Consider the following 55,660-nt stretch of genomic DNA (forward strand, 5'->3'; position numbering starts at 1 on the left):
GTCCGCCGGACGTTTGGCGGCGATATAGGGCGGCAACGGCATTACACCGGCCTGATCCAGCGCCTTGTCGAAATCCTGACCGCTGAGATTGAAGCGAAAAAAGGCCTGCCCGTCTTCCACCCGATCCAGCGTCGCGCTCAGATCGGCGGAAAATACAATCTCTTCCCCCGGCTTCACTTTCTTCAGCGGCTTGATGAGCGCAGACCAAGTGCCATCGGCCTGTGGGTCCAGCAGAGTGGCCTCGATCCCGGCGGAAACCGGGCCTTGCGCGCTGTCCCTGTGGCGCCGCCCGTTCAGGCGCGCCGGGATAACGCGTGTGTCGTTCAACACCAGCCGGTCACCCGGACGCAGGAAATCGGGCAGATCGAACACGTGGCTGTCCACTGTACCACCCCCCTGCGCCACAAGCAGGCGCGCAGAGGATCGCGGGCAGGCAGGCCGCGTTGCAATCAGGTCGTCGGGCAGGTCGAAATCAAAATCGCTGAGCTTCATGACCGCGCCTTACAACCCCAAAAAAGATTCTGCCATATCCCCTCAGCGATCACTGGGAGGAGAGCCAAAAGTCGGTTTTGGCTCGTCTGGTTCCACCGGCGCAGCATTGGGGCCGTCCGAGACCGTTGGCGCAGGCTGACGCAAGAGATCACGCAGAAACAGGGGCGCCAGACCGGACAGAGGGTTCACCGCGACTTTGGGCGAGGATATCGGCCCGGTCAGCGTGTAATTGAACCCAATGACGCCTTCACCCTTGCGGGTAAACACGCTGCCAACGGCATTGAGAAGGTAAATTGGTGAAATCGCCCCCCGCAGGTTCAGCAGGCTGTTCACGGTGTCGATTGTGCCATCAAACGAAAGCCCCATTGACGGGCCAACAGCGCTGCCACTCAGCACTTTGATGTCAGTGGGCGATATCCTCATGCGGCTGTCAATCGCCGAAAAGAAGATCCCCTGCCCGGCCATCTCGTCCAGCAGACCAACAAGGCTGATCGCGTTCAGGATCGCGGCCATGGCCGGGGCATCGGTGATCCGCGTATTTACGATTTTCAGGATCACGTCGTAACTGCCGGGCGCAGCCACCGGTTCAAGCTTGAGGTCCAGATCACCGCCGCGCGCCTGCGTCAGAACCCCGGCTGATCGCAAAACGGCCCCCGCGTCTTTCGACGTCAGGTCAACGGCGCTTCGATTTCCCCGCGGGGTCACTTGACCGGCAACAGCCGCTCCGCCGTTCACCCGCGCTGTGAAAGTGCCATTTACGCCACCGGTTGTCTGGAACGCCCCCCGGAAACCTGTCAGCGCGACAGTTTCGGTGACCTGAAGACGGTCCAGTGCCACGTCCAGATTCGGCCCGGGGGCCCCGCCGCCACCCGATCCTCCGCTGCTTTCCCCGAAGTTTGCACGCCCCATGTTCAGCACTCCGCCTAAGACGCGGATATCCGGGACAGCAGCCCCCCGCCCGATCAGTTCCGCCGGAACCGCCAGCCAGTCCCCCAGATCGAACGAGCTGAACTGGACACGGTCATATTCACCGTTTTCGTGAAAGGAAATGGATGCGGTTGTGCGCAGTCCCGCTGCATTGATCCGCAGATCGTCCACCTTCAGCTGCGCGCCCAACGTCGCGTCCGCAGTCAGTGATCCTGTGGTGTTTGCCTCTTTGCGCCAGCCGAGTTCAGGGATGGCTAGCGCCACGCCCTGAAGGTCCGAAACAACAGACAGTTTCGGAGGAGCCCCAGCGCCCAGACCCAGCGTAATATCAGCAACCCCTTTGCCCGTCAGCATCCCCGGCGGCAGGCCGGCCCTGATCTCATCCATCAGACGCGGGGACAGTTCGATCTGGCCGGTCAAGGTGCTGCGCTGTTCGGTTTCGCCGTCAATAGGCTGCTGCCAAAGTGCTTCTAGCGGAACATCGCCGAACTGACCCAGCCCCTGAATCTGAACACCCGACTGATTGCCGGAAATATCCAGCATCGGGGCACTTACAGAAAATCCCGGTACCAGACGGTCACTGGACAGATTGGCCAACGTTCCGTTGAAGTGAAATTCGGTATCCTGAAACTTTAGTTCTTTTATCAACGGCAGGGACAGCGTTCCGGTCAACGCAACCGTGCCTTTGGCAACGTCAACGGGCAACCCGGCCTTGCTCAGCAATTCCAGCGGTGGTCGGTCCAGCAGCGACAATGCAGAAGTCACGCTGCCCCTTGCCTGAATACGCGCGATGCCGGGCGCGGATTTCTTGATATCCGTGTCAGGTATGATGAAGGACGTCCCCGCGGCATCCACACTCCCCCCGTCATCGGCGACCACCACCCCCTGCTGCGCGGTGACCGTAAACCGGCTGTCGATCAGACTGGCCTGACCTTGTGCATCTTCGATTGGCGGCAGGGTCTTTGCAAAGCGAACCTTGGCTTGCTCGAACCCGAAATCAAGATACAGATCCGGTTTGGAACCGGGCTCCAGACGCAGGGCGAAATCCATGTCCGACAAAACCCCCTGATAGAGGTTTTCCGTCACCCATTCCCGTGGCTTCGGCGCCAGACGCTCGGGCCAGTAACTCAGAACATTGTCCGAGCTCATCTGATCCAGATGGGCATCCAGCGCCACAGCCCAGCCATCTGGACGCCCGTGCAAAACCCCGAAGGCGCGCACGGTATGACCCGGATCCTCGATAGTCATCTGGCCAAGGCGCAACTGGAACGGGTTGAACGCCATCTTGAAATCCACGCTGGCACGCGACAGCTGAATCGGCTCCGGGAAAAGATTTGCCGGGTTCACATTGATCCCGGACAAGCGCAGTTGCGTCTCCAGACTGTCCAGCACACCGTCTTCAGCCCCTTGCAGAAACGCCTTTCCATCGGCCTGAACTGTGCCCCAGGCCGACACCACCGAAACCTCATTGAAATCCAGCATCTGGGCTTTCGGGTCATAGGTGAAATACGTGCGGGCAGATTCGAAAGGAACCGGGCGCGTTTCCGGGTTGGGCTGCACCGCCCCGGCCCCCAGATTGAGGGTTGCGAACACGGTTCCTGTGGCCCCGTTCTCATCGACACTGCCCCGCAAAGCCCCTGAAATCGGTGCGCGCAGAACCTGCAACCAGGCAAGGGCCGGGCTTTGGCCTGCTATGTCTTCGGCCGGAAGATCGGTGACCGAGATGCCAAAGCTGGCGGCAGGCGTGCCCAGCACGCTGGTATAGTTGGCCTCGATACTGCTGACATAGTCACGCCCGGCCAGAACCGAAAACCCAGTCGCAAGCCGCACTTCGTTGTCACTGCGGTTCGCCTGAATATGCCCACCGTCCAGAACCCACGACCGCCCCTGCCGCAGGTCGCGGTAATCCAGCGTAATCGCATCAAGTTCGACCGAGGTCAGCGCCGACAGGAGCGGAGACTGAAACACCTCGTCCGATCCCTCGATCAGCTGTGCAAGGTCCGGCGCTTCCTGCACCGGCGCGCTGCCCGATCCCACGGTCAGGGTCAGCGCCCCGTCCTGATCGCGGGTCATGGCGATCTGCGCGCCGCTCAGAATGATGCGCTTGGGCCGGACCTGACCGCGCAGCAAGGGACGCATGGCCAGGCTGGCGCGCATATCGGATACCTGCGCAATCTGCTGGCCTGCGGCGTCACTGATGGCAACATCGGTCAGCCGCAGACGGGGGCGCCAGCCTTCGTGGATGATGAAACTGACGTCTCCAAACCGGATTTGCAGCCCGCCCAGCGCCCGTTCCAGCCGGGCTTCGACCCTGTCGCGCAGCCACACAGGTGCGTGCATCCTCTGCCCCACGACCATGAAACCGGTGAACATCGCCAGAAGCACCAGCACGATGGCCCCACGCATGGCCCACAGACCAGCGGTGCGGCGGCGCGACCGACGGCGCACAGGCTTGCCCGGCTTTGCTTCGTCGTCTTCGTGCTGCTTCAATTTGCTATCCACGCCTTCCAACCCGCACGCGTTGCCCTATGATGATGGGCAGCCTTAAAAAACCTTTAGCGGAGTTTCCAATGCCCGACGTTTCAGACATCGCCCCCGACTTCACTTTGCCGCGCGACGGCGGTGGCGAGGTGACGCTTTCGGCGTTGCGCGGTGGCACCGTGGTTTTGTTCTTCTATCCCCGTGATGATACGCCGGGCTGCACCAAGGAATCCATCGGTTTCTCAGAGCAGCTTCAGGCGTTTACCGAGGCAGGGGCTCACGTTTTCGGCATTTCGCGGGACAGCGTCGCCAAGCATGACAAGTTTGTCGCCAAACACGGGTTGACCACTCCGCTCTTGTCGGACGAAGGCTCGACCGTCTGCGAGGACTATGGCGTATGGGTTGAAAAGAACATGTATGGCCGGAAATCGATGGGGATCGAGCGATCGACCTTTGTCATTGATAGCGAAGGACGCATTGCCAAGGTCTGGCGCAAGGTCAAGGTGCCCGGCCACGTGGAAGAGGTGCTGGAAGCGGTGAAAGCGCTCTAAGCCCCCCTCGACCTGCCGCGCCATCCGGTCTATCACCCGCGCTGACAAGCCTAAGGCGGAGCGACCCGGTGCCCAAAACACTGACACAGATGGCGACAGAGGTTCTGACAACAGCGGACGGGCGGGCCAAAACCGCCCTGTCCAAAGCCCATGCCGCCGCGTGGTTTGCTTCCCGCACGGCCGAGGGTGAGCCGATCGAGATCGGCACCGCATCACCGCCCCTGTCCCCCGCGCGCCCGGACAAGCCCGCGCTGTTGTCTCCGCGCGAAGTACCCAAACGGAAACCGGGTACCGAGGCCGGGCGCATTGCCCTGCTGCACGCGGTTGCCCATATCGAGCTGAACGCCGTCGATCTGCACTGGGACATCATCGCGCGTTTTGGCCATGTACCCATGCCCATCGGGTTCTACGATGACTGGGTGAAATGCGCCGAAGAGGAATCGCGCCATTTCGAGATGGTTTGCGATTGTCTGGAACAGATGGGCAGCCACTACGGCGCCCTGCCCGCCCATGCTGGCATGTGGCGCGCTGCCGAGGATACTGCCGAAGATCTGATGGGGCGGCTGGCCGTTGTACCCATGGTGCTTGAGGCGCGCGGGCTGGACGTGACGCCCGGCATGATCGAGATATTCCGCAAGGCCAAGGCCGAACAGGCCATCGCCGCGCTCGAAGTGATCTATGCTGAAGAGGTCGGCCACGTCGCTTACGGCTCAAAATGGTTCCACTTCCTGTGTGGCCGGGAAAACGCCGACCCAAAGGATGTGTTTCACGCGCTGGTCCGGCGGTACTTCCACGGTGTTCTCAAGCCCCCCTTCAACGAAGAAAAACGGGCCGAGGCCGGGTTGCCACCCGATTTCTACTGGCCCCTGACCGAAGACCTGCCTGCGCCCGGAGACCTCTCGAACTGACACTTTTGCGTTATTTTCGGCAAAATCTCGCCGATCTTTGCAGGATTTCAGCGCCATTTGCATCTGATTGGTCAACAAACTTGCCCGAACGCCGCTGCCGCTTTATGCAATCGGCCCAAGGGACGGCAGGCACTCACGACCGGTTCCGATCTTGGGGATGAAAGGTGGGACGCGTGCGAACACGTCTGGCAATAAAACTGCACTCACTGCTTGAGAGACATTTCCCGGAACGCCGGGTCTTTCTGAAATCCGACACAGACACGAAATTTATCCGGCTCAGTTCGGAAACTCAGGTGGTCGCAGTGGCCGGAGTTGCCGTCATGGTCGGATGGACAGCGGTTGCGACAGCCATACTGTTGATGGACAGCATCGGGGCCGGGAATTTCCGGGAACAGGCAAAGCGCGATCAGGCCATCTATCAGGAACGCCTGAACACCCTGTCGGCAGAACGCGATTCCCGCGCGCATGAAGCACTGGCCGCTCAGGACCGGTTCAATGCCGCGCTGGACCAGATTTCCGCGATGCAGTCGGAGCTGCTGGCCTCGGAAAACCGTCGCCGCGAACTTGAGACAGGTATCGAAGTTATCCAGACGACATTGCGCGCCACGATGAAGCAGCGCGAAGAGGCGCGCTCAGAGCTGGCCCAATTGAAACAGGACACCAGCGGCTCTGATATGTATGCCGCGGTTTCCAGCGCCCCGGTACAGATGGCCTTCATGACCGACGCTTTGGCGCGGACGGCCAAAGAACGCGATCTGATCGCCTCCAACGCGCAGGACGCGCTGGAACAGCGGGACGATCTGGAACTTGAAATCCGTCTAATGCAGGAACGCAGCGACGAGATCTTCCGCCAGCTAGAAGAGGCGATGGTCATCTCGGTCGAACCTCTGGACAAGATGTTCCGTCAGGCCGGAATGCCCACCGATCGCATCATCGAAGAGGTCCGGCGCGGATATAGCGGTATGGGCGGTCCGCTGACCCCTTTATCCCTTAGCACACGCGGCGAAGAAGACGAGCTTTCGCCCGAAGAAGTCCGCGCAAACACGTTGCTGCGCCAGATGGATCAGCTGAACCTGTACCGGATTGCTGCGGAAAAGGCCCCCTTCGCCAATCCCGTACATTCTGCCGTGCGTTTCACCAGTGGCTACGGCAACCGGCGTGACCCCAAGTCCGGTGGTCGTCGGCAGCATAACGGTGTCGATTTTGCGGGACCGCAAGGCACCGATATATTCGCGACCGCTGATGGTGTGGTCACGCATGCCGGCTGGCAATCAGGCTTCGGACGCCTTGTGAAGATCAAGCACGCGTTCGGAATTGAGACACTTTATGCTCATAACACCAAGATCAACGTAAAGGTCGGCCAAAGGGTCTCGCGCGGGGATCATATTGCTGATATGGGTAACACCGGACGGTCCACCGGCACGCATCTGCACTATGAGGTGCGCGTGAACGGAAATCCCGTAAACCCAATGACTTACATCAAGGCTGCGAAAAATGTTTTCTAAAAGCAAAATCAACGAGCCCGCACCCAAAGCACCTGAGGCGGCCAAACCTGCCGCTCCGGCGACCCCAGCGGCCCCTGCTCCGGCTGACGCGAAACCTGCAATGGCACCCAAGCCCAAGCCGCCGGCCTCGGTCCTGTCCTCGGATCTGCACATCACCGGCAACATCAAGACCAGCGGTGACATTCAGGTGGAAGGCACCGTCGAAGGCGACATTCGCGCCCATCTGCTGACCATTGGTGAATCGGCAACGATCAAGGGCGAAGTCACCGCAGATGACGTTGTGATCAACGGTCGTATCGTTGGCCGCGTGCGTGGTCTCAAGGTTCGCCTGACCTCGACCGCCCGCGTAGAAGGTGACATCATCCACAAGACCATCGCCATTGAAAGCGGCGCGCATTTCGAAGGCTCGGTTCAGCGTCAGGACGACCCCCTGAACCCCGGCCGCAGCGCCAAAGCCGGATCGAACCCGGCGGCAGAAGTCAAGCAGTAAGCAGACTGCATTTCTTGTCAGGACGCCGTGGGGAAACCCGTGGCGTCTTTTCTTTTGCGTGCCCGGTTGATCCGGGTTTCCCGTTTTCGTCCCTATCTGATCACGCTACAGTCGATCCATGTTGCTTTTTCTGACGGTTGTCGCGCTGATCGCTGGCGCTGCGGCCTTTCACTTCTGGTCGAAAAGACAATCCCGCCTGACCTTGCTGGCCACGTCGCTGTCCCGGCACCAGCGCGATATTGTGAACGCTCAGGTACCAATTATCCGGAAACTGCCCAAAGACCTGCGCGGGGCGCTGGAAGGAAAGATCAACCTGTTTCTTGATCAGGTCGATTTCGTCGGCTGCGACGGGCTGGACGTCACCGAAGACATGCAGGTGTCGATTGCCGCGCAAGCCTGTCTGCTCGTGGTGAATACGGACCAGTGGTATGACAACCTGACGACCATTCTGGTTTACCCCGGTGCCTTCAAGTCAAAACAGCGTCGCCACAGTGGCTATGTCGTCACCGAACAGGAAATCATCCGCAGCGGGGAAAGCTGGAACCGCGGCCCCGTGATCCTGTCCTGGGCCCACAGCCAGCGCGGAGCCCTGAATGATCACGATGGCCGGAACGTCGTCTTTCACGAGTTCGCGCACCAGCTTGATGACCTCTCGGGCGCAACCAATGGTGTTCCCGTGCTCAGCAATGGACAAAGTTTTGGCGAATGGGAAACCGCCTTTCTGAACGGTTACAAGACACATGTTCTTGCCGTGGAAAACGGAAAACCTACAGTGATCGATCCCTACGGCGCGGAAGGTCACGAAGAGTTCTTTGCCGTTTCGGTCGAAGTGTTCTTTGAACGTCCACATGCACTGAAATCCTCTGACCCGGCAATCTATGAACAGCTGTCAAAGCTTTTTCATCTTGATCCCGCTCAATGGCACAGCGGTCCGTTCTGACCCGATTGAGGAAGCGTCGAAAAAAATTCCCCGTTCGCAACAATTTAACATAAGCTAATTCTTGAATTACGGTTAACCTCATTATTGGGCGGAGGATTTTCTATGTCATCGAAACTACTTGCCGAGTTCTTCGGCACGTTCTGGTTGGTTCTGGGGGGCTGCGGCAGTGCCGTTCTGGCGGCTGGTGTGGCAGATGTCGGCATCGGTTGGCTTGGTGTTTCCTTTGCCTTTGGCCTTACCGTTTTGACGATGGCTTACACGGTCGGCCCAATCTCGGGCGGGCATTTCAACCCGGCCGTCAGTTTGGGCCTGATGATTGGAGGACGGTTTCCGGCCAAAGACCTTCTGCCCTATTGGGTTGCACAGGTCATTGGCGCAATTGCCGCCGCAGTGGTTCTGTACCTGATCGTCAGCGGGGCACCCGATTTCGCTGGTGTCGGTGGGTTCGCGTCAAACGGGTATGGTGAGGCCTCACCACAGGGATATTCGTTGATGTCGGCTTTGATCATCGAAATCGTGATGACCGCTTTCTTCATTCTGATCATTCTGGGCGCGACGTCGGACAAGGCACCCGCCGGGTTCGCTCCGATTGCCATCGGTCTGGCGCTGACCCTGATCCACATGATCTCAATCCCGGTGACGAATACCTCCGTCAACCCGGCGCGCTCAACCGGCGTTGCCCTGTTTGCCGACGGCCCTGCACTGGCTCAGCTCTGGCTGTTCTGGGTAGCCCCCCTGATTGGCGGCGCAATCGGCGCTTTGATCTGGAAAGCAATGTCCTCGGATGACTGATCCGCGCGGGAAAGGTAATTATCCCGATTACTGAAAAACACGGTATCCTTCCGTCAAATCTGGCTTGGTTACGGCCTTTGGTTCAACGGGAGGATACAATGAAGACATTCACCACAGCATTTTTCCTAAGCTGCGCCGCGACGGCAGGCTGGGCCGAAGACAAATGGCTGAGCATCCCGCAAGCCCCCCAGATGCCCGCCGCCACCGAAGCGGGTACGGCAGAGATCAACGGCATCGACATGTATTACGCCACGTATGGCGATGCGGGCGGCACCCCGGTTCTGATGATCCACGGTGGGCTTGCCCATGGCGATGTCTGGGCCGCGCAGGTTGCCGACCTGTCCCAGGATCACAGGGTAATCGTGGCGGATACGCGCGGGCACGGACGATCCACCAACGATGGCAGCCCCTATTCCTACGCGTTGTTGTCGCAGGATTATCTGGCGCTGCTGGATCATCTGGGTGTCGATCAGGTGCATCTGGTCGGCTGGTCCGACGGGGCAAATATCGGGTATTCAATCTCGACCACCAACCCGGATCGGCTGGTCAGTCACTTTGCCCATGCAGGCAATGTCACACTGGACGGGATCGATCCTTCGGTGGAAACCAACGAGGTGTTTGGCACTTATGTGGGCATGATGGCGCAAGATTATGCGGCCATGTCCCCGACTCCTGACGGGTTCGAGGCATTCCTTGGTGGGGTGGCCGCCATGTGGGGCACCGAAAAACCCGGTGGGCTTGAGGCGCTGTCATCGATCACCGTCCCGACACTTGTGGTTCAAAGCGCACATGACGAGGCCATTCTGATGGCGCATTCACAAGCAATTGCTGACGCGATTCCGGGCGCCAAGTTGCTTGTTCTGGATGATGTCAGCCACTTCGCATCTTTTCAGGATCCCGGTGCCTATACCCGTGCCATCCGCGATTTCATCGATCAATAGGCCAAAGAAAAAGCCCGGCGCTTGAGCCGGGCTAAATCATCTTATTCGGTAACGGTAACTTTTTTCATCACATCCGGTGCACCGATGATCGCACCGTTCTGGCCATCGCCCCGCTTGATCGCGTCGACCACATCCATACCGTCGGTCACCTGACCAACCACGGTATACTGGCCGTCCAGAAACGGGCCGGGGGCGAACATGATGAAGAACTGCGAATTGGCCGAATCCGGATCGCTGGACCGGGCCATGCCGACAACACCCCTGTCAAAACTCACGTCCGAGAACTCGGCCGGCAGATCCGCGCGATCCGACCCGCCGCGCCCGGCATAGCGCATGTCGAAGCCGTCCGCGCCCGAGTTGCCGTATTGCACGTCGCCGGTTTGCGCCATGAAGCCATCGATTACGCGATGAAACACGACGCCGTCATACTGACCGTCAGCAGCCAGAGCGGTGATCTGTTCCACATGCTGGGGTGCCACATCTTCGAACAGGTCGATCGAGATTGTGCCATTGGCCCCTTCCCCTTCGACCTCGATCTGCAAACCGCTGGCCAGCGCCGGGCTTGCCAGCAGGGCAAAAGCCGCAGCCAGTTTATGCATCTGCGGCCACCTTGACGCTGATCATGCGGTCCGGGCTTGCAGGCGGCTCGCCGCGTACAATCGCATCGACGTGCTCCATCCCGTCGATGACCCGGCCATAGACCGTGTACTGACCGTTCAGGAAGTGATTGTCCTTGAAGTTGATGAAGAACTGCGAATTGGCCGAATCCGGGTTCTGCGAGCGCGCCGCGCCCAGCGTGCCGCGATCATGGGGCAGCTTGGAAAATTCTGCCGGAACATTCGGCAGTGACGAACCGCCGGTGCCCGCCATGCGCAGGTTGAACCCGTCTTCCATATCACCATGCTGCACGTCGCCGGTTTGTGCCATGAAACCGTCGATCACACGGTGAAACGCCACGTTGTCATATTCACCGCCACGGGCCAGTTCCTTCATCCGCGCACTGTGCAACGGCGCTACATCCGGCAGCAGCTCGATGACGACATTGCCGCCTTTCAGCTCGATGATGATTGTGTTTTCGGGGTCTTTGATCTCGGCCATGAGGCCCTCCTGTCGTTTATCTTGCGCAAATACCTATGACGCACGCGTGCGAATGCCAAGTGACGCATTGACCTGAGGGCAAAATGCAGGAAAAGAACCGCCTAAATCGGTTGCCAACGACAAGGATCGCACAATGGGCTGGAAAACACTGGACGATATGGACCTGAACGGCAAACGCGTGCTGGTGCGTGTGGATATCAACGTGCCCGTGGTTGACGGTGTTGTGACCGACGCCACCCGTATCCAAAGGATCGTCCCTTCGGTGCGCGATATTCTGGCCGCTGGCGGCAAGCCGATCCTTCTGGCCCATTTTGGCCGTCCCGGTGGCGAACGGCGTGAAAGCCTGTCACTGAAACAACTGGTCCCGACTTTGGAAAGCGCTTTTGGCGCAAAGGTTCTGTTTGCTGCCGATTGCGTCGGGGCCGAGGCGGAACTGGCCGCCAGTGCCTTGCAACCCGGCCAGGTCCTGCTGCTCGAAAACACGCGCTTTCACGCAGCCGAAACCAAGAATGACGCCGATCTGGCCGCTGGGATGGCCAAGCTGGGCGATGTCTATTGCAACGATGCGTTTTCAGCCGCGCACCGCGCCCACAGCTCGACCGAGGCCATCGCACGTCTGCTGCCGGCCTGTGCGGGCCGTCTGATGCAGGCCGAGTTGCAGGCGCTGGAAAGCGCGCTGGGTGCACCCAAGCGCCCGGTAACGGCGGTTGTCGGCGGCGCCAAGGTCTCGACCAAGTTGGAACTGCTGGGCAACCTGATCGACAAGGTCGATTATTTGGTGATCGGTGGCGGTATGGCGAACACATTCCTTGTCGCCCAAGGCATCAGCGTTGGCAAATCTCTGGCTGAAACCGCAATGAAGGACACCGCCGCCGAAATTCTGGCCAAGGCCGAAAGCTCGGGCTGCCAGATCGTCCTGCCGCTTGATGTTGTGGTGGCTGAAAAATTCGAGGCCAACGCACCCCACAAGGTTCTGCCCGCCGATCAATGCCCTGCGGATGGCATGATCCTGGACGCGGGCCCTGAAAGCGTCGCAGCGATTACCGCGATTTTCGACAAAAGCCAAACCCTGATCTGGAACGGCCCGCTGGGCGCGTTCGAGCTGGAGCCGTTCGACGCGGCCACCAATGCCGCAGCCCTGAAAGCCGCAGCCCTCAGCCGTTCGGGTCAGCTGATTTCGGTCGCGGGTGGCGGTGACACGGTTGCGGCGCTGAACGCGTCGGGTGCGGCCAAGGATTTCACCTATATCTCGACCGCAGGTGGTGCGTTCCTTGAATGGATGGAAGGCAAAACCCTACCGGGTGTCGCTGCGCTGGAACACTAAGCGACGCTCACCGCATTTGGCCGCTTGTCACGGTTCATGGTATTATCCCCTATTTGAACGGGGGATTATGTCATGAGGTCATTATACCTGCTCGTCCTTCTTGCAATGCCGTGGCCTGCAACAGCACAATCCAGTTGCGGTGGCCAGACACAGCTTGACGCAAATTTCTGTGCCAAGGAGCAATGGGAAGCCGTTGACCGCAACCTCAACCGGTTATGGAAACAGATCAAGCCGGTCGCTGATGCACGTGGCAACGGCGATGCCCTTCTGACGGAACAACGTGCGTGGCTAAAGACACGGGACGCCACTTGCGACAAGGAACTGTCCGGCGGCGGCAGCGCTGCGCCCATGTTCTACTGGACCTGTATGAAAGAGCAGACGCTTGCAAGAAATCAGCAGCTTCAGTCCTGGCGCTGAGCTTTAACCGGGACGCACACGAAATACTGATGAAAAAACCGAATCAGGGGATTCACAACCCGAATCGCCTGTGACATAGTGCGATCAGAGGCTCGGAAAGAGCCCGTTATTGAGGCAAGTTTTCATACGGCGGTAAACAGAGTGTCCCGTTCCCATCGGCCCGGTTTGGGTGCAGTTCTCTTCTTCTCGGTGGCTTTCATGCTGGGTGTGTATTTCACCTTTGCCGCTGTTCAAGGGGATTACGGCCTGTTCCGGCGGGTCGAAATTGCGGCGGAACGGGACGCTCTGTCACGCAGTCTGGAAAAACTGAATGTCGAAATCGCCGAGATGGAAAACCTGACACGGCGTCTGTCCGACACCTATCTGGATCTGGACCTGCTGGACCAGCAGGCGCGCTCGGTTCTGGGCATGATCCGGTCGGACGAAATCGTGATCCGCTGATCAAGTACCCTATTCAGAAAAGGCAACTCAGGCCCGGCGTTTCGGCCGGGATGCGCCGTGGCGAACGCTGCGTCACATTTACCCTCGCCAGAAAGCCCCAAATGCTTTATGAGATAGTTTAACGCTAAACTATCTGTCCGAAAGGGGGAGATCGCCACGATGGCTGCGCGAAAAACCACAAAGAAACCAAATGTTTCTGCGGAAGAACTCCAGACATACTACCGCGAGATGCTGCTGATCCGCCGATTCGAGGAAAAGGCCGGTCAGCTTTATGGTATGGGCCTGATCGGCGGGTTCTGCCACCTTTATATCGGACAAGAGGCCGTTGTTGTCGGGCTTGAGGCCGCAGCAGAGGAAGGCGACAAGCGCATCACCTCGTATCGCGACCACGGTCACATGCTGGCCTGTGGCATGGATCCGGGCGGCGTGATGGCCGAACTGACCGGGCGCATCGGTGGCCTGTCCAAAGGCAAGGGCGGCTCGATGCACATGTTTTCGAAAGAAAAGCACTTCTACGGCGGGCACGGTATCGTCGGCGCGCAGGTTCCGCTGGGCGCGGGGCTGGCTTTTGCCGACAAGTACAAGGAAAACGGCCGCGTGACCTTCACCTATTTCGGGGACGGTGCCGCGAACCAGGGTCAGGTGTATGAGACCTTCAACATGGCGGCCATCTGGGGCTTGCCGGTGATTTTCGTGATCGAGAACAACCAATACGCCATGGGCACCGCACAGTCCCGCTCAACCTCGACCAAGGACATCTTCCATCGCGGCGAGGCGTTTGGCATTCCGGGCGAGATCGTCAACGGCATGGATGTGCTGGCGGTCAAGGAAGCGGGTGAAAAAGCTGTCGCGCACTGCCGCGCAGGCAAAGGCCCCTATATCCTGGAAATCAAGACCTACCGCTATCGCGGCCACTCGATGTCCGACCCGGCCAAGTACCGTACCCGCGAAGAAGTTCAGAAGGTCCGCGAACAAAGCGACCCGATCGAACATGTGCGCGAGTTGCTGCTGACCGGCAAGCACGCGACCGAGGATGACCTGAAAGCGATCGACAAGGAAATCAAGGAGATCGTCAATCAGGCCGCCGAATTCTCGAAAGAAAGCCCCGAGCCTTCGGTCGAAGAGCTCTGGACTGACATTTACGCCTGAGAGGACGAATAAGACATGGCAACCGAAATTCTCATGCCCGCCCTTTCCCCCACGATGGAAGAGGGCACGCTGGCCAAATGGCTGGTCAAGGAAGGCGACACCGTATCCTCGGGCGACATCATGGCCGAGATCGAGACCGACAAGGCAACAATGGAGTTCGAAGCCGTCGATGAAGGCATCGTCGGCAAGATCCTGATCGCGGAAGGCACCGAAGGGGTCAAGGTGAACACCCCTATCGCAGTGCTGGTCGAAGAAGGCGAAGACGCCTCTGCCCTGCCCGCGGCAACCCCCGCAGCCGCAGCAACGCCCGAGGCCGCCCCAACAGCAGCCCCGGCCCCGGCTCCTGCCGCAGCGGCCCCCGCTGCTCCAGCGGTGGACCTGTCACCCGACTGGCCCGCGGATGCTGAAATGAAATCCGAAACCGTGCGCGAGGCCTTGCGCGATGCAATGGCCGAGGAAATGCGCGGCGATGAAAACGTCTATCTGATGGGCGAGGAAGTCGCTGAATATCAGGGGGCCTATAAAATCTCGCAGGGCCTGCTGGATGAATTTGGCTCCAAACGCGTGATCGACACCCCGATCACCGAACACGGGTTTGCCGGTATCGCGGTGGGTTCGGCCTTTGGCGGTCTGAAACCGATTGTCGAATTCATGACCTTCAACTTCGCCATGCAGGCGATTGACCAGATCATCAACTCTGCGGCCAAAACGCTTTATATGTCTGGTGGTCAGATGGGTTGCCCCATCGTGTTCCGGGGGCCCAACGGGGCCGCGGCCCGCGTGGCCGCACAGCACAGCCAGGACTATGCCGCGTGGTACATGCAGATCCCCGGCCTGAAGGTCGTCATGCCCTATTCCGCTGCTGATGCCAAAGGCCTGCTGAAATCGGCCATCCGCGATCCCAACCCGGTTGTGTTCCTGGAAAACGAAATCCTCTACGGCCGCTCCTTCGAAGTGCCGCAGGTGGATGACCTGACCATTCCGCTGGGCAAGGCCCGCATCTGGCGCGAAGGGTCAGATGTGACAATCGTCAGCTTTGGCATCGGCATGCAATACGCGCTGGAAGCTGCTGACAAGCTGGCCGAAGACGGCATCAGCGCCGAAGTGATCGACCTGCGCACCATCCGCCCGATGGACACTGGCGCCATCATCAACTCGGTGATGAAGACCAACCGTCTGGTGACAGTGGAAGAAGGCTGGCCGCAGGGGTCTGTCGGCAGCTACATCAGCTCGGTCGTGATGCAGGAGGCGTTTGATTACCTCGACGCGCCGGTCATCAATTGCACTGGCAAGGACGTTCCGATGCCCTATGCCGCCAATCTCGAAAAGCTGGCCCTGATCACCACCGATGAGGTGATCGCCGCCGTCAAACAAGTGACCTACCGGTAAGGAGCGACAGACAGATGCCTACAGAAATTCTGATGCCCGCCCTGTCCCCGACCATGGAGGAAGGCACGCTCGCCAAATGGCTGGTCAAGGAAGGCGACACCGTCTCCTCCGGTGATCTGCTGGCCGAGATTGAAACCGACAAGGCCACGATGGAATTCGAGGCCGTTGACGAAGGCACCATCGGCAAGATCCTGATTCCCGAGGGCACCGAAGGGGTCAAGGTCAACACCGCCATCGCGGTTCTGCTGGAAGACGGCGAAAGCGCCGATGACATTGGCACGGCCCCGGCTGCAGCCACGGCGGCTGCCCCCGCAGCCGTCGCGGGCAACGAGGCTGCCGCGCCGGCGGCACCCGAGGCGGCCGCCCCTGCCCCGGCCGCTCCGGCCAAGGCTGATGGTGGTCGGATTTTTGCCTCGCCTCTGGCCCGCCGGATTGCTGCGCAAAAAGGTCTCGACCTGACGCAGATTGCCGGTTCCGGCCCGCATGGTCGCATCGTCAAGGTTGATGTTGAAGGCGCAACTGCCACCGCTCCGGCAGCAGCTCCTGCCACTGCTCCCGCCGCCGCCGCGCCCGCAGCTGCCCCAGCAGCTCCGTCTGGTCCATCGGCGGATATGGTCGCGCGGATGTACGAAGGCCGCCCGTACGAGGAAATCAAGCTCGACGGTATGCGCAAAACCATTGCTGCACGCCTGGGCGAGGCCAAACAGACCATCCCGCATTTCTACCTGCGCCGCGATATCAAGCTGGACGCGCTGCTGAAATTCCGTGGTCAGTTGAACAAGCAGTTGGAAGGTCGCGGCGTCAAGCTCAGCGTCAATGACTTCATCATCAAGGCCGTCGCCAACGCGCTGCAACAGGTTCCGGCCTGTAATGCCGTCTGGGCAGGTGACCGGGTGCTGCAACTGAAACCGTCAGATGTGGCTGTTGCCGTCGCAATCGAAGGCGGGTTGTTCACGCCGGTCCTGCAAGACGCTGACATGAAATCCCTGTCAGCCCTTTCGACCGAGATGAAAGACCTTGCCGCCCGCGCACGCGAGCGCAAGTTGGCTCCGCATGAATATCAGGGCGGCACCTTTGCCATCTCGAACCTGGGCATGTTCGGCATCGACAATTTCGATGCCATCGTGAACCCGCCCCATGCCGGTATTCTGGCCGTCGGCACCGGCGTCAAGAAACCGGTTGTCGGGGATGATGGCGAGCTGACGGTGGCAACCGTGATGTCTGTCACCATGTCCGTTGATCACCGCGTCATCGACGGCGCGCTGGGGGCCGAACTGCTCAAGGCCATTGTCGACAATCTGGAAAACCCGATGGTCATGCTGGCGTAAGCCATACCGACCTAAAAAAAAGGCCGCCTCGAATATCGAGGCGGCCTTTTTTGTTAGTTTAAATCGACCTACTGATCTTTGCCCAGCATGTGGTCCATCGAGATTGACGGCTGATCGCATCCGGCCTCGCCCACGATCTTGGCCGGGATACCGGCAACGGTCTTGCACGGCGGAACGTCCTGCAACACCACCGAACCGGCAGCGATACGGCTGCAATGGCCGACCTTGATGTTACCCAGAACCTTTGCCCCGGCCCCAATCAGAACACCGTCTCCGATCTTGGGATGGCGGTCTTCCTCTTCCTTGCCGGTTCCGCCCAGCGTCACCGAATGCAACATCGACACGTTGTCTCCGACCACGGCGGTTTCACCGATGACGATGGAATGGGCGTGGTCGATCATGATCCCCTTGCCGATCCTTGCGGCCGGGTGAATATCGATGCCGAAAATCTCCGAAGATCGCATCTGGAAGAAATAGGCCAGATCAAAGCGCCCCTTGCGCCACAGCCAATGCGCGACGCGATAGGCCTGCATGGCCTGATAGCCCTTGAAATACAGGATCGGCTGCAACAACCGATGGCAGGCCGGATCACGCTCGTAAACCGCCATCAGGTCGGCGCGGGCGGCTTCCAGCAAACCGGGATCGTTTGCATAGGCCTCGTCCACGATCTCGCGCAGCACCATCATCGACATTTCGTTCGAACACAGCTTGGCCGCGATCCGATAGGACAGCGCACGCTCAAGGCTGCGGTGATGCAGGATACAGGCGTGCACAAGCCCGCCCATAAGCGGCTCTGTCTCGACGGCTGCTTGGGCCTCGGATGTGATACGGTCCCAGACCGGATCGACCGGTGTCACAGGGCTGCGTTTTTCAAACATAGCTTTTGATCCTTTGCTGCGCCTAGAATGCCATTTAGTGGCAAAAAGGCCAAACGCAAACCCGTGATCCGCGATACAACGAAAATGAATGAGTCCGAACGCGCATATTTTGAAACACGAATTCACGAGCGTCTGGCCGAACTGGATCAATTGTCCGCATCAGGCCAGCAGGCTCAGGCCGTTGTTGAACTGGATCAGCAGGCGGTTGGTCGGCTCAGCCGCATGGATGCGTTGCAAAACCAGGCGATGGCAAAGGCGCAACAGGTGAATCGCAATGTCGAAACCCGCCGCCTTCAGGTCGCGTTAAAGCGTCTGGACGAGGGGGAATACGGCTATTGCGAGGATTGCGGCGACCGTATTCCCGATGGGCGATTGTATCTGGATCTGGCCGCCAGCAAATGCGTCAGCTGCGCAACTGGGTGATCAGAAACTCGGCAAGATGGTGCAAAACCAGCGAGAAACACTGACAATATTGCAAATCGTCAAACCCCGGCTCATCGGCCAGCACCCGGTTGCGCGCAACCGCCATCAACGATCCGTTGCCGTAAACCGGATGCAGCCGACCCGTGCGTGCGCGGTGATTGTCGGCCAGTTCCGCCTCATGGATCATCCGGACGCATAAGCGGGTCCGCTCTGGCGGCGGCGCCGCCAACAAGGCGCGCGCCGCGGCACTTACATCACCGTGCAATAGCGGTCGCATCGGGCCGCTTACCCGACAACCAGTTGCGCCATCGCACCGGGGCCGTAAATGGCCGACACCTGCGCAATCCCGACCTCATATGACCCGGTCAGACCATCTGCCGCCTTCAATGCCGCCGAATAGGACCACCCTGGCAGGGATGTCATCTCTTCACGGACAAGGGTTCCCCCAGCAAAGACACGCACAAGATAGGATTCGCTTTCCTCGCCCAGTGGAACCTCCAGCCCTGACCAGTCATCCCCATCCAACCGGGTGCGCCGCACCCAGGTCAGGTGATCGCCGGTTGCGTCGGATCGCACCCGGAGGTGAACCGGGGAAAACGGGCGCAAACCATTGCCGTCGAATGAGGCGATCAGGTGCTGGTAAGCCGGATCATCGTAACCACGGGTCGCCGGGCCGATGCGATAGTGTTTGGCCAATCCCCGCTCGTTGCGCAACAGGTTGGTCTGCTGCACCTGATCGTTCAGCAACACGAATATGGACCCGTCCGGCCAGACATCCGGCATCAGGGCATCCGACCCCAACTGGCCTCTCAACCGCCCGGACAACGCGTAAACGCCGGGGGACTCAAGCGTGGCATCCGAGAACTGGAACACCTCCCAGTTGCCGGGTGTTCCGTCGCCGATGGCCGCCAGATTGACACCGTTCAGAACCGCGCCACGCGGACGCGATTCCAACTGACCGGCCAACAGCCGCACCTTCACGGCCGGGCCTTCGTCCCAGACGCCGATACTGGCGCGCCTCAGCGGTGTTTCGGTCACGCCCACAATGGCCTGACCGGGGATCACATCACTCAGGCTGTACCCCTCATCGGTTGAGGAGGAATAAACCGTCGCGGCCCCCGGCCAGGGATCAGCGGTCACCGCAAGATAAGGTGCATGCGGGACCTCTGCCCCGGTGATCAGCGGCAGGTCCAGAAACACCGGCAGCACGGGAACGGGCGCGGCATAGGGTCTGACAACCGCCGGGTCGTCGCGCAATTGCGATGCCTTATACACGCCCTGTTCAACCCGAACCGCCTCGACCAGTTGCAGATCGGCCGATTCCAGTCGGTCAATCCGGTAAAGGGGGCTGTTTTCGGTCTCTGACAACCGCACCAGATCACCTGCGCCCAGATGCAGCAGCGATGGCGGCAAGGCAAACCGCACCGTATCGCGGGAAACACGGGCCTCGCTCAACCAGCGCTCAGCCGTTTGCCGGCCTTCGGTGCGTGTCATGGATAACGGCATCTCATTGACCGAGACCGAATGCGTGCTGTCCTCGGGCAGAACCGCCTCTTCCGCGACCAGATCGTGATCCGCATCCGACTGGACAAAGCGCAGGCGCACGCGACCGGTCATCTCGGCCTCGGCTTCTCGCCGGTGCTCAACCGTGCCATCCAGATCACCGCTGATCGCCAGATGATCAGGGTTCAGGGCAATCGCGCCATAGCCATCGCGCATCTGAAAGCGCAAGATGCCGTTCCGTTCGATCGCGTCGAACCCATAGCGCAGCATCAGCGGCTGCAAAGCCGACCGCGCATTTGTCACATCTTCGATGACATATCCTCGAACCACGCCGTAAAGCCCGGTAACATCGATATTTGTCACCCCTGCCGCGTGGCAAATTTCAGTCACGACCGAGGCCAGCGTGCGCGAGCCGGACCGGCCGTTCAGCCAATGCCCCCGGTCATAGTTTGCCCCATCATCCCACTGGCTTCGCAGATTTGGGAAGGTCGGAAACGGGCGGGTATCCCACGCCCAGACATAGGCATTCGCCAGGTCCAGCATTGGTCCGCCATAGACTTGCGACACCGGGTTGACGTTCGGGTCGCTCCAATATCCAAGGGTCGCCGCCAGGTACTGAACCTGAATGAAATCGTCACGCAGTCCGTTTGAATATGCAGGCAACAGCGATTCAGACGATTTCGGGTCCAGAAACTTGTTTGGCTGGTTCGTGCCCTTGTCGATTGCCGCACATCCCAACTCGGTAAACCAGATCGGCTTTGATCCGGGCACCCAGTCGGTCGGATTGGGCTGACGAACACCGCCGATCCGCTCGTGATGCAGATTTGACCACCAGCCGCGCAGGTCCTTGTAGCGCCAGACCCATGGCTCATCATGCTCCTGATCTTCGATGGGCGTTCTGATCTGTGCCTCGGCCTCTTCCGGCGAGGCATAATACCAGTCATACCCCTCGCCCCCTTCGATATTGCCGCGCAGATACCCAAGGTCATAGACTGACGGCGCACCTGCCTCGGCGTCCACGTGATTTTCGCCATCACGCCAGTCGGACAACGGCATGTAATTGTCGATGCCAATGAAATCGATGTTATCATCCGCCCATAGCGGGTCGAGATGAAAATACCTGTCCCCGCTTCCATCCGGCTGATATCCGAAATACTCGCTCCAATCCGCCGCATAGCCGATCTTGGTCTCTGGCCCCAGAATCTGGCGCACCTCTGCCGCCAGCGCACGCAGTTGCGCAACGGCGGGAAAGCCCGAGGCTCCGCGTATCTGGGTCAGGCCACGCATCTCGGACGAGATACAGAAGGACGACACCCCACCAGCCGCCTTGCACAACATGGCATAGTGCAGAATGAACCGGCGCAGGCCCCATTCCTGCGGGCCAGAGTATTTGACGATTTTCGTGGCCGGAACCGGACCATTGCCAAGCAAGCCGCCAAACGTGCCGCCTCCGTTTACCCATTGCAAATCGCCAGGCCCGCGGTCATCCGGCCGCCCGCCAAGCACCGGGCCCGAGCCTCTGACGCCGCCCAAGCCTACCGGGTCGTCAAAGCCTTCGTTGATCGTAAAATCCGCAGCACTTGCTGTCCCAAAGAACGCGGCCACCTGCGCGTCCGCCGCAGCGGTCTGATCAGCAGACCCCGCGCGCCCCGGTGCCACATCCAGCGTGATCCGTCCCCGCCAAGGCAGATGGGGCTGGCTTGCGGCCTCCGACCAGGGATCAGGCAGCCCGTTTCCCTGCAATTGTTCCATCAGGATGAACGGATAGAACATGACCCGCTTACCCGACTGGTTGAGGTGACGGATCGCCTCGACCACTGCCGGGTCTGCGGGTGTTCCGCCATAGACCGGGCGACCGTCCTGCCGCGCGACCTGGCCCGCCGTGCTTCGGACCTGATCCGACACGATCCATGGCATGTTGCGGCTGTCCGTACCACTCTGTTCGACCTTGGGCCGGATCGTGCATGTGCCGCATCTCAGATCGTCACCGAACCACGACACCACCAACGAGGCCGCGTCGCAATTTGGCAGCTCGGTCTCCAGCGCACGGGTCGAGCTCACAAGATCCGATACACCGGACGCGGAATGCGCATTGGCCGCCCAGCTTGTCCCGGATTGCGTATAATTCACCTGCGAACGGGCCAGCGCATACTCGCCCGTACCCGGTATCATCGCCACGCCCCGCACGATCTGCGGCAGGGCGCTTGGGTAATCCGGCATGTCGCGCTGCGCGGGGCGCACCACCTCGAACGAGAACTGCGGCACCCGGTTGCCAAAACTCGCAAGCGGGAAATCCTCGATCACGACATAGGCTGTACCGCGATAGGCCGGCACCGTACCCGCCCCTTCGATTGCTTCGATCAGGGGATCGGGCAACTGATCCTGCGTGCCGTGATAGATGCGCATGTTCAGCCCGGATCGGTCCTGTTCTTCCCCGTCTGCCCAGATGCGCCCGACATCGGCGATCTCGCCTGCACCAACGGCAATGGCCAGCGAAATCGAATAGCTGTAGCTGACGGTGGTCACTTCGGGGGCCTTGGGTTTGCCTTTGCCCCCGCCTCCGCCGCCCTGCGTTTCCCGGGTCTCGGTCTCAAGAAAGTCCGACGCCCAGATGACCTGACCACCCACGCGCATACGCCCAAAGACCGTGGTCACCGGTGCACCCTCGCCGGTTTCCGTCAGCCTGAACCGGTCCATGCGGCCTGTTTCGACGACTTCGCTGCCACTGCCCATGACGGACTGGCTGAAGAACCTCTGGTCGATGACCCGCCCAACCGTCGCGCCAATGGCCCGGCCGATGATCGCGGTGGACAGGCCCGCGACCGTTCCACCGATTGAACCGCCCAGCGCCGCCCCGGCTGCGGAAAGAAGAATAGTAGCCATCAGAGCACCTCCAACGGGAATTCGAAACAGGAAACGACCCTGCGGCGCCAAGGGCCGCTCAGCGCGTTCTCGACGACGCCATGGCCGGAATAGGCGTGAATGAACCTTGGTTCCGGGCCTGCGACGCTGACGATGCCAAGATGTTTGGCCACGCTGCCATCGCGCATCCGGAACAGCAGAACATCTGCGACCGCAAAATCGGTGGGCGGCTTTTCGACCAGATGCCGCCGCGCCGCCGCCCACATGCGTTCCTCGCCCTGCGGCTCGGACCAGTCCAGACTGTAGACCGGAACCGCCTCGGGCTCCTGCCCGATCACGGCGCGCCAGACGCCGCGCAGCAGGCCCAGACAATCCGTGCCCGCCCCCTTGGTCGAGGCCTGATGCACATAAGGCGTCCCCAACCAGCTGCGCGCTTCCGCGACAATATCCTGCCTGTGTATCGTCACCTCAGGCTCCCTCCGCTGTTGGCTTTGCTCTGTTTGGGAACGGCCATCACCCAATCTTCGCCCGGAAGATCGGGAAAGCCCTGAAAGTTCAGAAGGTTGTTGAACTTCAAACGACAGGTCTCCATGCGTTTGTCGCACCCCGCCCTCAGCCTGACCGTGTCACCCGGCACCAGGCTTTCCCCGAAACCGGACCAGAGCGTGATCTGCCGCCCGTCCGCCACCTGCTGGTCATGCTTGATTGATGACCAGAGCCCCTTCGCCGCTCCCGACACAACGTCAATCCTGCCGCGCTCGAACCAGCCGTCTTCGATGGTTGCCCCGCCCGCGACAAGCAGAACGGTTCCACCATCAAAACCGGTGACGGCGCCCTCAATCCAATAGCCGGGCGTATCCATGTCGAACCGACAGGTCCGGTCCCCCAAAACGGCAGTACAAGGCTTCTGATACACGCGCCCCAACGGGCGGTTCAGCAAATCGGTCAGGCCACGCAACTCGGCGTGGAATGCACCGCCTGCGCGCCGCAATTCCCCGATCGAGCCCCGGAACTGAAGGATGCGCTGATCCGGGTCGGCCCAGTTGACCAGCCACGCGCGCACTTCGGCCCCGTCGAACCGCCCCGCCTCGATATCCTCTTCGCGAATGGCCGCATCCGACAGCGCGCCCATGGCTTCGGTGTTGTCAATGGACAGGCCGGTGGCCTGCTCGATGGCCGCCGCCGTCAAACCGGTGCTGGCCCTGAACGTCAATCCGTCAAAGCCAAGTTCCAGATCATGATCGGTGAACCCGTATTCCTGACCATCCCGGCGTCTGATCGCCCAACACCGGCACACGGTGGTCATCCCGCTTTGCAGATGCGCGTGCAGGCCCTGTTCATCCACAGCCATCAGACACGCACCTCAACCACGGGAACGTTCGGCGCCTCTCCGGCCTGAAAACTGGCGACGCTGGTATGGATCTTGTCGGTGTCAAACCGCACCGGCACATCGAATTCGAACCCGGCGGTGATATCCACCTCTTCCGGTGGCGGGTCGGCAAAGGTGATCCGGCCTGTTGCCAGATCAACCTCGAATTCCACGCCCTCCCGGATCTCATCCTGATCCAGCCCCAGACGCACCGTCCCAAGCACCGGCTTGACGATGGGGCGGGCATAGCTGACCCCGCCCGAGCTATAGGTCTTGATCAGCTGAAACTCGGTCCGCACACCGTCGCCGCGTGCGATAACCTGATCTCCGACATCGACATCCAACGTGGCCTTGCCGGATTTGAAATCCGACCAGTCCTTCCAGCGAAACCCGTACATCTGGCCCTGCCGCGCCTCGAAGAACGAGATCAGCGTCTCGATATCGTCCAGCGAGCGCATACCCAGCCCCGCGTCATACCTGCGCCGGGAATGGGCCCAGGGCGTGTTGCGCTCTTCGAACCCGTTGGCCAGCGTCACGATATCCGTGCGCCGCTCGGGGCCCCCGACCGAGCCAAAGCTCAGGCTGGCGGGAAATCTCACCTCGTGGAAAGTCATCACCTGCTCCCTGATTTACCTGTTGCGATTGCCGCGCCCCAACGCACGGCTCATCTGTGCTGCAATCTGTCCCTGCGAGCGGCGGAACCCCTGCACATCCGGGGTCGTGATGTTCATCACCACATTCACCGAACGCCCACCGCCCTGCGTGCGCACGCCCAGCTTGCCGTCCGCGCCGCGCGCCAGCGGCATGATCGCCTCGGGGCCGGCCTCGCCCATCAGCCCGGTGCCGCCGCGCATCGGAAACATCGTCGGGCTGCTGACCACGCCGCCATTGGCAAACGGCATCACCCGGCCCTGGCTGAAACTGCCGCCATCGGCAAAGGGCAGAAGACCCTGCACCAACCCGCCGACCGAGTTTGCCAGCAATCCGCCAAAATGATCCGTCACCGGCTTGATCGCGGCTGCATAAGCCGTTTGGATCAACGAGTTCTTCAGCACATCCAGCGCGCCCGACAGGCTCATCCCGTCCAGAACCACGCCATCGAACGCCTTGCGCAAACCGCTGGACATGCCCCGTTCCAACGTGGCGACATCCTTGCCGGTTTCCTCGAACGCGGCGCTGATCCGCTTCATCTGGCTGTCAAACGCCGCGGCCATCGTCGCAGCATCACCCAGGGCATCGCCCAGCGCTGCCCCCCGCTCCTGCAAGTCGTCAAACCCGTCACGATCCGTCATCACGCTCTCCTTGTTGCTTGTCCGGGAAGGCGGCCAGCAGCGCGTCAAGGCCTGCCCGGTTCATCGCGGACATCCCGGCGCCCTGCCCCAGCATCAGCCGCAGTTCTGCCGGGGTCAGACGCCAGAACTGATCCGGCGTCAGCCGCAGCCCCAGAAACCCGGCCCGCATCAGGGCGGGCCAGTCAAACCCGCTCATGTCGTTTCCGGCACCATGAAGGCGCGGGCCAGCAGTTCGGCCGCCGCTTTGGCCGCAGCCATCGGGCCGCCCTCGATTTCGGCATGAAGCAGGTCGGCGCGGCTGGTATCCCGGCCCCCGCCCCGCAATCCGGCAACGATCAGCGCCAGCACGTCACTGCTGGAATACGCGCCACCCTCGAACCGCTGCACCAGCTCGACCAGGGATCCGGTGTTCAGCTCCTGCTCCAGTTCCGCCAAAGCGCCCAGCGTTAGCTTGAGCACCCGCCGCTCTCCATCTATGGTCAGTGCCACCTCGCCCGTCCACGGATTGGCCATGCGATTACAGCGCCGTAAAGCTCAGCGCACCGGCGCTTGCCATGCTCATCTCATAGGTCGCCTCACCGTTGTGCGAGCCTGCATATTCGATGCCCGTCACCTGAAACGCCCCCTCGACAATGCCGAAATCGGGGATAATCACCTGAAACGCCGGGGTCTCGCCGTCAAAGAACAGCTGCCGCGCGCGTTCGTCCGTACCTGCATCCTTGAACACGCCCGAGCCCGAGATCGAGGCCGATTTGACCCCCGCCCCCGACAACAGCTCGCGCCAGCCCCCCTGGCTTTCCAGGCTGGTGACATCCACGCTTTCGGCGTTGAAACTGATCCGCGTGGCCCGCAGGCCCGCAATGGTCTGGAACAGGCCCGTGCCGTTCATATCCACTTTGACCAAAAGGTCTTTTCCGTTCTGGGCAGCCATGTGCTCTCTCCGTTGATTGCTTAGTCGTCTTCCACGCGGGCGCGGAATCTCAGGTCGATCTGGCGGATGCTGCCGCCTGTCCCGGTTCGCCGGGCCGAGGCGCGCTCGAACCACAGCCCGACCAGATGCCCGCGGCTCAGAACCAGCGGCGCATTGTCCAGCGCGTCACACACCGCCCCGGCCAGCGTCTTTGCCGCGCCAAACCCGGCGGCTTCGGACACCACCGAAACCGTAAAGCGGTGGATCGCACCCGCGCCCGACCGGTCCGAGGCGTCGCGGACCTCTTCCGGGCCCAATGTCACATAGGTCTGCGGAACCGTTCCCGTGGGCACCGCGTCATAGATCGCGCCACCGGACTGGCCGCTGACATCCGCATCCGCGGTGAGGTGCTGAAACACCGCCGCCTGCAAGGCGGCTGATACGCCATAGCTCATGCCGCCACCTCTTCATCCGCGAAACAGGTCAGGTACTGGCCGCGCGCGTCGCGCTCAGCCACGGCGCGGATGACGAAACGGCGATTGCCTTCGCGAAACCGCTGATCCGGCGCCGGGCGCATGGTCGCCCCCTCGGGCGCGCCCCGCACCACGATGCGATACCCCACGCGCGAGACGGAAACGCCGGCGATCTGCCGTTCCGCGCCACTGCGCGCCGTGACCTCGGCCCACAGCGTTCCCAGCGCGGCCCATGCCTCGGTATATCCTCCGGCCCCGTCAGCGCTGCGCATCGGGGCCTCAAGGACCAGCTTGCGGTTCAGACGCGGCGTATTCATTGCACCACCCCCGCACCAAAGCGCACCATCCGATAGCGCTGGATCAGGCTGGTGACGCCAAACGGCATACACCCCGCGCCCAGCGCGGTCTCGTCCCGGTATTCGTAATAGTGCGCGGCCAGCAACAGTACCGCCTGGCCCAGATCGGCAGGCAAACCGGCCCAATCCGTGGCCATCCCGGCCGTGAAGGCGATCTTCACCGCACCCCCCGTTGCAATCGCAGGCAGGGCCGACCCGACCGGCCGCAACCGCGGGCGCTGACCATCGCGTTCCAGCCTATACGCCGCCGCATCCGCAACGGTTTCAGAACCTGCCGCATCGGTCAGCGTCACGGCCAGCACCGATGTCACCGGAGCAACCGGCAAAACCTCGCCCGACGGATCGCGCCAACCGCTCAGGCTCCATGAAAAGTCGCGCTCGATCAGAACCTTGCCGGTGCGCGCCTCGATCGCGGCCATGGCCGCCCGCAGGAACCCCTTCAGCACCTCGTTCTGAACGTCATCCTCGGCAAAGCCCCTGCCCAGCCGCAGATGCGCCTTGAACTGATCCACCGGCAACGCCGCATCCGCGATGGCGGTTTCTTCGATCAACATCATCCATTCACTCCGCAATCTCGGACCCCACCGGGGGCCTCAGTCAGGAAAATGACGGGCACGCGCCGCCCCACGTTGCTCGGACGGAGGGGAGCAGCTAGACAACGCGGGGGATCTCACCCCGGCCCGCGCCCGCCGCCCGAGGGGCCGATGGCCCCCCGGATTCGTCACCGCTTAAGCGATGCCGAATTTCACCAGCTTGATGGCTGCAAAGTCGCTCACATCACCGCCCACACGCTTGGTCGCATAAAACAGGACATGCGGCTTGGCGCTGAATGGGTCGCGCAGCACGCGCAGATCGGGGCGTTCAGCGATAGTGTAACCGGATTTGAAGTCGCCAAACGCGATCGAAAAGCTGTCCGAGGCCGCGTCCGGCATGTCCTCGGCAATCAGTACCGGATAGCCCATCAGGCGCGCGGGCTCACCGGCGGCCAGACCGTCCGACCACAGGAAGCGGCCATCGCTGTCTTTCAGCTTGCGGATCACACCCGCCGTTTTCGAGTTCATGACGAATGTGCCATTGACCCGGTATTGCGCGCCCAGCGCATAAACCACATCGACAATCGCATCCGCATCGACGCCGCCATCGATGCCGGTGGCAACATACCCCAGGCTGCCCCAGGACCACGTGTCATCGGATACCGCACGGTGGATCATCAGACCCTTGGGTTTGTCCACACCATCACCCGTGATAAAGGCCGCCGCCTCGGCACGGGCGAACTTGTCGGCAATCCGACCGGCCAGCCAGCCCTCGACATCGAACGCGCTGTCATCCAGCAAACGTTGCGAGGCTTTGGGCAGCGCGCTCAACTCGTGCAGCGGGATCGAGATACGGTCAATCGACGGGGTTCCGGTTTCGGAAGTGGCCGAATTCTCATCTGCCCAGCCGGCACCGACATCGGTATGGTCGATCAGCACATCGAACGAATTCGCCTCGACATTCACCACCGACGCAATCGAACGGATTGACGCGGTTGCGTTCAGAACCGACTTGATCGTCTCGGCGGTCTGCGGATCGACCAGATACCCACCATCGCTGTTGACGGCGGTGGACAGCGATTTGCTCTCCATTTCCAGCCCGCGCAGCCCATCATCCTCGCCCGAGCGTACATAGGCGTCGAACGCCTTCTGGTGCGGGGCACCGTCCAGGGTCGAGGCCGCAAGATGCGGGCGCGCCGCGATGGTTGATTTACGATCCAGCATGGTCAGTCGCTCTTCTGTCTGTTGCAATTTGGTTTTAACTTCAGCCTTCAGGCCCTTGAATTCATTCACGAAGCCAGCCATCGCCTGCTTCACCTCCTGAACCAGGGGCGCACCCTCTCCGGTCAAGGCCGGGATCTCGGTCTTGCTCATCAGCATGTCCTGTTTTTGGGTGGGTTTGAGGCGCGCTAGGTCCGCGCCAGCTCCTGCCGGGCGTCGTTGAACACCTCGGCAATACTGCGCCAGGTGTTCTCGGCATCGGGGTCGCTCCCCTTTGCCGCCACCCGCGCACTGGGCAGCATCGGGAAGGTCACAAGCGACACCTCCCACAGCTCCAGTTCGGTCAGGACCCGGTGGCCCTTGTCATTCTTCACGGCCCGTTTGGTGCGATAGCCGATCGACAGGCCATCCATCGCACCCGCCCGGATCAGCTCGGCCGCTTCCCGGCCTTTCTGGGTGCTTTCCAGCAGGCGACCCTTGACCCACAAGCCCTTGTCGTCCTCGCGCACCTCGTCCCAGACACCTATGGGTTGCGCCGGGTCGTGCTGCCACAGCATCTTGACCCGCTGACCCGCCTTGGCGAGCCCCTCAAGCGAGGCGCGATAGGCCCCGCGCTGCACCATGTCACTGCCCTGATCGACTTGCCCGAACAGGCTGGCATAGCCTTCGATCACCGCATCCTCGGTCACTGACAGGATGTCACCAAACCCTGCGAACTTATGCTCCAAATCCATGAACTTCTCCATGTAACCCACTGAACTTATGGCGTTACCACCAGGAATGACTGAAACGCCTGCGCCAGGATCACTGCGGCCACACCATAGACTGTCAGCCACAGCCGTTTCTCCAGCCGCTCCATCATCTCTTCGATCTGATCCAGCCGCCTGCACAGATGCGCGTGCTGAATCTCGGCCACCCGCTCATGCGCGGCCAGACGTAGCCCCGGCGCGCAGTCGAACGGCGGATACCCCTCAGCCATCGGCACGCTCCGGCAGCCCCAGCAATCTGCGTTTTTCCACATCGCTCAGGAATTCCGCCCGGTTGACCCGCGCCCATTGCGCATCCCTCTCGGCAGACAGGGCCGTTACCTGATCCAGATCGGGCTTCAGGATCAGGTCCTCGCCGGTAAAGCCCGTCAGCCACTCCGACACCGCCGCCGCCACCCGCGTCACCAGGGGCAGCACGGTAAGGCGGTAAAACGCCCGGTTGGCCTCCTGATAGTTTGAATAGGTCGCGTCGCCCTGTATGCCCAGCAGCATCGGCGGGACCCCAAAGGCCAGCGCGATCTCGCGGGCGGCGGCTTCCTTGGTCTTCTGAAACTCCATGTCCGAGGGGGAAAAGCCCATCGGCTTCCAATCCAGCCCCCCCTCCAGAACCATCGGCCGACCCGCATTGCGCGCCCCGCGATAGTTCTGCTCGATCTCGTCGGACAAGCGGCGGAACTGCTCCTCGGCCATCATTCCGTGCCCATCACCGCCCTTCCACACCAGCGCCCCCGAGGGCCGCGCGGCATTGTCCAGCAGCGATTTCGACCACCGCGAGGCGCTGTTGTGCACATCAATCGCCGTCGCCGCCGCCTGCATCGGCGAGAACCCGTAATGATCATCTTGCGGGTGGAACGTCTTGATATGGCAGATGGCCTCGGCCGAGAACCGGTGCGTCTTGCCGCCGACGCTGTAATCATAGGCCTTGGGCCACCCATCCGCCCCCGGCACCACGCTCATCCGGTCCGAGCGCAGAACATGCAGCTCAACCGGCAGCCCGTCCTCGGCCTGCACCGCCTCGACATAAGCATTGCCCGACAGCAGCAGCTGCCCGAACAGGGCCTCCAGCATCTCTGCCCGCCCCTGCGCCGCATTCGGGCGCCGCAACAGAGCCAGGATCGGATGCGCATCGAAACGCTGCCCCTGACCCTGCAATATCAAGGGCAGAGCCGCCGCCGATTCAGCAATCAGCTTGACCGACCGAAACCCCACCGGATTGCCCGAAAATCCCGTCCGCGTCAGAGACACCGTGTCCCGCGGGCTCCACGCCACGCGCCCGCCGGTCTGCCACGCCACCACAGGCCCCGTCGCGCTCGCCTTCGCCTCGGGCGCTGCCTCAGCCGATCCACGACGCAAGAAATCGAATACCATCTGTGCTCCTTTCTGCCGCCGCTTTGCCCGGCTTGTTGAAAGGAGTTATGACGGAAAGACGTTTAAGCCTTGGGAACGGGGCGTACGGGGGGTGCGCAACGGGTCAATCACGCGGATCGTTTCGGTTCGCAAACCTGCTTTCGATCACGCTGAACATCAGTATCAAGTATATCCAAGGTAGGGTTAGTACGTAGTAGAGGAGCGATCGTTGTTCTGAAATCGACGCAAACAGCAAGATTGCAACGAAGATCAGTCTGACAAATAACCCTTGCTTCAGAACCGGCAACTCAGCTGCAGACGGGAACTTCAGTACTTTTCCGATGAAATCCATGGTCCTACCTGTCAAGGCAACACGACCGAATAGTCGCAACTAGATGCTCGGCATCCGGAATATAGTCTAGCAAAATGGGATAATGCGTCCTGCCAAAGAGAATTGGATGACCTGGGTGAGAAAGCCCGAGTCCGAATGGCTGTACTTGCTGTTCGGAAAGAAGAATACCAACCTCAAGTGACGGGTAAGGGCGCGTATCGACAACAGAGTACGGAAACGTTGCTGAATGCTCACACGATATGACATAGAGCCGTACACCAAGTCTCCAATTTCTACCGCGCCTACAAACAATCACGCGCCTATCTGTGACAAAGTAGGCCAGGTTGTTCAGCACATACTGACGCTGGCTCGCGATGCCTGTTGAAAACAAGAAAAAGGCGAATGTCGTGGCCCCATAAATCCAAAGCGCATCACCGGGACCAAACTGGGCGTCGGCATTGATGAACGGCAGCGTCGCCCACATGACAACACAAGCAATTAAGTTAAAGAAATGGAGCTTACGCTCGTCACCTACAACTTGAAAGTACTTGGTTCCGTAACCCGGTCCACCTGACCAAAGTAGCTTTTCGTCGGGGTCAAGAATATCTTTTAAATCAAATCTGTTAGTATTGGTTACTGTGACCTTTTGCATAGCTTGGCCTATACACTGCCATATCTCCAGAAACCAGCCGCAAACAGTTGATAGAAAAGCTTGGTTAAAGCTTTGTTGTCGTCATTACTTCGCCATCGCTAGGCTCACAACGCCCGCACCCTCGGCCTTCGAAACGCCCCCGCAGGCCCCACCACCAACTCATGCAGCGCCCAGACCAGCGCGTCGACCCGGTCGGGTGAGCCCTGCCCCTCGAACCCGCGCGCCGTCATCTGGCACATCTGCTCCTCCAGCGCGTCCAGCCCGGCCACATGGGCCACCCGCCCCTGCTCGTACAGCGCCGCTACAGGCTCGGCCCGCGCGACCTTGCCGCGTGACGCCCGCACCGCACGATAAGGGACCAGAGGGTCCACCTGCCGCACGACCTCTTCCACCAGTTGCCCGCCCTGATTGACCTCGGCCACCAGCCGTTCGGCCCCGAACTCATCCATCGTGTCAATCGCCGCCTGCGCCCAGCCCGCCGGGCCAACGCCCTGCACCGTCCGGTCAGCCAGCACGAACGCCCGCCACGCCTCAGGCGGGCCTTGCACTTGCGCGCCAACCACCACGATCCCGCAGGCATCCGCGCCTGACCCGGATGTCACCGCCGGGTCCAGCGCCACCACGATGCGATCCAATTCGGGCACCTGCGCACAGCGCGCCGCCTCCAGCATCGAACCCGTCCACAGCGCTCCTTCCGCGTCTGACAGCAGCACCCCGTCCAGCTCCTGCCGCCCCAGCCGCGTACCCGCATAGCGCGCGCGCACTTCTTCCAGAAACGACGCCGCCAGATTGGCCCGGTTCGCTTCGGTCGGCGCATGGGTCTGCACGGTGGACGACGACGCCAGCAACTCCTTCAAAACCTTCACATTGCGCGGCGTTGTGGTCACGCAAACCCGGGGCCGCTCGCCCAAACGCAGCGCAAATTGCAGCATGTCCCAGGTCTCGCTCGCCTTCTTCCACTTGGCCAGCTCATCCACCCAGGCCGCATCGAACTGCGGCCCGCGCAGCCCTTCGGGATCATGTGCCGAAAACGCCTGAGCCTCGGCCCCGTTGGGCCAGATCAGCTTGCGTTCCGATGCCTTCCACACGGGTCGCCGATCCGGGGGCGAGCATTGCAATATCCCGCTGTCGCCAAAGATCATCACGTCGCGCACCTGATCGAATGTTTCACCCACCAGCGCCACGCGGCACGCCTCGCCCTTGTCCAGCGGTTTCGGCCCCTCGACCATCGACCTTACCCACTCGGCCCCGGCCCGCGTCTTGCCCGCACCGCGCCCGCCCATGATCACCCAGGACCGCCAGTCGCCCTCGGGCGGCAATTGATGTGGCAGCGCCCAGAATTCAAACAGGAAAGGGAGGGCACACAGCCCCCCCTCCCCGATCTCACTCAGAAAACTCTCCCGCACCGCAGCATCGGCGGAGGCGAGCCAGCCTGCACCCGATCTCAAATCGGGCCCGCTCAAGGTCGAGCGCATAGCCCCCTTGGGCAATTCCGGCTTGTCTGTAATGTTGTTCGACAAAGCTTGTCTCCACTTTCTGGCAACTTCGGATCAGCCCCTCCAGCTGACCGAGTTGCTTGGCTGAACCAGCAAGATCTGCATCCTCCCCGGCACCGATCTGTTTGCGCAGGTCTTCTGCCGCTTGCCGCAGATCGCGAATGGACCTTTCCAGGGACTGCAACAGTTCAGCCGTCTGGGAAATCCGCTCTTCCGGGGTAATCAAAGTCATGTTTGCCTGTGACCTCATGCGTGAGTGTTCTCCGCACGAGAGAAACGAAAAAACGGCCATCGGGTCACCCCGAGGCCGTTCGCCCACTTCTTCTAGCATGACACAACCTATACGGGATAAAGCGCGCAAAGTCAAGGGTTTACGCAACAGGTACGCAACAGGGATCGTACGGTGCGGGTTAACGGACAGTGAATTTCCGGCTGTGGTAACCCTCGGCCTAAACGCCGCCCCGCCCTTTTGCCTCCCTAGCCCTGACCGCCTAACCGACCAGAGGGGTTAATACAGGGTTACCCCTGTGCCGCTTTCAGCGTGTACAAATTGCACAACCCCCGCGCGGACGCGTGTACAAACCTGACATTTTCCGAAGTCGCGCTCAAAATCGCCCGCATCACCCGATTTCGGCGCCGCAGGGTCCGGCGCGCTGCAAAACCAGTTCTTGACATTTCCCCCCGAAACCCTCATGTGCCCCTCATCACGGCGCCACCGCGTGAGCATCGTCGGGCTTCAGGCCCCACAGCGCCAACACATAACTCCCAGTTCCCCTTCACGCAGGGTTCTTTAGGCGATGGCCGGATGGCGCTGGATTCGCTCGCGCATCCCGAGGTCTCGCTCAACCCTGCCGGTCACATGAACGTGGCCAGTCATCACCTGCTCGCGGGGCTTAACCTGCGGGCCGTAAAGGATAATTTTTTGTTCGACTTCGATATGCTCGGCCTCGCGCCGACACTGAACGACGCGTTGAAACGCGCCAATTTCACACAACCCACCCCGATTCAGAACCAGGCCATTCCGCTGGCCCTGAACGGGCATGACATCCTCGGGCTGGCCCAAACCGGCACCGGCAAGACACTGGCCTTTGGCCTGCCTCTGATCGACCACCTGCTGGCACAACCCGGCAAGCCCGATCCCAAAACAGCCAAATCGCTGATCCTCGCCCCTACACGCGAGTTGGTGAACCAGATCGCCGACAGTTTGCGCACCCTCACCAAAGGAACAAAGCTGCGGGTCGCCACAGTTGTTGGTGGCCAGTCGATCAACAAACAAGTGATGTTCCTTGCCCGCGGCACCGATATTTTGGTCGCCACCCCGGGGCGCCTGATTGACTTGATGGAACGGGGCGCTGTTGACCTTGGTTCGGTGCGCCATCTGGTATTGGACGAAGCAGATCAGATGCTTGACCTGGGCTTCATTCACGCTCTGCGTCGCATTGCGCCTGCACTGGGAACACCCCGCCAGACCATGCTGTTCTCGGCCACAATGCCGAAACAGATGGAGGAGCTCAGCCGCGCCTATCTGAACAATCCACAGCGGGTGCAGGTTTCACCCCCGGGCAAGGCGGCGGACAAGATCACCCAGTCCCTTCATTTTGTTCCAAAAGCCGAAAAACCCTCTAAACTTCGCCAAATCCTGTCGCAGGACGCGGATGCACTGACGCTGGTCTTCACCCGCACAAAACACGGCGCTGAACGGCTGATGAAAGGGCTGGTCGCCGATGGCTTCAACGCAGCATCAATTCACGGGAACAAAAGCCAGGGCCAGCGTGACCGGGCCATTAATGCCTTCCGCGCTGGAGAGGTGAACATACTGGTGGCCACCGACGTTGCCGCGCGTGGCATCGACATCCCCGGTGTCGCCTATGTCATCAACTTCGACCTGCCCGACGTACCCGACAATTACGTCCACCGTATCGGGCGCACCGCCCGTGCCGGGCGCGAAGGGGAAGCGATCGCGTTCTGTGCACCGGAAGAAGTCGACCTCCTGCGTCAAATCCAGAAGCTGATGAAAATTGAAATCCCTGTCACAAGCGGCACCATGCCGGAAGGGGTCGAGGTTCAGCAACCTGCACGTCGTCAAAACAACCGCCGTCGCGGGTTCAAGCCCAAACCAGCCAACGGGGATGGGAAACCTTCCAGCAGCAGACGGCGCCGTCCCAACAAAAGACGTTCAGCCGCCTAAGGGCTGAAGAGGCTGCCAAAGAAAACGCCGACGCCAGTATTCATACCGGCGTCGGGGTTTTTTGTTAGCAAATCCAGCAACCCGCCGGGCTTAATTCCCCGAGCTTTGCTGTTCCTCAATTTCGCGCCATTTGGCAACGTTGCGATTATGCTCCTGCAGGGTTTCTGCAAACGCATGACCGCCCGAGCCGTCGGCGACGAAGAATACATAGTTGGTGTCATCCGGCGCGACCGCAGCTTCAAGGCTCGCCAGACCCGGATTTGCAATCGGCGTCGGGGGCAGCCCGTCAATCTGATAGGTGTTCCACGGTGTCGGACGGTTCAGTTCGCTGCGCCGCAACCCGCGACCCAATGTGCCCTGCCCCTTTGTCACGCCATAGATGACGGTCGGATCTGTTTGCAGCCGCATCCCCTGTTTCAGGCGGTTCACGAACACACTGGCGACCTGGCCACGTTCCTCCGGAACACCGGTTTCCTTTTCGATGATAGACGCAAGGATCAGCATCTCTTCAGGAGTGTCCAGCGGCAACCCGCCTTGGCGGCTTTCCCAAACCGCGTTGATCCGCAGTTGTTGCTTGTCCTGCATGGCCTGCAAAATCGCATTGCGATCCTGTCCGGCCACAACATCGTAACTGTCCGGGGCCAACATGCCCTCAGCCGGGATCTCGGTCACTTCACCCGACAGCGCTTCGAATGATTTCAGAGCTTCAACCACCTGCCACGAGGTCACACCTTCGGCCAGCGACACGCGATAGCGCGTGTCAGCCTCGTTGCGCTTCTCGGTATAGGCATCAGGCGTTTCTTCCTCTGCCGCATCAAATGAAGCAATCTCGACGAAATCCAATGTTGCCGGGTTCAATTCACGCACGCGGGTTTGGGTGCGTGTCACACCGATACGGTATTCGATTTCCGACCCACAAGTGCTGGCGCCGCTGCTGGTGATTTCTTCGATGATCTGCGCCATAGACGCGCCTTCGCGCACCAGAAAGCTGCCCGCTTTCAACCGCTGCGCCTGATCGGTATAGTCAGCGGCCATCCGAAACAGAATTGAACTGCGAATGGCACCCTGATCTTCCAGATCGCGACTGACACGTGTCATATTCGAACCGCTTTTGACCTGAAGGCAAATCGCAGTTTCAAGCGGGCCTTCGGCCTTGTACTGCGACTGTCCCCACAGGATCAGACCGCCCACCAGAAACAGGCCGACCACCAGGATGGTCAGCGCATTCGAAGCGATGGCCCGCCACATTTAACTGACCTTTCCGAAGATCACGCTGGCATTGGTTCCGCCAAACCCGAACGAGTTCGACAACGCCACGTTAATCTCACGCTCGCGCTTGGCGTTGGGGGCAAGATCAATCGGAGTTTCAACTGCCGGGTTGTCCAGGTTGATTGTTGGCGGTGCGACCTGATCGCGGATCGCCAGGATTGAGAATATCGCCTCAATCGCACCCGCAGCACCCAGCAAGTGACCGGTTGCCGACTTGGTCGAGCTCATCGTCGCATTCCCGGCATGCTCGCCCAACAGGCGCTCGACAGCACCCAGTTCGATCGTGTCCGCCATGGTCGAGGTGCCATGCGCGTTGATGTAATCCAGGTCTTTCGGCTCCAGCCCGGCGCTGCGCAACGCCGCTCTCATGGAGCGTTCGGCCCCGTCGCCATCCTCGGACGGGGCGGTGATGTGATAGGCGTCGCCCGACATACCATAGCCCAGAACTTCGGCGTATATCTTGGCACCACGCGCCTTGGCGTGCTCGTAATCTTCCAGAACCACGATGCCAGCGCCCTCTCCCATAACGAAACCGTCACGGTCCACGTCATAGGGTCGGCTGGCAGCCTTGGGATTATCTGCATATTTGGTCGACAGCGCCTTACATGCGTTGAACCCGGCAATACCGATCTCGCAGATGCAGCCCTCGCCACCACCTGCCACCATGACATCCGCGTCACCCGCCCGGATGATGCGGCTGGCGTCGCCGATTGCGTGCGCCCCGGTTGAACACGCGGTCACGACCGAGTGGTTCGGCCCTTTGAACCCGTGGCGGATTGATACCTGACCCGAGGCCAGGTTGATCAGTGCGCCCGGAATGAAGAACGGAGATACCCGGCGCGGACCCTTGTCGCGGATCAGGTTCGCGGTATTGGCAATCGATCCCAGACCACCAATGCCCGAGCCGATCAGAACACCAGTACGCAGGCGCGATTCTTCGTCTTCCGGCAGCCAGCCTGCATCCTTACAGGCCATTTCGGCGGCTGCGATGGAATACAGAATAAAGTCTTCGATCTTGCGTTGCTCTTTCAGCGGCATCCAGTCATCGGGATTGAAGGTCCCGTTGGTTCCGTCGCCGCGCGGCACCTCGCAGGCGTAGGTCGTTGCGACCCCGCTTGCCTCTGCATCGAAATGCGTGATTGGGCCTGCGCCGGACTCTCCGTCCAGCAGCCGCGACCAGGTTTCCTCGACCCCGCTGGCCAAAGGAGTGACCAATCCAAGACCGGTTACAACGACTCTGCGCATGAAGTGCCTCTTGCCTGCTTCCTGTTATGAGAACCGCTCATACCCCGGCCCGGGGTGCGGGGGCAAGAGCAACGGTTCTTTCCGCCCCGGCGTTCTGCCGCCGAATGCCCAAGGAAACCGGAAATTCGGCGCTTGTCAAAACCGCCCTTTCGCGCGTTCAGCCGAAAGGGCGGAGTTGCTTACTGAAACTGCGCGACTGGCTCGTGGGCCGATTTGGCAGTTTCAAGTGCTTTGGCCAAGTCTAGTGTCTTGCGGAACAACGCGCGCCCGACAATCGCGCCCGAGATATTGGGGATGTATGCCAGCCGCGAGATATCGTCTGCCGTGCGCACGACACCGCTGGCAATCACCGGGGTACGCGAATGGTTTGCCAATCGCGAGATCAGACCCAGCTTTGCCTCGACATCTTCGATGTCGCTGTCGATATCCGTCACCACGATGGCGGCAAAAGGCGCATCGCCGAACGCGTCGATAAAGGCTTCGGGCGTGAACGCACTTTGGCTGCGCCAGCCGTCAGTCATAACAAGGCCTTGCCAGACATCAACCGACAGCACGATCTGATCCGGGTAAAGCTTGGCCAGTTCCTTGACCAGGTTCGGTTCGCGCGCGGCCAGCGTGCCAACCACAACGCGGCCCGCGCCCTTGTCGATCCAGCGCTCAATCTGTTCGCGCGTGCGCATGCCACCCGCCAGCTGCACCGGAATCTCGGCCTTGCGAATGATATCTCCGACCAGCTGCGCGTTGGTATCCTTGCCCTCGATCGCGTCGAAATCCGTCAGGTGCATCCATTCGGCACCCGCCTCTGCCCAGCTCCGTGCGGTTTCTACCGGATTCACGTGCCAGATCATCGCTTCTTCCAGACGACCCTTGTCCAGCGAGACACACCGGCCGTTCTGCAGTTCCATCGTGGGGTAAATCCTCATGAGCTCGGTCCTCCGCTCAATCGTTTTGAAATCCCCGGCACCATACAACTGGAATGCCCGCCCGAAATCTCCGGGATCGGCACAGTTTGGCCATTTTGCGGCATACTGATTAAGTGGCGAATTTACGCGCGGGCTGGCGGTCCGTTGCGTCGTAACAAGTGTACCGGGGTTTCATTATACACCCCTTCCCGCATCAAAACATAGCCAAGCTTTTTGGCGAGTTTCTGCGAGGATGTATTTGAAGCGTTTATCATCGCGACCAACGGTCCGGGAATCACCCGGTCAAACCAGTCATGCGCAGCCTTGGCGGCCTCGTATCCCAATCCCTGCCCCTGTGCTTCGGGGACCAGAACCCACCCTGCCTCGGGGAAGCCGTCGAAATCGTCGCCCATGCATCGGTTGCTATAGAAGAATCCGGCTTGCCCGATCAGCTTGCGATTCGATTGCTGCATTACGCCCCACTGACCAAAACCGGCCATCTGCCAATGCCCCGCATTACGCAGGAAAGAATCCCACGCTTCGCCACGCGATCGGGGAGAACCGCCGATATGCCGCACGACGCAAGGGTTACGCCAGATTTCCGCGAACCGGTCAAAGTCCTCTGGGCGCATAGCGCACAGCGTCAAACGCGCGGTATTTATCATCGGAGTGGATCTTATCATGCCCTGTCCACTTTGAGTTTTGCCTCAGTGGAAACAGTGCGCAGGCCACAATAGCCACGCAAGTCCGAAATTCGGGCAGGCATAAAAAAACGGCGCCCCCGTTGCCCGGAAGCGCCGATTTTAATCAGAAAGAAACGCTTAGGACGCTTCGCTGATGAACTTGACGGCGTCGCCAAAGGTCTGGATGGTCTCGGCTGCGTCATCGGGGATCTCGATGCCGAACTCTTCTTCGAAGGCCATGACCAGCTCAACAGTGTCCAGGCTGTCTGCGCCCAGATCGTCGATGAAGGACGCGTTTTCCACGACTTTATCTTCTTCAACACCCAGGTGCTCAACAACGATCTTCTTAACGCGATCTGCGACGTCGCTCATGTCTATTCCTCATTCCTTTACAGGGCGGTCCGCCCGATTCTGCCCTTGCCCGCACGGGTTGGCTTTGGTTTGCCCGTTTTGGGCGGTTTCGGTCCCGGCGAACCGGGAAATAGAAGGCCGACCTGAACGACCGGCCCCGCATAGATGCGCCGCCTATAGCATAGTCGACGCAAGAGGCAAACGCTTTCGCACTCGCCCCTGTCGCGCTCACAACATGGCCATACCGCCGTTCACATGCAAGGTGCTTCCGGTAACATAGCCCGCTTCGGGGCTGGAAAGATACAGAACGGCAGCTGCAATTTCCTCCGGATCGCCCATGCGCCCGGCTGGAACCTTGAGCAACAGACCCTTTTTCTGTTCCTCGGTCAGTTTCTCGGTCATTGCCGTCGTGATAAATCCAGGTGCCACGGCATTCACAGTAATTCCGCGGGTCGCGACTTCGTGGGCCAAAGCCTTGGAAAACCCGATCATACCGGCCTTCGATGCGGCATAGTTCGCCTGCCCCGGATTACCGATTGCGGCCACAACGGACGAGACATTGACGATACGACCCCAGCGCGCCTTCATCATGCCCCGGATCACCCCTTTGCACAGTTTCATGGTCGAGGTCATGTTCACGTCAATGACGCTTTGCCATTCTTCATCAGACATGCGCATGAACAGGTTGTCGCGCGTGATTCCGGCGTTGTTTACAAGAATGTCCACCGATCCCATCGCCTCGACCGCTTGCTTTGGCAACGCTTCAACGGCTTCCGGGTCACTCAGATTGCAGGGCAGAACATGCGCGCGTTCACCCAGTTCGTCGGCCAGAGCCTGAAGCGGTTCAACGCGTGTACCGGACAACCCAACCGTTGCACCTGCGCCATGCAACGCCCGTGCGATGTGGCCTCCGATACCGCCCGAAGCACCGGTGATCAGCGCATTCTTACCTGTTAAATCAAACATTCGGTTTCCCTCTTGCTGCGTCGGTTACAACGCGAATTGAGCTTACGATTCGGCCTGAATGGCCTTCTGGACGTCTTCCGGTGTACCCACAGCCTTGCCCGCGATTTCGCGATCGATCTTGCGGATCATACCGGACAGCGCTTTGCCAGCGCCGATTTCCCATGTTTCAGTCACGCCTTGAGCCGCCATATATTGCACGCTTTCCCGCCAGCGAACCGAACCCGTCACCTGCTCGACCAGCAATTGACGGATCAGATCCGGGTCGCTGACAGCCTCAGCGCGCACATTGGCCACCAAAGGTACGACAGGGGCCTTAATTTCGACGGCAGCAAGCGCTTCTGCCATTACATCTGCAGCAGGTTTCATCAGCGCACAGTGAAATGGAGCACTTACCGGCAACATAACGGCACGTTTTGCACCTTTTTCCTTGGCGATCTCGGCTGCGCGCTCGACAGCGGCTTTTGAACCCGACACGACGACCTGTGTGGGATCGTTGTCATTTGCGGCCTGACAGACCTCGCCCTGTGCGGCTTCTTCCGCCACGGCGCGCACGGCCTCCAGATCCAGCCCCAGAATGGCGGCCATGGCCCCCTCGCCAACGGGTACGGCGCTTTGCATGGCTTGACCACGGGTGCGCAACAGACGCGCAGTATCTGCAACAGACAAGGCACCCGCTGCGGCCAGAGCCGAGTATTCACCCAGTGAATGCCCCGCCACAAAAGCCGCCTTGCTGACAGATACGCCTTCGGCTTCCAAAGCGCGCATGGCTGCCATCGACGTTGCCATCAACGCGGGTTGTGCATTCTGGGTCAGTGTCAGGTCAGCAATATCGCCGTCCCAGATCAGGCTGCTCAACTTCTCGCCCAACGCGTCGTCCACCTCATCGAAGATGGCCTGAGCCGCCGGGTAAGCCTCAGCCAGAGCTTTGCCCATACCTATGGTCTGGGCGCCTTGCCCCGGGAAAACGAACGCGAGTGTCATTGCAACCTCATGGATGGTGTCAGGTTGCGGCGGGGTGTAAACTGACTGACCGTCTGGCACAAGCATTGCCTGCTTTCTGCATTCTGGCACCTTTTGTGTGCACCCGCGCTCACTTGTGTCTGTTTCATCCGGCCTTACCTTGGGCACACCCAAGAATCCCGGAGCGCGCGACATATGCAATCGACCAATTCCTTTTCAAGCTACGGCAGCATCGCAAAGACGTTTCATTGGCTGACCGCCTTGCTGATCTTCACGGCTTTGCCCCTCGGCTGGGTCGCAGATAATCTGGCGCATGCGGTACTGCACTCGGCAACGGCCCCTACCGAGTTGGAAATTGCCCGTGCGGCGCGCGTGTTCTCATTGCATAAAACCGTGGGGGTTACCGTGTTCTTCGTGGCATTGGCCCGCATTCTTTGGGCGTTCACGCAAACCAAGCCCGGCCTTCTGAATGCTGACAACAAGCCCGAAGCCTTTGCCGCTGAAACCGTCCACTGGCTGCTTTACGGTTCGCTGGTCCTTGTGCCGCTGACCGGCTGGATTCACCACGCCGCGACCGAAGGCTTTGCCCCAATCCTTTGGCCCTTCGGCCAAAACCTGCCTTTTGTACCGAAATCCACCGCCGTGGCCGAGGTTACAGGAGTTCTGCATTGGCTTTTCATGTGGGTTCTGGTTGTTTCCCTTGTCCTACACGTTGCAGGTGCGCTGAAACATCACGTCATCGACAAGGACGGCACATTGCGCCGGATGTTACCGGGCCTGTCTGATGTGCCGGAACCACCACATCAAACCCATTCACTGATTCCAGCCGTCGCCGCACTGGCGGTCTGGGGCGTCGTCGTCACCGGTGGCTGGGCAACTGGAAAGCTTGCCCAAAACGTTGAAGAAACCCCGGATGTCCAACTGGCCGAGGTTCAATCTGAATGGCAGGTTCAGAACGGCACGCTGTCGATTACCATTTCGCAACTGAACAGCCCCGTTACGGGTACGTTTTCCGACTGGACGGCAGCAATTGCCTTTGACGAGCCCGCAGGCCCGGGATTGGCGGGATCTGTCGATGTCACGATAGCCATTGGCTCGCTTAGTCTTGGAACCGTAACTGATCAGGCCATGGGGCCGGATTTCTTCGATAACGCCCGGTTCCCAACTGCCCAGTTCAAGGCCGACCTTTATAAAACAGAAAATGGGTACGAGGCGCGCGGCCCGCTTACAATTCGCGACAAGTCGATCGACGTCGTTTTGCCCTTCTCGCTGGATCTTCAGGGCGACACAGCCACAATGGCGGGCACGACCGAGCTTAACCGGCTGGCGTTTGATGTAGGCACATCGCAGCCTACCGAAGACTCGCTGGGCTTTACCGTCGCAGTATCCGTAGAACTCACTGCGGCACGCGGTCAGTAAGGCAAAAAAAACGCCGGTGATTTGATCACCGGCTTTTTTTCTGTTCGTGATTCCGCGATTACTCGGCTTTTTGTGCCTCGACCGAAATCTGGATCTGCACTTCGTCGCTGACAAATGGTGCAAACTGACCCAGGTCGAATTCGCTACGGACCAGCGTTGTTGTGGCATTGAAACCCGCCCAGGGCTGATTTGCCATCGGGTGAGTGTCAGCCTTGTTGAGCTTTGCGTCCAGAACAACCGATTTGGTCACACCGTTCATCGTCAGATCGCCGGTGATGTTCGCGGTGTTGTCACCGGTCACTTCGATTCCTGTCGATGTAAAGGTGATCAAATCTCCTTCGGCCGCGCCAAAGAAATCCTCGGTCATGAAGTGATCTTCACGGGGTTTCCAGCCGGTAAACATCTCCAAAACGGGCATCGACACACTCACGCTCGAAGCGGCGGGGTTTTCCTGGTCGAACATGATCTCGCCTTCAAAGCCGGAAAACATGCCAGTTGTGGTTGAAAACCCAAGGTGGTCATAGCTGAAAATGACTTGGCTGTGGCTGGGATCCAACACGTATTTCTCGGCGCTGGCGAATGCCGTTGTCGCTGATACGGCCAATGCAGCAGCAAGAAGGGTGGATTTCATATCAATCTCCGCGGTTTTGTGAATGCAGTCCGTCAGGACTGCCTGAATGCAAAATGTGCCACCCAAGGGCAGCACACAACCTTTTTTGATTCACAACTTCTGTTCTTTTTTGAACAGAATAAAACTCAGCCGAAAATTGTTACGCTTTTGCTAAGCTGACCTTTCAGCGCCCGGCTGACATCCGCCGATTCAAGTGGCAGCTTCATCAAAAGGCTGCCGTCCACGTCAAACAGATGAACTTCATTCTCTTCGAAACGTGCCCCACCCAGCGAGTCATAGCTGCGGCGCAGGACAGTCTGAGGGCGTCCGTCTTCGTTTTTCTGCAACACCCGGACTTCGCGGCGGATCGGGTCGAAATAGGCGTCAGGGCGCGGGTCAAGAACCTCGATTGTCAGCAGGGCGACACCAACGACCAGAAACAGCATGGATGCCGCCATCTTGATCGGCCAAACATCTGCGCCGACCACCGATCCGGGCATCAACCACATTGAGAACGCAGAAACGATCAAAAACGCCCCGACCATCCGCGCCAGGATCAGGCGGGCCTTCCAGTTAGGTGCAAACGTGATCATTACCGGCACTGAATTCTCAAATCGCGAGCCGGCAACGTTTTCCTGATATGCGTTTGTGTTAGTAGCGGTCATAACACGTCACCCTTTTAAGGTTACTTTCGAAATTCTGTTGATCCGGTTGATGTCCGGTATGCAAAACAACTTTGAGCCGAAAAGCGTCAGCAATTGGGCGGCCTAAAGGAATTTGGGCGGCGTCTCAGAGGCATATGTGGCAGGGCTTGCCCTTGTGGCTCAGACGTGTATATGGGGCCATCCTTCGCAGTCGTATGAATCGCGCAGCCTCTCGTGGCAGGGTCGCGAAGGAACGTTTGGCCCCGCCTATGAAATGCGCCTTGATATAAACAGGAGTGCACATGCCACTGTATGAGCATGTAATGATCGCGCGTCAGGATCTGTCCAACGCGCAGGCGGAAAGCCTCGTCGAACATTTCGGCACCGTTCTGGCTGACAACGGCGGCAAGCTGGTTGATAGCGAGTACTGGGGCGTCAAGACGATGGCCTACAAGATCAACAAAAACCGCAAGGGCCATTATGCCTTTCTGAAAACCGATGCCCCCTCGGGCGCGGTGCAGGAAATGGAGCGCCTGATGCGCCTGCATGAAGACGTCATGCGCGTTCTGACCATCAAGGTCGACGGCCACGAAGATGGTCCGTCGGTTCAGATGCAGAAGCGTGACGAACGTGGCGAACGCCGCGAGCGCCGTTGATCAACGCCTGAGAAAAGGACACTAAACCATGGCCGCAAAACCATTTTTCCGCCGCCGCAAGGTCTGCCCGTTCTCGGGTGAGAATGCGCCGAAAATCGACTACAAAGACACCCGTCTGCTGCAGCGCTACATCTCTGAGCGTGGCAAGATCGTGCCTTCGCGCATCACCGCCGTTTCGGCGAAAAAGCAGCGTGAACTGGCCCGTGCTATCAAGCGCGCCCGCTTCCTCGCCCTGCTGCCCTACGCTGTGAAGTAAGGAGAGACTGACATGCAAGTTATCCTGCTGGAACGCGTTGCGAAACTGGGTCAGATGGGCGATGTCGTTGACGTTAAGCCCGGCTACGCCCGCAACTTCCTGCTGCCCCAAGGCAAAGCCCTGAGCGCGTCCGACGCCAACATCGCGTCGTTCGAAGCCCAGAAAGCGCAGCTTGAGGCCCGCAACCTGGAAACCAAGAAAGAAGCTGAAGCACTGGCTGAAAAGCTGGACGGTCAGCAGTTCATCGTGATTCGCTCGGCATCGGATGCCGGCGCTCTGTACGGTTCGGTCACCCCGCGTGACGCCGCTGACGCCGCAACCGAAGCAGGTTTCACCGTCGACAAGAAACAGATTGTCCTGATCGCCCCGATCAAGGAACTGGGTCTGCACACTGTCGCAGTGAAACTGCACCCCGAGGTTGAAGTCGAAATCAAAATGAACGTGGCCCGTTCGGCAGAAGAAGCCGAACTGCAGGCTTCGGGCAAATCGATTCAGGAACTGGCTGCTGAAGAAGAAGCCGCTGCTGAATTCGAGATCGCCGAACTGTTCGACGACATCGGCTCGGCCGCTTCGGATGATGATGACATGGTTGCCGACGCGGCACCGGTTGCGGAAGACGAAGCCAAAGCCTGATCTGGCTGCTTGTGAGCATTCTAAAGGCCGCGCAACGCGCGGCCTTTTCTTTTTTCCCTTTGTATTCACAAGTCGTACCGGCAAGTTTCAGCCCATTTTCCCGTGTACGCTTGAAGGCTCATTGTCGTTCCGTATCATTGCCGCCGAAATCCAGAGGACCGAAAAATGCTTGTTTATCTGCGCCAAAGTTTCCTGGCACTGTTTCTATTTGTGTCGTTGGTTGCCTGCGGGGCAGACCAGGTCTCCAAGGCGGGTACGCCACATTTTGACCCGCCGCTCCACCCGAATGAAACGCCCGAGCTGAGAGCTTCGATCAACAGATGGGCGGACCATTACGAAATTCCGCGGGAGCTGGTTCACAAGCTGGCCATTCGCGAAAGCACACATCGACCATGGGCCGTCAACCGGCCCTATTACGGCCTTCTTCAGATCCTGCCAGCCACGGCGCGCTCGATGGGATACACCGGCAAAGCCGAAGGTTTGCTGGACGCCGACACCAACCTTGAGTTTGCCGGGAAGTACTTGCGCGGGGCGTGGATGCTTTCAGATGGGGACCAACGCAGGGCAATTTTTCTGTACGCCAAAGGTTTTTATCCCGAAGCTAAAGCCCGAGGAATGCTGGTCGAAACCGGGCTTTGGCCAACACCCTGACGGTCATTCGCGTCAGAATTCGATCGGAATCAGCACTTGAAACTGAATAGTGACAAAAATGTTCTATTGGGTGTCGCAATATGCGATATTGCACAGACAATTTAGACCTCTCCTTGTCATGTTTAGAAAAGTATGATGTTCTGACTTGGTGAGGTAAACGGGTTCCACTCTGTGTAATACGCATGCTCGACGACACCATCGGGCAGCAAGATGGGCCACAGCTGGTAGGCGCCACATGGAAATTGTCGATCTGAGCACCCTGCCGGATTCAGAAGTTCGATATACCGAATTTCTAAGGCAAATCTGTGAGAAGCATGACATGGATCATGCTGCCTATGCTGGTATGAATCCGGCGGCAGGAACTGTGGCTGGCTTTGTCACCTATGACGACGCCTGGACTGAGCACTACCAGAAACAGGGTCTGATCATGATTGATCCGACCATCCACATGGCTCGCCGCAGTATTGCGCCGGTGGACTGGAGCCGTCTGGAAAGAAGCCCAGATTTTCAACGCGTTTTCCGGGATGCTCACGATTTTGGCTTGCCCAGTCAGGGTGTTACGATCCCGGTACGTGGCCCCTACGGTGATATTGGCCTGCTGAGCGCAACCCGAAATTGTAGCAAGGAAGAGTGGCGTAAGCTTTACACGAACTTTATCGGCGATTTGCAGGCCATGGCCGTGCACATCCACGACAACGTCGTGTCCTCAGATCAGCTGACCGGCGCACTATATCATCCGACATTGTCCTCTCGCGAAGCGGAAATCCTGCAATGGGTCGCTGCAGGTAAGTCGCAGCAGGATATCGGCGATATTTTGTCGATTTCGCACCGAACCGTAGAAGTACACTTGCGTTCTAGCCGGGAAAAGCTTAGTGCGCTGACCACCCCGCAGGCCGTAGGGCGGGCTATCGCGATCGGGCTTATTACCCCGGGATAAACAAAAAAATCCCCAAATTTCGCCAAAATACGGGAATCCCCCAATAGAAAAATCTTTCGAGAGCGGTAACGTCAGTATTACCGAACAACCACTCGAAGGGGGAAGAAATGATCATCGTGGTAGATGGCCTGAACAGACACATGTTCAGCGAAGTTCTTGACGAAATGTTCGAGTTGAGAGCACGTGTTTTTGGCGGACGTCTTGGATGGGACGTAAAGATCGAAGACGGCAAGGAAATTGATGAATTCGATCATCTGGACCCGGCATACGTAATCGGACTCGACGACGGGGGGAATGTCGTCGCAGCCGTGCGTGCCCTTCAGACCACAGGACCTCATATGTTGTCGGATGTGTTTTCGGCCATCCTCTGCGGGGAAGCACCACTGCGCAGCGCAACAATGTGGGAATCGACACGCTTCTGCGTGGACACGCAACGCCTTACACGCGGCAAGGAAAAGAACTCAGTCTCTTATGCCACCTGCGAGCTTATGATCGGCTCTCTGGAATATGCCAAGAACGCAGGTATTCAGGATATCATCACCGTAATCGATCCGGTCATGGACCGGGTTCTGAAACGGTCGAACTGCGCGCCATACGACTATTTCGGTGAAACGGTTCCCATGGGGAAAGTCTCGGCACTGGCCGCCCTGTTGGATTGCACCGATGAACGCATCTCGGGCCTGCGTGAGTTTGCAGGCATCCATGAGAACGTCTTTATGGATGACGAAGAGGCACTGGCACTGTTTGCAGCCAAGAAGGCAGCAACCCAGAGCCCGGCCAATCAGGATCACAAGCCACTGACCGAACTTGAGAAGTATTTTGTGGAACAGATGAGCGCCGCAAGAAACGAAGCTGAACGTCAGGACGTTTTGAAGCTGATCGAAGCGCTCTCGGATACGTTCACACCAGAGCAGAAGATCGCTCTGCTAGATACCCCCCGTGCTTTTGCTCATGAGGCCTGACCCCCTCACCTCATAGATACAAAAGCCACCCATGCGGAGCCGTCTGTTTACAGGCGGCTCCGTTTTTTTTACCCCTCTCTGAACAAAGAGGGAAGGAAGAGGATTATTCCTCTTCCAATGCCTCAATGGCTTTTTGCAGGTCGTCCTTGCTGACTTCCTTGTCGCTGACCTGCGCCAGCTCGAACACATAGTCGACAACCTTGTCTTCGAAGATCGGCGCGCGCAGTTGCTGCTGCATCTGAGCGTTCTGCTGCACGAACTCGAAGAACTGGCGTTCCTGACCCGGGTACTGACGCGCCTGGTTCATGATCGCCTGGGTCATCTCGGCGTCGGTGACTTCCACCTCTGCCTTCTGGCCCAGCTCGGCCAGCAGCAGACCCAGACGCACGCGGCGTTCGGCCAGCTTGTTGTGCTCATCGGTGGGTTCGATCTCACCGTGGTCATGACCGGTTACTTCAGGGTTTTCCTCGTGCCACAGCTGATGTGCAATCTGCTTGGCTTCGGCTTCAACCAGCGACGGTGGCAGGTCGAACGACACTTTTTCGTCCAGCACGTCCAGCAGGGCCCGCTTCATGACCGCGCGCGACGCGCCCGCATATTCTGCTTCGAGACGTTCCGAAATCTGAGTTTTCAGAGCGGCCAGATCCTCGGCGCCGAACTTCATCGCCAGCTCATCGTTGATCTCGGCTGCAACCGGCTCTTTCACTTCCTTGATCGTGCAGGTGAAGACCGCGTCTTTTCCGGCCAGGTGTTCGGCACCATATTCTTCCGGGAATGTCACGTTGACGTCTTTTTCTTCCTCGGCCTTCACACCGACCAGTTGCTCTTCAAAACCGGGGATGAAGCTGTTTGACCCCAGAACCAACGGGTAATCTTCGGCCGATCCACCTTCGAATTCTTCGCCATCAACCTTGCCGACAAAATCGAACACGATCTGGTCGCCATCCTTGGCTTTCGAACCCTTGCGGCGGGCTTTGAAGTCCTGAGCGGTTTCAGCCAGGTTATTCAGCGCTTCCTCGACGGCGGCGTCATCCGCCTTGACGATCAGCTTGTCCAGCGCAACCGATTTCAGATCGACCTCAGGGATCGCGGGCAGCGCTTCGTAGGACATCGCGACCTCGATATCGTCGCCTTCTTTCCAGTCCTCGTTGGTCATCTTGACTTCGGGCTGCAGCGCGGGGCGGTCGCCGCTGTCCTCGAAATGCTTGTTCATTGCACCGTCGATGGATTCCTGCATCGCCTCACCCAGCAGGCGTTGGCCAAACTGCTTTTTCAGCAGCGCCATCGGCACCTTGCCTTTGCGGAAGCCTTTCATTTCGATTTCCGGCTGTGCTTCGGTCAGCTTTTCATTGACCTTGTCGTCCAGTTCGGCTGCGGTCACAACGATGTTGTAGCCGCGTTTCAGACCTTCGTTCAGCGTCTCGGTAACCTGCATTTTGGTAGTCCCCATAGGATTCGGGGCGCGCAAAACGGGCGCGCCGGGCAAATTTGACGCCTTCTATTTGCCCTGCCGCCAACGTGCAAGGGGCAAAGGCTGAATCAACCTGGTTTTGGCAAAAAAGAACGCCCCGAAAACCGGGGCGTTCGTGTTGGATCGCTGGAAGGCAATTAAAACTTCCAGCGCGCGCCCAAAACCCAGGCCTCGTTGTTTTCGAACGACGTTCCGTCATCGAAATCGTGGTTGCGATACTTCAGGTAAACATCGGTATTGATCGCTTCGACCTTCTGCACGACAGCGATACCCCATGCCTTGGTGTCGGACCCGTTGGTCTCGAAATCCGCGCCGTCATAATAGTCGATGCCGACACCTGTCTTACCCCAGGATACCCAGTTCCCCTCGTACGAGACCTTGCCGTACCAGTAATTCGGGTCCGTCTGGCCAGCTCGGTCATCGTCACGCGTGCCGCCGGCAATCGTGAACCCCAGACCGCTGGGCAACAGCACCGAGGCCGAACCGAGTGTATCCTTGCGATCCCCTGAATTGTCATCCCGCTCCCGCACCGAATACGCGACAGCTGCCGCAAACTCTACACCGCCTGCAAAGGTGTTTTCATAGAACACGCCGACATCGTAGTAGTCATCATCGTCACTGCTGGACAGAATGTTCTGACCATATGCAAAAGCGGCCGAGAATCCGTTAACCGTTGGAGTGTCATACCGGACGCGCCCACGACGTGAGCCATCAAAGTTGCTGGAACTGTCACCAACCGTAATACCGCTCAGCACACCGTTTGTGCCGCGATAGAAAAAGCCAGAGTTCTCATCGTTTGTGAACGAATACAGCGCGGTGCCGACATAGGACAGGTCCACTTCTGCAGCACCATCTGCCGCCATGCTGCCCTGACCTGCCGAGAACTTGCCGTAGCTGCCCTTCAAGGCAAAATCCACAAACCGGATATCGTCGCGGGTCCAGCCGCTAAAGTTTGTACCGTTCTGGTTCCATTCAGTCGAATTCGGCAATCCCAACGCCGATTCCAAGCGGAAGGTAAACTCGTTCTGGCCAAATGGCTGCATCAGACGCAGGCCAACCCGGCTGTTCGACAGATCGTTGTCGAGGACCCGGGTCTCGGTATCTTGTCCGTCATCAACAGAAATCAAGGCCGGGTTAAACTGCCCGTAAAGCAGCACATAGCCGCCGCTGTTATTTTCGTATTTCAGCTCTGCGGCTGCCGGAACAGCGACCGTGGCAGTCAGAAAGGCGGCAACCGATATCTTTTTGATATTTGGGGTCATTTCACTCACCATAGTTGGTTCGGGGTTCAGATACTGCCCATTTGTTTACTGAATCCGAGCGTTCCAGTGGTCTGCGCCTTGTCTTACGCAAGAATTGTATTTTAGCAACAGAACATACTAATAATTTTGACATTTTACATTATTTTTCATTAACTTACAAGATACGGCTCCATCTCGTACTGGCAGCTTGCAAACGATTAGTGATGCCTGCCTATGCACCTGGCAAATATGCGGTATGCATCTGCACACATCTTGACAGCGAAAACATGCCATTCTGACAGAGCCTGAGCTGCTTTCTGCCCAAAACAACTAGATATTCAGCTGTTTGAAAACACCGGGCAACTGCTCAGGCAGATCCTCGGCGATCAATCCCGGCCCGAAAAGACGTGCGCATTCCACGTGCAGCCATGCTGCTGTCTCAGCCGCCGTCATCGGATCGAATCCCCGCGCCAATAGCCCGGCGATGTAACCGGCCAACACATCGCCTGACCCGGCGGTTGCAAGCCAAGGGGCTGCGCGATCATAGCATGCGGCATTGATCGAGCATCGCCCGTCCGGCGCCGCAATGACAGTATCCGGCCCTTTGAACAACACGACACATCCCGCACGTGCCGATGCCTCTCGCGTTGCGTCCACCTTGGAATAGGCGGGGCCTCTGACCGGCGTTTCGCTCAGCTTTTCAGCCAGATCGGGGAACAGCCGCGCAAACTCACCGCCATGCGGGGTCAGAACGCAGTGGTCATGCAACATTTCAAACAAGTTTCCGGGATCGCCCGCAAATGCCGTCAGCGCATCCGCATCCAGAACCGTCGCACGTTTCGCAATCAGGGCGACTGGCACCAGGTCCCGGGCTCGCTCCAACCCCAAACCGGGGCCCAGACAAAGGGCGTTCATCCGCACGTCTTGCAATATGTCTGACAGCATTTGAGAACCATCAACGCACTGTAGCATGAGGGCAGTGATCCGGCTCGCCACCTCTGCCAAAGCCAAGGATGGCACCCCCAGCGTCACCAACCCTGCCCCAATTCGCAACGCCCCCCGCGCCGCCAGTCGCGCCGCACCTGTCTTGCCGGGCCCACCGGAAAGGATCAGGGCATGCCCATGGGTGTATTTGTGCTCATTCATACTCTTACCAAGGCAAACCCCAGGCAGATTATCCACAGCCTTCGAAATCTCGTCGCCCCCCGCATCCTGTCTCAATCCGATATCTTTCGTGACAACATGTCCGCAAAAATATGGTCCCTCACTCAGCACGTGGCCAAGCTTTCTCGAATGAAACGAAACCGTAAGTGCTGATCGTGCACAGCGACGTCCATGCTGAGGGAAAAGTTCTCCCACGACTTTGCCTGAGTCTGCGCAAAGACCTGAAGGAACGTCTATCGCGACCGTGCGTGGAGGAACTATGTGCGTACCCGCATCCTGACGCCGCAACTCCCTTGCCGTCTCAGCGTCATTATATGCCCAGAGAATTTCCCATAGCCTCACATCTTCAATCGATCGTGTTAGACCGGTCCCAAACAATGCGTCGATGAGAATATCCGGATACAAGATTCTGCCCCGTGCGATCTCAGATACATCCTTTGCCGAACCACCCCATCGCTCATAACTCACCCGCGCATCCGGCGGCAGCCTATCTGGATCGCCATACAGGAATACCTCAACCCTCCAGCCCAGTTCCCGCAAAAGCCGCGCCACGACAAACCCGTCACCGCCGTTGTTTCCGGGGCCGCACAATACGACTGCACGCAGCGGATCCTCTTCATCTTTTTCCAAATACTCCGGGGAGCGCGAGGGGCTGGCCCCTCGCCTGTCCAGATCCGGCCATTCCTCGAAGATCGCCTCGACAACACATTGCCCTGCCCGCTCCATCAGTTCCAAACCCGTAACCTCACCGGACCTGATGGCCGCGTGCTCGATGGCTTTCATCTGCGCTGCTGTCAGCAATTCCGTCATATCACACCTTCGCACGATTCAATTTCGATTACTTTTTGTGCAAACCGCCTAAAATTTAGCACAGAGCCTGATTTCAACGGATACCGACCCAACCGATACCGCAATCACGTTGCCGCCCGATCTTAGACGTGATCACTGCGCCTGAGACAACCATTCAAGGTGAGCCGGAATGAAAAAGATCGAAGCGATCATCAAGCCGTTCAAACTGGACGAAGTGAAAGAGGCGTTGCAGGACGTAGGTGTTCAGGGTCTCAGCGTCGTCGAAGTCAAAGGTTTCGGCCGTCAGAAAGGCCATACCGAGCTGTATCGTGGAGCGGAATATGTTGTCGACTTTTTGCCCAAGGTGAAGGTCGAGGTCGTATTGGACGATGACCAGGTGGATGCCGCCATCGAAGCCATCGTGTCGGCTGCCAAAACCGACAAGATCGGCGACGGAAAGATCTTTGTCTCTCCGGTTGAACAAGCCATTCGCATCCGTACCGGCGAGACCGGCTCGGACGCGCTCTAACATACCAATCTTCAAGTCAGAGGAATCAAGAGAATGAGCAAGGACGCAGTTCTTCAGCTGATCAAGGAAGAGGGCGCCGAATATGTCGACGTCCGTTTCACCGACCCCCGCGGCAAGCTGCAGCACGTGACCCTGATGGCCGATCAGGTCGACGAAGACTTCCTGGACGAAGGCTTCATGTTTGATGGTTCGTCCATCGCAGGATGGAAGTCGATCGAAGCTTCGGACATGAAGCTGATGATCGATACCGATAGTGCATATGTTGATCCGTTCTACGCAGAGAAAACCATTTGCGTGCACTGCTCGGTTGTCGAACCCGATACAGGCGAAGCCTATGAGCGTGATCCGCGCGGCACAGCGCAGAAAGCCGAAGCATACCTGAAGGCATCAGGAATCGGTGACGTCGCATATATGGGTCCCGAAGCCGAGTTTTTCCTGTTTGACGATGTCCGTTATTCGAACACAATCAACAAGGTATCCTACGAAGTTGATGCAACTGACGCATCATGGAACACCGACACCGAATACGAAATGGGCAATACGGGCCACCGTCCGGGCGTCAAGGGTGGCTACTTCCCGGTGAACCCGATCGACGAAGCGCAGGACCTGCGGTCGGAAATGCTGTCGACCATGAAGCGTCTGGGCATGAAGGTCGACAAGCACCACCACGAAGTTGCGTCTTGCCAGCACGAGCTGGGCCTGATCTTCGACAGCCTGACCAAGCAGGCGGATGAGCTGCAAAAGTACAAATATGTCATCCACAACGTGGCTCATGCGTACGGCAAATCGGCAACCTTCATGCCGAAGCCTATCGCAGGTGACAACGGCACCGGCATGCACGTGAACATGTCAATCTGGAAAGACGGCAAGCCACTGTTCGCGGGCGACAAATACGCTGATCTTTCGGACGAAGCGCTGTACTTCATCGGCGGTATCCTGAAGCACGCCAAGACCCTGAACGCCTTCACCAATCCGGCTACCAACAGCTACAAGCGTTTGATCCCCGGTTTCGAAGCCCCCGTTCTGCGCGCCTACTCGGCCCGTAACCGTTCGGGTTGTGTCCGTATTCCATGGACCGAAAGCCCTAAAGCAAAACGTGTCGAGGCTCGTTTCCCCGATCCGGCTGCAAACCCCTACCTGGCGTTTGCCGCTCTGTTGATGGCCGGCCTTGACGGCATCAAAAACAAGATCGATCCGGGCGAAGCCATGGACAAGAACCTGTACGATCTGCCTGCCGAGGAACTGGCCGGTATCCCGACTGTCTGCGGCAGCTTGCGTGAAGCTCTGGAAGCGCTGGCATCGGATCACGACTTCCTGCTGCAAGGTGACGTGTTCACCAAGGACCAGATCGACGGCTACATCGCCCTGAAGATGGAAGAGGTCGAAACCTACGAGCACACACCACACCCGGTTGAATACGGCATGTATTACAGCTGCTAAGCAACCACGGCATGGATTTGCAGGGGCGCTCAAACGGGCGCCCCTGTTTCATTTGCGCCGGTCTGTCGCTGTTCAGCCTCATCGGGCGCCATAGCGCAGAATACACAC

59 protein-coding genes and 2 pseudogenes (1 of these 61 cut by a window edge) are annotated in these 55,660 nt (G+C 59.4%); 24 read left to right on the top strand and 37 right to left on the bottom strand.

Annotation, left to right across the window (positions count from 1 at the left end; translation table 11 throughout):
* Positions 1–492 carry the start of a tRNA preQ1(34) S-adenosylmethionine ribosyltransferase-isomerase QueA gene (gene queA / locus ACR0J7_RS03365; protein ID WP_480913292.1) on the bottom strand. The gene continues 594 nt to the left of window position 1, outside the view, so 492 of the gene's 1,086 nt are visible here — the first part of the coding sequence; it begins with the start codon at positions 490–492; its stop codon lies beyond the left edge, outside the window.
* Between the two features lie 42 nt (positions 493–534).
* The gene (locus ACR0J7_RS03370) at positions 535–3,921 is read right to left on the bottom strand and encodes a YhdP family protein (RefSeq protein ID WP_480913294.1); all 3,387 of its coding nucleotides are present in this window, start codon (positions 3,919–3,921) and stop codon (positions 535–537) included.
* Positions 3,922–3,989: 68 nt separating this feature from the next.
* Here ACR0J7_RS03370 and ACR0J7_RS03375 point away from each other — a divergent pair, with 68 nt between their 5' ends.
* The 7 genes from ACR0J7_RS03375 (at position 3,990) to ACR0J7_RS03405 (ending at position 10,027) form a co-directional block, all read left to right on the top strand.
* On the top strand, positions 3,990–4,451 hold the full coding sequence (locus tag ACR0J7_RS03375) for a peroxiredoxin (protein ID WP_480504768.1): 462 nt from the start codon (positions 3,990–3,992) through the stop codon (positions 4,449–4,451).
* 89 nt (positions 4,452–4,540) lie between these two features.
* Positions 4,541–5,359, top strand: a complete 819-nt coding sequence (locus ACR0J7_RS03380) for a ferritin-like domain-containing protein (RefSeq protein ID WP_480913389.1) — start codon at positions 4,541–4,543, stop codon at positions 5,357–5,359.
* 173 nt (positions 5,360–5,532) lie between these two features.
* Entirely contained in the window at positions 5,533–6,864 is a 1,332-nt protein-coding gene (locus tag ACR0J7_RS03385; protein ID WP_480564294.1) for a DUF5930 domain-containing protein, read from the top strand.
* Positions 6,854–7,354, top strand: a complete 501-nt coding sequence (locus ACR0J7_RS03390; RefSeq protein ID WP_209596778.1) for a bactofilin family protein — start codon at positions 6,854–6,856, stop codon at positions 7,352–7,354. The genes ACR0J7_RS03385 and ACR0J7_RS03390 overlap by 11 nt, the downstream gene beginning before the upstream one ends.
* A gap of 118 nt (positions 7,355–7,472) precedes the next feature.
* Positions 7,473–8,294: a M90 family metallopeptidase gene (locus tag ACR0J7_RS03395; protein WP_480913297.1), complete on the top strand. Its 822-nt coding sequence runs from the start codon at positions 7,473–7,475 to the stop codon at positions 8,292–8,294.
* 102 nt (positions 8,295–8,396) lie between these two features.
* Positions 8,397–9,086, top strand: a complete 690-nt coding sequence (gene aqpZ, locus ACR0J7_RS03400; RefSeq protein WP_480869491.1) for an aquaporin Z — start codon at positions 8,397–8,399, stop codon at positions 9,084–9,086.
* 98 nt (positions 9,087–9,184) lie between these two features.
* On the top strand, positions 9,185–10,027 hold the full coding sequence (locus ACR0J7_RS03405) for an alpha/beta fold hydrolase (RefSeq protein WP_480869493.1): 843 nt from the start codon (positions 9,185–9,187) through the stop codon (positions 10,025–10,027).
* A 41-nt stretch (positions 10,028–10,068) separates the two neighbouring features.
* On the opposite strand, the gene ACR0J7_RS03410 is transcribed toward ACR0J7_RS03405, so the two are convergent.
* A complete protein-coding gene (locus tag ACR0J7_RS03410) occupies positions 10,069–10,626 on the bottom strand; it encodes a peptidylprolyl isomerase (RefSeq protein ID WP_480480435.1) in 558 nt (185 codons plus the stop codon).
* Positions 10,619–11,125 carry a peptidylprolyl isomerase gene (locus ACR0J7_RS03415; RefSeq protein WP_209503601.1) on the bottom strand — a complete coding sequence of 169 codons (507 nt, stop codon included), beginning with the start codon at positions 11,123–11,125 and terminating at the stop codon, positions 10,619–10,621. Before ACR0J7_RS03415 ends, ACR0J7_RS03410 begins: the two co-directional genes overlap by 8 nt.
* A 133-nt stretch (positions 11,126–11,258) precedes the next feature.
* Between ACR0J7_RS03415 and ACR0J7_RS03420 the strand changes: the two genes are divergently transcribed.
* The 6 genes from ACR0J7_RS03420 to ACR0J7_RS03445 all read left to right on the top strand — a co-directional run bounded on the left by ACR0J7_RS03420 (position 11,259) and on the right by ACR0J7_RS03445 (position 17,173).
* Complete coding sequence (locus ACR0J7_RS03420) at positions 11,259–12,449, top strand: phosphoglycerate kinase (protein WP_480564285.1); 1,191 nt, start codon at positions 11,259–11,261, stop codon at positions 12,447–12,449.
* 72 nt (positions 12,450–12,521) lie between these two features.
* Positions 12,522–12,866 carry a lysozyme inhibitor LprI family protein gene (locus ACR0J7_RS03425; protein ID WP_480473359.1) on the top strand — a complete coding sequence of 115 codons (345 nt, stop codon included), beginning with the start codon at positions 12,522–12,524 and terminating at the stop codon, positions 12,864–12,866.
* A gap of 141 nt (positions 12,867–13,007) precedes the next feature.
* The gene (locus tag ACR0J7_RS03430; RefSeq protein ID WP_209503595.1) at positions 13,008–13,307 is read left to right on the top strand and encodes an FtsB family cell division protein; all 300 of its coding nucleotides are present in this window, start codon (positions 13,008–13,010) and stop codon (positions 13,305–13,307) included.
* Between the two features lie 159 nt (positions 13,308–13,466).
* Entirely contained in the window at positions 13,467–14,456 is a 990-nt protein-coding gene (pdhA, locus tag ACR0J7_RS03435; protein ID WP_209503593.1) for a pyruvate dehydrogenase (acetyl-transferring) E1 component subunit alpha, read from the top strand.
* Positions 14,457–14,471: 15 nt separating this feature from the next.
* Complete coding sequence (locus tag ACR0J7_RS03440) at positions 14,472–15,845, top strand: pyruvate dehydrogenase complex E1 component subunit beta (protein WP_480492987.1); 1,374 nt, start codon at positions 14,472–14,474, stop codon at positions 15,843–15,845.
* A 14-nt stretch (positions 15,846–15,859) separates the two neighbouring features.
* On the top strand, positions 15,860–17,173 hold the full coding sequence (locus ACR0J7_RS03445; RefSeq protein WP_480553773.1) for a pyruvate dehydrogenase complex dihydrolipoamide acetyltransferase: 1,314 nt from the start codon (positions 15,860–15,862) through the stop codon (positions 17,171–17,173).
* A 68-nt stretch (positions 17,174–17,241) separates the two neighbouring features.
* Here ACR0J7_RS03445 and cysE read toward each other — a convergent pair whose 3' ends face one another.
* The gene (gene cysE, locus ACR0J7_RS03450; RefSeq protein ID WP_209503587.1) at positions 17,242–18,051 is read right to left on the bottom strand and encodes a serine O-acetyltransferase; all 810 of its coding nucleotides are present in this window, start codon (positions 18,049–18,051) and stop codon (positions 17,242–17,244) included.
* Positions 18,052–18,078: 27 nt separating this feature from the next.
* On the opposite strand from cysE, the gene ACR0J7_RS03455 reads away from it, so the two are divergent.
* On the top strand, positions 18,079–18,474 hold the full coding sequence (locus ACR0J7_RS03455) for a TraR/DksA family transcriptional regulator (protein WP_480913299.1): 396 nt from the start codon (positions 18,079–18,081) through the stop codon (positions 18,472–18,474).
* Here ACR0J7_RS03455 and ACR0J7_RS03460 read toward each other — a convergent pair.
* The 20 genes and pseudogenes from ACR0J7_RS03460 to ACR0J7_RS03555 all read right to left on the bottom strand — a co-directional run bounded on the left by ACR0J7_RS03460 (position 18,455) and on the right by ACR0J7_RS03555 (position 33,836).
* Positions 18,455–18,751 carry a DUF7742 family protein gene (locus ACR0J7_RS03460; RefSeq protein ID WP_480480421.1) on the bottom strand — a complete coding sequence of 99 codons (297 nt, stop codon included), beginning with the start codon at positions 18,749–18,751 and terminating at the stop codon, positions 18,455–18,457. The two genes, ACR0J7_RS03455 and ACR0J7_RS03460, sit on opposite strands and share 20 nt — an antisense overlap.
* An 8-nt stretch (positions 18,752–18,759) precedes the next feature.
* Positions 18,760–21,375: pseudogene (locus tag ACR0J7_RS03465) on the bottom strand (baseplate multidomain protein megatron); the annotation flags it as partial.
* A gap of 153 nt (positions 21,376–21,528) precedes the next feature.
* Positions 21,529–22,860: pseudogene (locus tag ACR0J7_RS03470) on the bottom strand (baseplate multidomain protein megatron); the annotation flags it as partial.
* Complete coding sequence (locus ACR0J7_RS03475) at positions 22,860–23,306, bottom strand: C40 family peptidase (RefSeq protein ID WP_480504748.1); 447 nt, start codon at positions 23,304–23,306, stop codon at positions 22,860–22,862. The pseudogene ACR0J7_RS03470 and the gene ACR0J7_RS03475, both read right to left, overlap by 1 nt.
* Entirely contained in the window at positions 23,303–24,190 is an 888-nt protein-coding gene (locus tag ACR0J7_RS03480; protein WP_480564265.1) for a DUF2163 domain-containing protein, read from the bottom strand. The genes ACR0J7_RS03475 and ACR0J7_RS03480 overlap by 4 nt, the downstream gene beginning before the upstream one ends.
* Positions 24,190–24,822 carry a DUF2460 domain-containing protein gene (locus tag ACR0J7_RS03485; RefSeq protein WP_267364987.1) on the bottom strand — a complete coding sequence of 211 codons (633 nt, stop codon included), beginning with the start codon at positions 24,820–24,822 and terminating at the stop codon, positions 24,190–24,192. The genes ACR0J7_RS03480 and ACR0J7_RS03485 overlap by 1 nt, the downstream gene beginning before the upstream one ends.
* A gap of 15 nt (positions 24,823–24,837) precedes the next feature.
* Positions 24,838–25,500 (bottom strand): phage tail tape measure protein, encoded by a 663-nt coding sequence (locus ACR0J7_RS03490; RefSeq protein ID WP_480480413.1) that lies wholly within the window; start codon positions 25,498–25,500, stop codon positions 24,838–24,840.
* Positions 25,487–25,696, bottom strand: a complete 210-nt coding sequence (locus tag ACR0J7_RS03495) for a rcc01693 family protein (RefSeq protein WP_267364990.1) — start codon at positions 25,694–25,696, stop codon at positions 25,487–25,489. Before ACR0J7_RS03495 ends, ACR0J7_RS03490 begins: the two co-directional genes overlap by 14 nt.
* Positions 25,693–26,013, bottom strand: a complete 321-nt coding sequence (locus tag ACR0J7_RS03500) for a gene transfer agent family protein (RefSeq protein WP_267364992.1) — start codon at positions 26,011–26,013, stop codon at positions 25,693–25,695. The genes ACR0J7_RS03495 and ACR0J7_RS03500 overlap by 4 nt, the downstream gene beginning before the upstream one ends.
* 4 nt (positions 26,014–26,017) lie before the next feature.
* Positions 26,018–26,431 (bottom strand): phage major tail protein, TP901-1 family, encoded by a 414-nt coding sequence (locus ACR0J7_RS03505; protein WP_267364994.1) that lies wholly within the window; start codon positions 26,429–26,431, stop codon positions 26,018–26,020.
* A gap of 20 nt (positions 26,432–26,451) precedes the next feature.
* A complete protein-coding gene (locus tag ACR0J7_RS03510) occupies positions 26,452–26,865 on the bottom strand; it encodes a DUF3168 domain-containing protein (protein WP_480492978.1) in 414 nt (137 codons plus the stop codon).
* Complete coding sequence (locus ACR0J7_RS03515; protein ID WP_480772852.1) at positions 26,862–27,200, bottom strand: phage head closure protein; 339 nt, start codon at positions 27,198–27,200, stop codon at positions 26,862–26,864. The genes ACR0J7_RS03510 and ACR0J7_RS03515 overlap by 4 nt, the downstream gene beginning before the upstream one ends.
* Entirely contained in the window at positions 27,197–27,796 is a 600-nt protein-coding gene (locus ACR0J7_RS03520) for a head-tail connector protein (RefSeq protein ID WP_480869504.1), read from the bottom strand. Before ACR0J7_RS03520 ends, ACR0J7_RS03515 begins: the two co-directional genes overlap by 4 nt.
* Before the next feature lie 171 nt (positions 27,797–27,967).
* Entirely contained in the window at positions 27,968–29,146 is a 1,179-nt protein-coding gene (locus ACR0J7_RS03525) for a phage major capsid protein (protein ID WP_267365002.1), read from the bottom strand.
* 35 nt (positions 29,147–29,181) lie between these two features.
* On the bottom strand, positions 29,182–29,739 hold the full coding sequence (locus tag ACR0J7_RS03530) for an HK97 family phage prohead protease (protein WP_480564259.1): 558 nt from the start codon (positions 29,737–29,739) through the stop codon (positions 29,182–29,184).
* Between the two features lie 14 nt (positions 29,740–29,753).
* Entirely contained in the window at positions 29,754–29,972 is a 219-nt protein-coding gene (locus ACR0J7_RS03535) for a GTA head formation protein, RCAP_rcc01685 family (protein WP_480480401.1), read from the bottom strand.
* Entirely contained in the window at positions 29,965–31,128 is a 1,164-nt protein-coding gene (locus ACR0J7_RS03540; protein WP_480564256.1) for a phage portal protein, read from the bottom strand. Before ACR0J7_RS03540 ends, ACR0J7_RS03535 begins: the two co-directional genes overlap by 8 nt.
* A 335-nt stretch (positions 31,129–31,463) precedes the next feature.
* The gene (locus tag ACR0J7_RS03545; RefSeq protein WP_480564253.1) at positions 31,464–32,090 is read right to left on the bottom strand and encodes a hypothetical protein; all 627 of its coding nucleotides are present in this window, start codon (positions 32,088–32,090) and stop codon (positions 31,464–31,466) included.
* A 104-nt stretch (positions 32,091–32,194) separates the two neighbouring features.
* The gene (locus tag ACR0J7_RS03550; protein WP_480564250.1) at positions 32,195–33,565 is read right to left on the bottom strand and encodes a DNA-packaging protein; all 1,371 of its coding nucleotides are present in this window, start codon (positions 33,563–33,565) and stop codon (positions 32,195–32,197) included.
* A complete protein-coding gene (locus ACR0J7_RS03555; RefSeq protein ID WP_480913300.1) occupies positions 33,474–33,836 on the bottom strand; it encodes a hypothetical protein in 363 nt (120 codons plus the stop codon). The genes ACR0J7_RS03550 and ACR0J7_RS03555 overlap by 92 nt, the downstream gene beginning before the upstream one ends.
* 672 nt (positions 33,837–34,508) lie before the next feature.
* Here ACR0J7_RS03555 and ACR0J7_RS03560 point away from each other — a divergent pair.
* Positions 34,509–35,774, top strand: a complete 1,266-nt coding sequence (locus ACR0J7_RS03560; protein WP_480486454.1) for a DEAD/DEAH box helicase — start codon at positions 34,509–34,511, stop codon at positions 35,772–35,774.
* Positions 35,775–35,864: 90 nt separating this feature from the next.
* Here the strand turns inward: ACR0J7_RS03560 and mltG are convergent, their stop codons facing one another.
* From mltG to fabD, 7 genes are all read right to left on the bottom strand, one after another.
* A complete protein-coding gene (gene mltG / locus ACR0J7_RS03565) occupies positions 35,865–37,022 on the bottom strand; it encodes an endolytic transglycosylase MltG (RefSeq protein WP_480504731.1) in 1,158 nt (385 codons plus the stop codon).
* Positions 37,023–38,288 carry a beta-ketoacyl-ACP synthase II gene (fabF, locus tag ACR0J7_RS03570; protein WP_209596796.1) on the bottom strand — a complete coding sequence of 422 codons (1,266 nt, stop codon included), beginning with the start codon at positions 38,286–38,288 and terminating at the stop codon, positions 37,023–37,025.
* A gap of 179 nt (positions 38,289–38,467) precedes the next feature.
* Positions 38,468–39,211 carry a 1-(5-phosphoribosyl)-5-[(5-phosphoribosylamino)methylideneamino]imidazole-4-carboxamide isomerase gene (locus tag ACR0J7_RS03575; RefSeq protein WP_480564242.1) on the bottom strand — a complete coding sequence of 248 codons (744 nt, stop codon included), beginning with the start codon at positions 39,209–39,211 and terminating at the stop codon, positions 38,468–38,470.
* 122 nt (positions 39,212–39,333) lie between these two features.
* Positions 39,334–39,873, bottom strand: a complete 540-nt coding sequence (locus ACR0J7_RS03580; RefSeq protein WP_267364575.1) for a GNAT family N-acetyltransferase — start codon at positions 39,871–39,873, stop codon at positions 39,334–39,336.
* A gap of 138 nt (positions 39,874–40,011) precedes the next feature.
* Entirely contained in the window at positions 40,012–40,245 is a 234-nt protein-coding gene (locus tag ACR0J7_RS03585; RefSeq protein WP_050602116.1) for an acyl carrier protein, read from the bottom strand.
* Positions 40,246–40,452: 207 nt separating this feature from the next.
* Positions 40,453–41,190, bottom strand: coding sequence for a 3-oxoacyl-[acyl-carrier-protein] reductase (gene fabG, locus ACR0J7_RS03590; protein ID WP_480504723.1), 738 nt, complete (start codon positions 41,188–41,190; stop codon positions 40,453–40,455).
* Between the two features lie 42 nt (positions 41,191–41,232).
* A complete protein-coding gene (gene fabD / locus ACR0J7_RS03595; protein WP_209503566.1) occupies positions 41,233–42,171 on the bottom strand; it encodes an ACP S-malonyltransferase in 939 nt (312 codons plus the stop codon).
* A gap of 174 nt (positions 42,172–42,345) precedes the next feature.
* Here fabD and ACR0J7_RS03600 point away from each other — a divergent pair, with 174 nt between their 5' ends.
* Positions 42,346–43,569 (top strand): cytochrome b/b6 domain-containing protein, encoded by a 1,224-nt coding sequence (locus tag ACR0J7_RS03600; protein ID WP_480913301.1) that lies wholly within the window; start codon positions 42,346–42,348, stop codon positions 43,567–43,569.
* 58 nt (positions 43,570–43,627) lie between these two features.
* Here ACR0J7_RS03600 and ACR0J7_RS03605 read toward each other — a convergent pair whose 3' ends face one another.
* A complete protein-coding gene (locus ACR0J7_RS03605; RefSeq protein ID WP_480564239.1) occupies positions 43,628–44,200 on the bottom strand; it encodes a YceI family protein in 573 nt (190 codons plus the stop codon).
* 125 nt (positions 44,201–44,325) lie between these two features.
* Complete coding sequence (locus ACR0J7_RS03610) at positions 44,326–44,772, bottom strand: hypothetical protein (RefSeq protein ID WP_480473389.1); 447 nt, start codon at positions 44,770–44,772, stop codon at positions 44,326–44,328.
* A 353-nt stretch (positions 44,773–45,125) separates the two neighbouring features.
* Here ACR0J7_RS03610 and rpsF point away from each other — a divergent pair, with 353 nt between their 5' ends.
* The 6 genes from rpsF to ACR0J7_RS03640 all read left to right on the top strand — a co-directional run bounded on the left by rpsF (position 45,126) and on the right by ACR0J7_RS03640 (position 48,918).
* Positions 45,126–45,479, top strand: coding sequence for a 30S ribosomal protein S6 (gene rpsF / locus ACR0J7_RS03615; protein ID WP_209503558.1), 354 nt, complete (start codon positions 45,126–45,128; stop codon positions 45,477–45,479).
* Between the two features lie 28 nt (positions 45,480–45,507).
* Complete coding sequence (gene rpsR / locus ACR0J7_RS03620; RefSeq protein ID WP_005608650.1) at positions 45,508–45,735, top strand: 30S ribosomal protein S18; 228 nt, start codon at positions 45,508–45,510, stop codon at positions 45,733–45,735.
* A gap of 12 nt (positions 45,736–45,747) precedes the next feature.
* Positions 45,748–46,368 (top strand): 50S ribosomal protein L9, encoded by a 621-nt coding sequence (gene rplI, locus ACR0J7_RS03625; RefSeq protein WP_267364588.1) that lies wholly within the window; start codon positions 45,748–45,750, stop codon positions 46,366–46,368.
* Positions 46,369–46,533: 165 nt separating this feature from the next.
* Complete coding sequence (locus ACR0J7_RS03630; RefSeq protein WP_480913303.1) at positions 46,534–47,019, top strand: transglycosylase SLT domain-containing protein; 486 nt, start codon at positions 46,534–46,536, stop codon at positions 47,017–47,019.
* Positions 47,020–47,254: 235 nt separating this feature from the next.
* Positions 47,255–47,956 carry a LuxR family transcriptional regulator gene (locus ACR0J7_RS03635; RefSeq protein ID WP_267364591.1) on the top strand — a complete coding sequence of 234 codons (702 nt, stop codon included), beginning with the start codon at positions 47,255–47,257 and terminating at the stop codon, positions 47,954–47,956.
* Positions 47,957–48,063: 107 nt separating this feature from the next.
* The gene (locus ACR0J7_RS03640; protein WP_480913305.1) at positions 48,064–48,918 is read left to right on the top strand and encodes an acyl-homoserine-lactone synthase; all 855 of its coding nucleotides are present in this window, start codon (positions 48,064–48,066) and stop codon (positions 48,916–48,918) included.
* 103 nt (positions 48,919–49,021) lie between these two features.
* On the opposite strand, the gene tig is transcribed toward ACR0J7_RS03640, so the two are convergent.
* The 3 genes from tig to ACR0J7_RS03655 all read right to left on the bottom strand — a co-directional run bounded on the left by tig (position 49,022) and on the right by ACR0J7_RS03655 (position 53,604).
* Positions 49,022–50,353, bottom strand: coding sequence for a trigger factor (gene tig / locus ACR0J7_RS03645; protein WP_480504714.1), 1,332 nt, complete (start codon positions 50,351–50,353; stop codon positions 49,022–49,024).
* Between the two features lie 173 nt (positions 50,354–50,526).
* A complete protein-coding gene (locus ACR0J7_RS03650) occupies positions 50,527–51,651 on the bottom strand; it encodes a porin (protein WP_480913307.1) in 1,125 nt (374 codons plus the stop codon).
* Between the two features lie 309 nt (positions 51,652–51,960).
* Positions 51,961–53,604: an NAD(P)H-hydrate dehydratase gene (locus tag ACR0J7_RS03655; protein ID WP_480913308.1), complete on the bottom strand. Its 1,644-nt coding sequence runs from the start codon at positions 53,602–53,604 to the stop codon at positions 51,961–51,963.
* Positions 53,605–53,773: 169 nt separating this feature from the next.
* Here ACR0J7_RS03655 and ACR0J7_RS03660 point away from each other — a divergent pair, with 169 nt between their 5' ends.
* Positions 53,774–54,112: a P-II family nitrogen regulator gene (locus ACR0J7_RS03660; protein ID WP_209503542.1), complete on the top strand. Its 339-nt coding sequence runs from the start codon at positions 53,774–53,776 to the stop codon at positions 54,110–54,112.
* Between the two features lie 33 nt (positions 54,113–54,145).
* Complete coding sequence (gene glnA / locus ACR0J7_RS03665; RefSeq protein WP_480538134.1) at positions 54,146–55,552, top strand: type I glutamate--ammonia ligase; 1,407 nt, start codon at positions 54,146–54,148, stop codon at positions 55,550–55,552.
* Positions 55,553–55,660 lie beyond the last annotated feature (108 nt).

The organism is Ruegeria sp. O4, assembly GCF_056535125.1.

Excerpts from the sequence above, each read along its gene's own strand:
- ACR0J7_RS03375 (WP_480504768.1), top strand. The coding sequence starts at position 3,990 with ATGCCCGACGTTTCAGACATCGCCCCCGACTTCACTTTGCCGCGCGAC.
- ACR0J7_RS03380 (WP_480913389.1), top strand. The coding sequence starts at position 4,541 with ATGGCGACAGAGGTTCTGACAACAGCGGACGGGCGGGCCAAAACCGCC.
- ACR0J7_RS03390 (WP_209596778.1), top strand. The coding sequence starts at position 6,854 with ATGTTTTCTAAAAGCAAAATCAACGAGCCCGCACCCAAAGCACCTGAG.
- ACR0J7_RS03395 (WP_480913297.1), top strand. The coding sequence starts at position 7,473 with ATGTTGCTTTTTCTGACGGTTGTCGCGCTGATCGCTGGCGCTGCGGCC.
- aqpZ (WP_480869491.1), top strand. The coding sequence starts at position 8,397 with ATGTCATCGAAACTACTTGCCGAGTTCTTCGGCACGTTCTGGTTGGTT.
- ACR0J7_RS03405 (WP_480869493.1), top strand. The coding sequence starts at position 9,185 with ATGAAGACATTCACCACAGCATTTTTCCTAAGCTGCGCCGCGACGGCA.
- ACR0J7_RS03410 (WP_480480435.1), bottom strand. The coding sequence starts at position 10,626 with ATGCATAAACTGGCTGCGGCTTTTGCCCTGCTGGCAAGCCCGGCGCTG.
- ACR0J7_RS03415 (WP_209503601.1), bottom strand. The coding sequence starts at position 11,125 with ATGGCCGAGATCAAAGACCCCGAAAACACAATCATCATCGAGCTGAAA.
- ACR0J7_RS03420 (WP_480564285.1), top strand. The coding sequence starts at position 11,259 with ATGGGCTGGAAAACACTGGACGATATGGACCTGAACGGCAAACGCGTG.
- ACR0J7_RS03425 (WP_480473359.1), top strand. The coding sequence starts at position 12,522 with ATGAGGTCATTATACCTGCTCGTCCTTCTTGCAATGCCGTGGCCTGCA.
- pdhA (WP_209503593.1), top strand. The coding sequence starts at position 13,467 with ATGGCTGCGCGAAAAACCACAAAGAAACCAAATGTTTCTGCGGAAGAA.
- ACR0J7_RS03440 (WP_480492987.1), top strand. The coding sequence starts at position 14,472 with ATGGCAACCGAAATTCTCATGCCCGCCCTTTCCCCCACGATGGAAGAG.
- ACR0J7_RS03445 (WP_480553773.1), top strand. The coding sequence starts at position 15,860 with ATGCCTACAGAAATTCTGATGCCCGCCCTGTCCCCGACCATGGAGGAA.
- cysE (WP_209503587.1), bottom strand. The coding sequence starts at position 18,051 with ATGTTTGAAAAACGCAGCCCTGTGACACCGGTCGATCCGGTCTGGGAC.
- ACR0J7_RS03455 (WP_480913299.1), top strand. The coding sequence starts at position 18,079 with ATGCCATTTAGTGGCAAAAAGGCCAAACGCAAACCCGTGATCCGCGAT.
- ACR0J7_RS03460 (WP_480480421.1), bottom strand. The coding sequence starts at position 18,751 with ATGCGACCGCTATTGCACGGTGATGTAAGTGCCGCGGCGCGCGCCTTG.
- ACR0J7_RS03480 (WP_480564265.1), bottom strand. The coding sequence starts at position 24,190 with ATGGCTGTGGATGAACAGGGCCTGCACGCGCATCTGCAAAGCGGGATG.
- ACR0J7_RS03485 (WP_267364987.1), bottom strand. The coding sequence starts at position 24,822 with ATGACTTTCCACGAGGTGAGATTTCCCGCCAGCCTGAGCTTTGGCTCG.
- ACR0J7_RS03490 (WP_480480413.1), bottom strand. The coding sequence starts at position 25,500 with ATGACGGATCGTGACGGGTTTGACGACTTGCAGGAGCGGGGGGCAGCG.
- ACR0J7_RS03495 (WP_267364990.1), bottom strand. The coding sequence starts at position 25,696 with ATGAGCGGGTTTGACTGGCCCGCCCTGATGCGGGCCGGGTTTCTGGGG.
- ACR0J7_RS03500 (WP_267364992.1), bottom strand. The coding sequence starts at position 26,013 with ATGGCCAATCCGTGGACGGGCGAGGTGGCACTGACCATAGATGGAGAG.
- ACR0J7_RS03505 (WP_267364994.1), bottom strand. The coding sequence starts at position 26,431 with ATGGCTGCCCAGAACGGAAAAGACCTTTTGGTCAAAGTGGATATGAAC.
- ACR0J7_RS03510 (WP_480492978.1), bottom strand. The coding sequence starts at position 26,865 with ATGAGCTATGGCGTATCAGCCGCCTTGCAGGCGGCGGTGTTTCAGCAC.
- ACR0J7_RS03515 (WP_480772852.1), bottom strand. The coding sequence starts at position 27,200 with ATGAATACGCCGCGTCTGAACCGCAAGCTGGTCCTTGAGGCCCCGATG.
- ACR0J7_RS03520 (WP_480869504.1), bottom strand. The coding sequence starts at position 27,796 with ATGATGTTGATCGAAGAAACCGCCATCGCGGATGCGGCGTTGCCGGTG.
- ACR0J7_RS03525 (WP_267365002.1), bottom strand. The coding sequence starts at position 29,146 with ATGAGCAAGACCGAGATCCCGGCCTTGACCGGAGAGGGTGCGCCCCTG.
- ACR0J7_RS03530 (WP_480564259.1), bottom strand. The coding sequence starts at position 29,739 with ATGGAGAAGTTCATGGATTTGGAGCATAAGTTCGCAGGGTTTGGTGAC.
- ACR0J7_RS03535 (WP_480480401.1), bottom strand. The coding sequence starts at position 29,972 with ATGGCTGAGGGGTATCCGCCGTTCGACTGCGCGCCGGGGCTACGTCTG.
- ACR0J7_RS03540 (WP_480564256.1), bottom strand. The coding sequence starts at position 31,128 with ATGGTATTCGATTTCTTGCGTCGTGGATCGGCTGAGGCAGCGCCCGAG.
- ACR0J7_RS03545 (WP_480564253.1), bottom strand. The coding sequence starts at position 32,090 with ATGCAAAAGGTCACAGTAACCAATACTAACAGATTTGATTTAAAAGAT.
- ACR0J7_RS03550 (WP_480564250.1), bottom strand. The coding sequence starts at position 33,565 with ATGCGCTCGACCTTGAGCGGGCCCGATTTGAGATCGGGTGCAGGCTGG.
- ACR0J7_RS03555 (WP_480913300.1), bottom strand. The coding sequence starts at position 33,836 with ATGAGGTCACAGGCAAACATGACTTTGATTACCCCGGAAGAGCGGATT.
- mltG (WP_480504731.1), bottom strand. The coding sequence starts at position 37,022 with ATGTGGCGGGCCATCGCTTCGAATGCGCTGACCATCCTGGTGGTCGGC.
- fabF (WP_209596796.1), bottom strand. The coding sequence starts at position 38,288 with ATGCGCAGAGTCGTTGTAACCGGTCTTGGATTGGTCACTCCTTTGGCC.
- ACR0J7_RS03575 (WP_480564242.1), bottom strand. The coding sequence starts at position 39,211 with ATGAGGATTTACCCCACGATGGAACTGCAGAACGGCCGGTGTGTCTCG.
- ACR0J7_RS03580 (WP_267364575.1), bottom strand. The coding sequence starts at position 39,873 with ATGATAAGATCCACTCCGATGATAAATACCGCGCGTTTGACGCTGTGC.
- ACR0J7_RS03585 (WP_050602116.1), bottom strand. The coding sequence starts at position 40,245 with ATGAGCGACGTCGCAGATCGCGTTAAGAAGATCGTTGTTGAGCACCTG.
- fabG (WP_480504723.1), bottom strand. The coding sequence starts at position 41,190 with ATGTTTGATTTAACAGGTAAGAATGCGCTGATCACCGGTGCTTCGGGC.
- fabD (WP_209503566.1), bottom strand. The coding sequence starts at position 42,171 with ATGACACTCGCGTTCGTTTTCCCGGGGCAAGGCGCCCAGACCATAGGT.
- ACR0J7_RS03600 (WP_480913301.1), top strand. The coding sequence starts at position 42,346 with ATGCAATCGACCAATTCCTTTTCAAGCTACGGCAGCATCGCAAAGACG.
- ACR0J7_RS03605 (WP_480564239.1), bottom strand. The coding sequence starts at position 44,200 with ATGAAATCCACCCTTCTTGCTGCTGCATTGGCCGTATCAGCGACAACG.
- ACR0J7_RS03610 (WP_480473389.1), bottom strand. The coding sequence starts at position 44,772 with ATGATCACGTTTGCACCTAACTGGAAGGCCCGCCTGATCCTGGCGCGG.
- rpsF (WP_209503558.1), top strand. The coding sequence starts at position 45,126 with ATGCCACTGTATGAGCATGTAATGATCGCGCGTCAGGATCTGTCCAAC.
- rpsR (WP_005608650.1), top strand. The coding sequence starts at position 45,508 with ATGGCCGCAAAACCATTTTTCCGCCGCCGCAAGGTCTGCCCGTTCTCG.
- rplI (WP_267364588.1), top strand. The coding sequence starts at position 45,748 with ATGCAAGTTATCCTGCTGGAACGCGTTGCGAAACTGGGTCAGATGGGC.
- ACR0J7_RS03630 (WP_480913303.1), top strand. The coding sequence starts at position 46,534 with ATGCTTGTTTATCTGCGCCAAAGTTTCCTGGCACTGTTTCTATTTGTG.
- ACR0J7_RS03635 (WP_267364591.1), top strand. The coding sequence starts at position 47,255 with ATGGAAATTGTCGATCTGAGCACCCTGCCGGATTCAGAAGTTCGATAT.
- ACR0J7_RS03640 (WP_480913305.1), top strand. The coding sequence starts at position 48,064 with ATGATCATCGTGGTAGATGGCCTGAACAGACACATGTTCAGCGAAGTT.
- tig (WP_480504714.1), bottom strand. The coding sequence starts at position 50,353 with ATGCAGGTTACCGAGACGCTGAACGAAGGTCTGAAACGCGGCTACAAC.
- ACR0J7_RS03650 (WP_480913307.1), bottom strand. The coding sequence starts at position 51,651 with ATGACCCCAAATATCAAAAAGATATCGGTTGCCGCCTTTCTGACTGCC.
- ACR0J7_RS03655 (WP_480913308.1), bottom strand. The coding sequence starts at position 53,604 with ATGACGGAATTGCTGACAGCAGCGCAGATGAAAGCCATCGAGCACGCG.
- ACR0J7_RS03660 (WP_209503542.1), top strand. The coding sequence starts at position 53,774 with ATGAAAAAGATCGAAGCGATCATCAAGCCGTTCAAACTGGACGAAGTG.
- glnA (WP_480538134.1), top strand. The coding sequence starts at position 54,146 with ATGAGCAAGGACGCAGTTCTTCAGCTGATCAAGGAAGAGGGCGCCGAA.